Origin of the sequence: Rathayibacter sp. AY1E8, from assembly GCF_002931415.1 — a bacterium.
GTDB lineage: Bacteria > Actinomycetota > Actinomycetes > Actinomycetales > Microbacteriaceae > Rathayibacter.
Genome location: NZ_PSVI01000002.1, coordinates 1 through 57671, shown reverse-complemented (window position 1 = coordinate 57671; position 57671 = coordinate 1). Strand labels below are relative to the sequence as shown.

Genomic DNA, 57671 nt, shown 5'->3' with positions numbered 1-57671 from the left:
ATCGTCGAGAACGCGCTGCGCAGCGTGCCGCTCTCGCTCACCCGCGTCGCCCGCGCCTCCGGAGCGTCGCGGCTGCAGGTGGTGCGGACCGCCCAGCTGAGCGAGGCGGTTCCGCAGATCATCGGCGGCCTGACGATCAACACGATCGCGATGATCGAGTACTCGGCGATCGCCGGCACGATCGGCGCCGGGGGCATCGGCTATGTCGCGGTGACCTACGGCTACCAGCGCTTCGACACCACCGTCATGCTCGCCACCATCGTGATCCTGGTCGCCACCGTCGCGACCGTGCAGCTCACCGGCGACGCCCTCGTCCGCGCGACCACGCCCGGCGCCTCCCGCTCGCGGCGAGCGCCCCGGGTCGCGGCCGCCGTCTAGAACCACCACTCCTCCTCCTGCGCCCTCGGGCGTCCCTCCCGCGCGCCCGCGCACCCCCTCTTCGAAAGGCACCGCCATGTCCACTCCCGACGACCTCGGATTCGATCTCAAGAAGAAGCGCCGCTGGCCCTGGATCGCCGGAGCGGCCGTCGTCGTGGTCGGCGTCGCCTCCGCGATCGCCGTCCCGCTCCTCTCCCCCGCCGTCTCGGCCAACGAGCAGGAGGGCGCGACGCTCTACGTCGCGACCGCCGAGGGCAACGCCTCCGAGCAGGCCCTGGTCGACTTCGTCGCGGAGGAGGTGGCGCCGCGCTACGGCATCACCGTCGCCTTCAAGGGGCTCTCGGACAGCAACACCATCAACCGCGCGGTGAGCGAGGGCGAGGTCGCGGCCACGGTGTACCAGCACAAGCTCTGGCTGGGACAGGTGCTCGAGGCCAACCCCGACTTCGAGGAGGAGGCGGCCACCCCCGTCTTCCGCTGGGGCTTCGGGCTCTGGAGCGACAAGTACTCCGACGTCTCCCAGATCCCCGACGGCGGCACGGTCTCGCTCTACTCCGATCCCGCCAACGAGGCGCAGGGCCTCTGGCTGCTGCAGAACGCCGGCCTGATCACGCTGAAGCCGGGCACGGAGCCGGGCACCGCGACCCAGGACGACATCGCCGAGAACCCGAAGAACCTGCAGTTCACGCTGCTCGACTTCGCCGCCCAGTCGCGCGCGCTGCCGGACCTCGACGCGGCCGTCGGCTACACCGAGTACTACCTCGCCGCCGGCATCCCGATCGAGCAGCAGATCTTCGCCCCGCAGGCCCCCGACGACTTCGCCGGGCAGCTCACCATCGGCTCGAAGTACCGCGACACCGAGAACGTGAAGAAGCTCGTCCAGGCCTTCCAGGACCCGGCCGTGCAGGAGTTCCTCGCCACGGACGAGACGGTGAAGGGGATCCTGCTGCCGATCGACGGCTGAGCAGGGCCGGAGCGACGGGGTCGCCTGAGGAGTCGCGCGCGGCTTCTCGGGCGACTCGGCGTCTGCGGACGTAGCGTGGGCTCATGAACACGTTCACTCTCCACAACGGTGTCGAGATCCCCGCCCTCGGACTCGGCGTCTTCCAGACTCCGCCCGACGAGACCCGCGCCGCCGTCGCCGCCGCGCTCGACGCGGGGTACCGGCACATCGACACGGCGGCGGCCTACGGCAACGAGCGCGAGGTGGGCGAGGCGATCGCCGGCCGCGACGACGTCTTCCTCGAGACGAAGGTGTGGATCAGCGACTACGGCTACGACGAGACGCTGCACGCCTTCGACAAGAGCGCGGGCAAGCTCGGCGTCGAGCGGATCGACCTGCTGATCCTGCACCAGGCCCTGCCCGAGGCCTTCGACCGCACCCTCGACGCCTATCGGGCGCTCGAGCGGCTGCTCGCCGACGGGAGGGTGCGGGCGATCGGCGTGAGCAACTTCATGGTCGAGCCCCTCACCCCGCTGCTCGCCGAGACCGACGTCGTCCCCGCGGTGAACCAGCTCGAGGTGCACCCGTACTTCCAGCAGCGGCGGGTCGAGCGCTTCGGCTGCGAGAACGACATCCTCACCCAGGCCTGGTCGCCGATCGGCGGCATCACCGCCTACCGCGACTCCCCGCGCCGCAGCTTCGACGACCCGGTGCTCCTCGAGCTCGGCGCCAAGTACGGGAAGACGGCCGCGCAGGTGATGCTCCGCTGGCACCTGCAGGAGGGCCGCCAGGTCATCCCGAAGTCGACCCGCCCCGAGCGCATCGCCGAGAACATAGACGTGTTCGACTTCGCGCTCTCCGGCTCGGAGCTCGCAAGGATCGACGCCCTCGAGGCCGGCGTGCGCGGCGGACCGGAGCCCGAGGCCGTGACGCTGGAGGCGTACGGCCGCGACATCCCCGAGGCCTGAGGAAGGCGCCCGCGACGGGAACACCGGAGCCGTCGCGGGCGTTGCCCTCACCATGAGCGTTCCCCTCTCCATCCTCGACCTCGCCCCCATCGCCCCCGGTGAGACCGCTCGCGACAGCTTCGCCGCCTCCGTCGCCCTGGCCCAGGAGGCCGAGCGCAACGGCTACCGCCGCGTCTGGTACGCCGAGCACCACAACATGGCGAGCATCGCCTCCAGCGCGACCTCTGTGCTCATCGCGCACGTCGCCTCGCAGACCTCCACGATCCGCCTCGGCTCCGGCGGCGTCATGCTGCCGAACCACTCCCCGCTCACCATCGCCGAGCAGTTCGGCCCCCTCGAGACGCTGCACCCGGGCCGGATCGACCTCGGACTCGGCCGCGCCCCCGGCAGCGATCAGGCGACCTTCCGCGCGCTCCGCCGCGACCCCGACTCCTCCGAGCGCTTCCCGCAGGACGTGCTGGAGCTGCAGGCGTTCCTCGCCGGCGAGTCCCGCATCCCCGGAGTGAGCGCGACGCCGGGCGCCGGGACCCGCGTCCCCCTCTACATCCTCGGCTCCTCGCTCTTCGGCGCGCAGCTCGCGGCCGCTCTGGGCCTGCCGTACGCGTTCGCCTCGCACTTCGCTCCGGACGCGCTGCACCAGGCCGTCGCGGAGTACCGCCGCGGCTTCCGCCCCTCCGAGCAGCTCGACGCGCCCTACGTGATCGCCGGGATGAACGCCATCGCCTCCGACACCGAGGAGGACGCGCAGGAGCAGTTCGCGCAGATGAAGCGCGCCCGCCTGATGATGCTGCTGCGCCAGAGCGGGCAGATCCCCGTCGGCCAGACCTTCGACGACAAGGAGCTCGACGCCCTGCTCAGCGCCCCGATCGGCGCCCACGTCGCGAGCATGACCACCTACACCGGTGTCGGCACCGGCGACCAGGTGGCCGACTACGCCGCCGACTTCGCCCGCTCCGCCGACGCCGACGAGGTCATCGTCGCCCACGCGTCGCTGCAGACGGAGGCGCGCCTGCGCTCGGTCGCTCTCCTCGCGCAGTCGAACGCGCGCGTCGCCGCCTGACGGGCGGGCGGCCGAGTCCGTCGGTGCCGCCGCACGGGCCCCGCGCGCGACCGGAGCCGCGCATCGGCGGGCGTGCGGCGCGCATCGGCGGACTCCTGTGAAAGTGAGCCTCTAACGGGGGCCACCTCACAGGGGGCGACCTCGGGAGGAGCGCGTCCGCGGTGCCAGGCTGAGCCCTGTGTCGACGATGACGGGCAAGCGGCGTGAGCCCGGGGACAGCCCTGCGCGGTCAGCGGCCCTGCTGCTGCGGGTCTGCGCGGGCGACCGGACCGCCTTCCGACAGCTCTACTCGCTCACCGCGGGCAGGGTCGTCTCCGTCGCGGACGCCGTGCTCGACGACCGCGCCGCCGCCGAGGAGGTCGCGCAGGAGGTCTACCTCGAGCTCTGGCGCACTGCGCGCTCGCTCGACCCGGGACGTCCCGTCCTCGCCTTCCTGGCCCAGGTCGCGCACCGCCGGGCCGTGGACCGTGCCCGTGCGGACCGGTCGGCGCGGCGCCGGGAGCTGCAGTACACGGTCCTCGACCGGCCGCGCGATCACGAGTGGGAGCGCTCGGACGTCCGGCTGGCCCTGGCGCCCGCGGCCGGCGCGATCCGGCAGCTCGCCGCCATCCACCACGACGTCCTCTACCTCGCCTACGTCCGCGGGTACAGCCACTCCGAGATCGCGGAGGAGCTGTCGATCCCGCTCGGCACCGTCAAGACCCGGCTGCGCGACACCCTCATCCGCCTGCACACCCACCTGCAGTCCGCCGGCCCGGCGGACCCGGACGGCGGACCGGGACGGCGCATCCGGCACTGACCGATGGCGCGGACGCCTCTGCACCACCGGGGTCGCACGCTTCCGGACCGTGTCCGGCCCGCTCAGCCCGCCTGCGTCGCGCCCGAGACCGCGAGCCCGACGATCACCGTCAGCACCGTCGTCCACAGCGCGATCGCGACGCCCTGCCAGAGCAGGATCCGCCCGCGGCCGACTCCGGCGCCCGCCAGCATCACCGCGGTGAAGTGCGTCGGGAGCAGCAGCGGCCCCAGCAGGCTCACGCCCGGGACGCCGTAGCGGGTGAAGGCCCGCTGGAACTTCTCGCGCCGCGGAGACGTCCGCTTCGCCTCCGAGCGGCCCGTGATCGCCGAGCGGACGCCGGTGCCCAGCAGCACGAGCAGCGCCACGCAGACGAAGTTGCCGATCGCCCCGGCGAGCCCGGCGACGACCGGGTGGATGCCGCCGATGATCCCGATGCTCGCCGCTCCCTCGCCCTCGATGAAGGGGACGGCCCCGGCCGCGGCGACGACGAGGGGCTGCACGAGCTCGGGAACGCGGCCGATCAGGTCCTGGAATCCGAGGATCGCGTCGCTGATGATCGTCATGGTCGTGCCTTCCGGTACGTGGCCCCGGCTCTCGGGACTCCTCCATCCGACCGTGTCCGCGCCCGCTGCGGCAGTGCCGCCGGGTCACCGCGTCCCGGGAGGATCGACGGCCCGAGGGGTGACAAGTGTCATGGTCGTAGCCTGGGCCGCATGGTGAACTCGACCGAGGCGGATCCGCCCGTGCGCGCGGGCCGCGGCGTCGCCGTGACCTGGTGGTACACGCTCGCGTCGGCCGCCTCCTTCGTGGTGATCGTCCTGGCCGTCTGGTCCGTGGCGGTGCTGAGCGCCGAGGCCGAGGAGTGGCGGAAGGGGGCCTACTTCCTGGGCGCGGCCGCCTGGGTCGCGGTGTTCTCGCCGACCGCGCTCGCGTACCGGCGCGCCGACCGCGAGGGCCCGGTGCGCCTCCGGGCCGCGCCGACCCTGGTCTTCTGCCTCGGAGTGGCGGCCGCCGCGCTCACCGGCACGGCCGCCGGGAGCCTCGCGCTCGGGCTCTCGCTCGCCGCGACCCTGGTCGCCGTGCTGCCCTGGCAGAGCGGGGTGCGGCTCCGGGTGATGGTGCTCTGCACGATCGTCCTCGCGGTCGCGGCGGTGCTCGAGCAGACGCGCGCGGCGCCGGACGCGTCGGCCGCGCTCTCGACCCTCCTGCTGTTCGCGACGCTGCTGCCCCTGACGGTCGTCAGCGCGCTGTGGTGGTGGGACATCGTCCGCGAGCTCGACCGGGCGCGCGCCGCCGAGGGCCGGCTCGCCGCCGCCCAGGAGCGCCTGCTGCTCGCCGGCGACGTGCACGACCTCCAGGGGCACCACCTCCAGGTGATCGCGCTGCAGCTCGAGCTCGCCGAGCGCCTTCTCGGCAGCGACCCGGAGGCCGCTCTCGAGCAGCTGCGCGCCGCCCAGCGCTCGGTCGACGGCGCCCGCACCGGCACCCGTGAGCTCGCCACGCGCTTCCGCAGCGTCCCGCTCGCCGACGAGCTGGCCAACGCCGCCGACCTGCTCCGCTCGGCCGGGCTCCGCGTCGAGCTCGAGGTCGACTCGGCGACGGCTCACGCGCCTGCCGAGACGCTCGGGCCGGTGGTCCGCGAGACGACGACGAACATCCTCAAGCACGGCGGCGGCTCCAGCGCGCGGCTGCGGCTCGCGCGGGAGCAGGACGAGTGGCGGTTCGAGGCGGTGAACGACCTGGCACCGGACGCGGAGGAGGCGGACGGGACCGGCTCGGGCGTCCTCGGCATGGCGGAGCGGGTCGAGCGGGCAGGGGGGACGCTGCGCGCCGGGGCGGTCCGCCGCTCCCTCCAGCTGGACGCGCGCCTCCCGGTGGGGAGCGACTCGTGATCCGGGTGCTGATCGCCGACGACGAGGACATGATCCGAACGGCGCTGCACGCGCTCCTCCGCCTCGAGGAGGACCTCGAGATCGTGGGCGAGTGCCGCGACGGCGAGCAGGCGGTCGCGGAGGCGCTGCGCCTGCAGCCCGACGTGTGCCTGTTCGACGTCGAGATGCCCGGGCTCGACGGGATCGAGGCGGCGGAGCGGCTGCGCCGGGTCTCGGCGACGCGGGTCGTGGTCGTCACCCGGCACGCGCGGCCGGGGGTCCTGCGGCGAGCGCTCGGAGCGGGCGTCAGCGGCTTCCTGCCGAAGTCGCGCCGGGTCGAGGACGTCGCCGAGGTGATCCGTCAGGTCGCAAGCGGACGCCGCTACGTCGATCCGGAGATCGCCGCCGACGCCCTGGCGAACACGCGCAGCCCGCTGACCGACCGGGAGCTCGACGTGCTCAGCGCCGGCTCCCGCGGCGAGACGATCGGCGAGATCGGCGCGGCGCTGCACCTCTCCTCCGGCACCGTCCGCAACCACGTCTCGTCGATCCTCCGCAAGCTCGACGTCGACACCCGCCAGCGCGCGGTCATCGAGGCCCGCGAGCGCGGCTGGATCTGAGCGCAGGCGCCGCGACGGCAGCCACTCCGCAGAAGTCGTCGCACTCGCGCTCGAGTGCGACGACTTCTGCGTTCTCGCGAGCGCCGCTGGGTCAGGCCGTCGGCGTCCAGATCCGCATCGTCGACGGTCCGCGGTTCGCCCAGCGGTGGTACGGCCGGAACTCCGCCTCGAAGCGGCGCCCCTCCTCCACCGGCACGGAACCGTAGGGCCAGCCGGGAGCCGCCTCCCGCGCCACCAGGGACACGCGCGCTCCCTCCGCCGTCACGACGGGCGGCACCGAGGCGTCGACCGCGATGTGCTCGGTGTCCAGGCCCTCGGGCAGGTCGAGCGACTCGATCGCCAGCACGAACGGCCCGCGCTCGAGGGCGACCTGGCCGCGCACCGCGTCGATCCGGGGGTGCGGGGCGACGAAGCGGGCCGTCATCGGCAGCGAGAGCCGCACGGTGTCGCCGGCGGAGAACGCCCGGCGGACGGTGACGGTCGGCGTCGAGACCGGCTCGCCGTCGAGCAGCGCCGAGCCCCGCGCGAACGGCGGCACCCGCAGCGTCAGCGCGAACTCCGCGTCCTCGAGGATCCGCACGACGATCTCGCCGTCGGCCGGGTACTCCGTCTCGACGCGCAGCGCGACGCCTCCCGTGCGCACCTCGTACGCGCCGTACTGGTGGAGTTGCACCCCGTCGTCGGTGGCGGTCGCGAAGCCGAGCTCGACGCTCGCGAGGGTGCGGGCGGTGTTGGTCGGGCAGCACGAGACCCAGAACCAGGGCGCGCGGAGGCTGGACTGCGCGCGGTCGGTCTCGCGCGACTCGTCCGGCGCCACTCCGTCGACGCGCTGCTGCAGCGTGTTCGTGTAGAAGAAGGCGCGGCCGTCGTCGCGGGTGGCGGGGAGCACCGCGTTCAGCAGCGTCCGCTCCATCAGGTCCGCGTAGCGGTGCTCGTTCGAGCCGAGCAGGAGCCGCCAGCTGAGCATCGTGGAGCCGATCGCCGCGCAGGTCTCGGCATAGGCGCGATCCGGCGGCAGCTCGTAGTCGGCGCCGAACGCCTCGTCCTGGTGGTGCGAGCCCATCCCGCCCGTGACGTAGGTGCGCCGCTCGACGGTCGCCTCCCACTGGCGGCGGACCGCCTCCTCCAGCTCGGCGTCGCCGGTCTCGACCGCGACATCGAGAGCCCCGGAGGCGAGGTAGAGGGCGCGCACCGCGTGGCCGCGCAGCACCTCCGCGTCGCGCACGGGCACGTCGTCCTGGAAGTACTCGGCGCCGAACGCGATCGGCTTCAGCGTCCCCGTCCCGCGCCGCTCCACGAAGAGGCGGGCCAGCTCGAGGTAGCGCTCCTCCCCCGTCGCCCGCGCCAGCTCGGCGAGCGCCGGCTCGATCTCGGGGTGGCCGCACACGGCGACCCTCCCCTCGGGCCCGAACTCGCGGTGCACGTGGTCGGCGAGGCGCCGGGCGACCTGCGGCAGGAGGTCGTCGTGCCCGGTGCGGAGCCGCGCCACGGCGGCCTGGATCAGGTGCCCGAAGCTGTACAGCTCGTGGCCCCACTCCAGGTCGGAGTAGCGCGCACGCTGGCCGGGCCGGCCGAAGCTCGTGTGCAGGTAGCCGTCCGGGTCCTGGGCGGAGGCGACCCGCGCGACGAGGTCGTCGTACCGCTCCTGCAGCCCGGTGTCGTCGCTCCGGCCGAGCTCCCAGGCCATGGCCTCGAGGAGCTTGTAGACCTCGGAGTCCACGAACTCGATGCCCGCGTGCGCGTCGCCGCCCTCGGCGGACGAGATCGAGCCGTCGGCAGCGCGGTCGAAGTTGCCGGCCCAGCCGACGCGCTCGATCCACGAGCGGCAGTGCTCGATGACGGCGGAGGAGTTGAGGTCCTGGTAGTGCTTCCAGAAGCCGCCGGTGAGGCTGATCTCGTCCTGGCGGAGCGGCCGGAGCACGCTCCGCGAGGGGGCGACCGGGCCGCCGAGGGCGGTGGCGGTGGGGGCGGTGAGGGTCACGGTGTCTCCTTGGAGGGACGGGTCAGTCCTTGACGGCGCCGGCGGTGACTCCCGCCGAGACGTACCGCTGGGCGACGACGAGGAGGACGGCGGCCGGGAGCGAGGCGACCACGGCGGTCGCCATGATCGAGTTCCACTCCTGGTTGTTGTTGCCGATGTACTTGTAGATGCCGAGGGTGATCGGCTGGAGCTTGCCGCCGCTGTCGAGCGTCGAGGCGAAGATGAAGTCCGACCAGGCCCAGAGGAACGCGAACAGCGAGACGGTGACCACGGAGTTGCGGCTGATCGGCATGATCACCGAGGTGAAGGTGCGCCAGGCGCTCGCTCCGTCCATCCGCGCCGCCTGGGTGAGCTCGTCGGGGATCCCCGACATGAAGGCCGTGAAGATCAGCACGCCGAACGGCACCGCGATGGTGGAGTCGGCCACGATCAGGCCCGGGATCGAGTTGAGCAGTCCCAGGTTGAGGTAGATGGCGTAGAAGCCCATCGCCATGATGATCGCCGGGATCATCTGCGCGATCAGCAGCACGAACGAGAGGGCCTGCCCGCCGCGGGGCCGCAGCTTCGCCAGCGAGTAGGCGGCGGGAGCGGCGATCGCCACGGTCAGCAGCACCGTTCCGAGGCCGACGACGAGGCTGGTGCCCAGGTAGGGCAGCTGCTCGCTCAGCACCGCCTGGTAGCCGGTGAACGTGGGCGAGAACGGGAACCAGTCCGGCGGATCCTTCCGCATCGAGCCGGTCGGAGTGAGGGAGACGTTGATCATCCAGTAGACGGGGAACAGCATGACCGCCGTGAGGGCGATCCCGACCACCGTCAGGTACCAGGGGCGGCGGGCGGTCACGAGTCGGCCTGCTTCCGCTGGACCCGGATGTACACGAGGCCGAAGACGAGGGCCAGGATGATCAGCAGGTTGCCGACGGCCGCGGCCGGTCCGAAGTCGGGCAGCATCGAGCCGAAGCCGAGCTGGTACGTCCAGGTGGCGAGCGTGGTCGAGGAGTCGGCGGGGCCGCCCTTCGTCATGATCCAGATGATGTCGAACACCTTCAGCGTGTAGACGAGGCCGAGCAGGATCGTGATCGCCGACACCGGCCGCAGCAGCGGCAGCGTGATCCGCCAGAACTGCTGGGCGCCGGTCGCGCCGTCGAGCGAGGCCGCCTCGTAGAGGTCCTGCGAGATGTTCTGCAGGCCGGAGTAGAGGATCACCAGATTGAACGGGATGCCGATCCAGATGTTCGCGATCAGGACCGCGATCAGCGAGGTGGTCGGCGAGGTGAGCCAGTTGATCTGGCCGATCCCGAACGACTCCAGGAACGCGTTCACGATGCCGGAGTCGCTGTTGAGCATCCACGACCAGGTCGAGGCCGAGACGATCAGCGGCAGGAGCCACGGCACCAGGAACAGCGCCCGGAGCGTGCTCGCGAGCGGGAAGCGGCGGTAGAAGAACACGGCGAGCGCCAGCCCCAGCGTGAACTGGAAGAGGAGCGAGACGCCGGTGAAGATCGCCGTGTGCAGCAGCGCCGGGCCGAAGGTCGCGTCCTGGAACACCTGGACGTAGTTGTCGAACCAGACGAAGGGCGCGTTCCCCTGCACGAACGAGCGGACCGTGTAGTCCTTCAGGCTCAGCTCGAGGTTGCGGTAGAGCGGGAACGCGTAGAAGACGAGCAGGTAGGCGACGAGCGGGGCGAGGAACGCCCACGCGACCAGGCGGCCGCCCTCGGGGCGCCGGCGGCGCCGACGGCTCTCGGCGGCCGGGGCGGGCGGGGCCGGCGGCTCGGTGCCGCGCCGCAGGAGGCGGGCGGTCTCGGTGGCAGTGGTCATGGTCTCTCCCGTCCCCCCGGCCGGTGCGCGGAGCACCGGCCGGGGGGACCTCGTTCGGGGAGCGGGAGCCCCCGGTCGTCCTACTTCGTGGCGGATTCGGCGGCCGACTGGGCGGCCTTCAGGGCGTCCTCGGGAGACTGCGAGCCGCTGAGCACGGTCTGCACCGCGCCCCACAGCTGCTCCGAGATCTTCGGGTACTTCGTGCCGAGGTCGTCCGAGGTGCGGCCCTTCGCGGCCTGCACGGCGGTGACCCACGGCTCGAGGTCGGCGTTGCCGGCGACCTGCTCCTGCTGCGCCTCGGCCGTCGGCGCGATGTACGAGAGCGTGTTGTCGGTCGTGACCAGGCTCTCCGTCGAGGTCAGGCACTCGGCGATCTTCTTCGAGGTCTCGTAGCGCGCCGTGTCCGACTGCACCGGGAGGGTGAGGAACTCGCCTCCCGTCGGTGCGGGGGCCGCTCCGCCGTCCTTCGACGGGATGGTCAGGACGCCGTAGTCGATGCCCGAGGCCTTCGCGTTGGCCAGCTGCCAGGTGCCGTTCTCGCCGAACGCGTACTCGCCGGTCTCGAACTCCTGCCAGCTCGTGGTCTGCGTGTTGCCGATCACAGAGTTGGGCGCGTAGCCCTTCTCGAGCCAGTCGCTCCAGAGCGAGACGGCGTCGACCGCGGCGGGCGAGTCGAGGTCGGTCAGCTCGGCGCCGGAGCCCCAGAACCACGGCAGGAACTGGAAGGTCCCCTCCTCCGTGCCGATGCCGGAGAACGTGATGCCCTTGCCGCCGGAGGCGGTGACCTTCTCGAGCGCGTCGGTCAGCCCGGCCCAGTCGGTGATGGAGGCGGCGTCCACGCCGGCCTTCTCGAGCACGGCCTTGTTGTAGTACAACGCGAGCGTGTTGGCGCCGATCGGCACGCCGAAGGTGTCGCTGCCGGTCTGGCCGGCCGCGAGGATGTTCGCGTCGATCCCCTCGGTGGAGAGCCCGGACTCGGCGGTCGTGGTCAGGATGCCCGACTCCGCGAGCGTCGAGACAACGGGGTTGTCGACGAGCAGGAGGTCGGGCGAGTTGCCCTGCTGACCGGCGAGCAGCGCCTTGTTGGTCAGGTCGGTGGTGTCGTAGCCGGTGCGCTCGACGGTGACGCCGGCCTCGGTCCCGCAGGAGTCGATGAGCTTCGCCCAGTCGGACGACTCGTCGAACTGGGGGTACGGGTCCCAGAACGTGTAGCTGCCTCCCGCGGCGGAGCCGGAGTCTCCCCCGGAGCCGCTCGCGCAGCCGGTCAGTGCGGCGGCGGCCGTCCCCAGCAGGACGGCGGCGGCGAGGCCCCGAGCGTGCTTCCTCGTCTTCACGGATGATCCCTTCGTCGTTGACGGATTCCTCGGCAGTCGTCCCGATCGTCTGCGCCGGGCCGAAACTACTTTTTGTCGGGTAAACCTAGGCAGGGGCGGTCAGCGCGTCAAGAGATGCGACCTTTTCGGTCTTTTCGGTTTTTCGCCGGAGTCGTGCGAGGATCGACGCGGCGGCCCGCCGGGCCCGGAACGGAGGCGCGGTGCCACCACGCAAGCCCACCGGCACCATCACGCTCACCGACGTGGCGGCCGCCGCCGGCGTCTCGATCGCCACAGCCTCCAAGGCGCTCAACGGCCGCGACCAGGTGCGCGCCGAGACCCGCCAGCGCGTGCTGGACGCCGCCGAGGCCCTCTCCTTCACCCCGAACCCGTTCGCGCAGGCCCTCAACTCCCGGCGCACGGGCACCATCGGGATGCTCACGAACGACCTCGACAACCGCTTCGTGCTCCCCGTGCTGCTCGGCGCCGAGGACGCGTTCGGCGCCGGATCGACGTCGGTGCTCCTCTGCGACGCCCGCGGCGACTCGATCCGCGAGCAGCACCACATCAAGAACCTGCTCGCCAAGCGCGTCGACGGGATCGTGGTGCTCGGCCGGACGACGAACCCGCGCCCCTCGATCACGCGCACCATCCCGGTGCCGGTCGTCTACGCCTATGCGCCCTCGGAGGATCCGCGCGACTCCTCCTTCACGCCCGACAACGTGCAGGCCGGCGTCCTCGCCGCCCGCCACCTGATCGAGCGCGGACGGACGAGGCCCGCCCTCCTCAACGGCGAGCCGCGCTACACCGCCGCCCACGCCCGCGCCCGCGGCCTCGAGCAGGCGCTGACGGAGGCGGGGCTGCCGCTGGTCGGCGGCGGCGTCCTCTTCGGGCAGTGGTCCGAGAGCTGGGGCCGCCAGTGCGCCGAGACGCTGCTGCGCGCGCATCCGGACCTCGACGCGATCATCTGCGCGAGCGACCAGATCGCCCGCGGCACGCTCGACCACCTGCGCGAGACCGGCCGGCGGGTGCCGCAGGACGTGGCCGTCGTCGGCTTCGACAACTGGGACCTCCTCGTCGAGGCCGCCCGCCCGCCGCTCTCGAGCATCGACATGATGCTCGACACGCTCGGCCGCGCCGCCGCGGAGGAGCTCTCGAACGCGATCCACGGACGTCCGACCGCAGGCGTGCAGGCCATGCCCGTCCGCCTCGTGCCGCGGGAGTCCTCCGGCTGACGCCCCCGCCCTCCGCGAGAACGCGGACGTCGTCGCACTCGAGCTCCGGAACGACGACCCCTGCGTTCCCGCGACGTGCCGACCGGGGCTCGCGGAATCGGATGTTGACGCCGCGCTCTCGGATGTGTATTTTCCAGTTATACGAATAACCGAGACCACGAGGAGGTGGGTCATGGCCGGACGGACGGCGACGATGAGGCAGGTCGCGGAGCGCGCCGGCGTCTCCCAGGCCACCGTGTCCCTCGTGCTCAACAACGCTCCCGGCAACCGCGTCACCGAGGCCACCCGAGCCCGCGTGATGGAGGCGGTCGAGGATCTCGGCTACCGCACCAACGCCTTCGCGAAGTCGCTCCGCAGCGGGCAGTCGGGCATGATCGGCTTCGTCTCGGACGAGGTCGCCAGCTCCCCCTTCGCCGGCCGCCTGCTGAAGGGCGCGCAGATGCGGGCCTGGGAGAGCGGCCACATCATCCTCAGCGTCGACACCTTCGGCGAGCGCGCCCTCGAGGAGTCGGCGATCGACATGATGCTGTCGTACCGCGTGCTCGGCGTCATCTACGCCTCGATGTACCACCGCGTCGTCGAGGTGCCGGAGGCGCTGGGGGACGTGCCCACCGTGGTCGTGAACGCGCAGTCCGCCGGCGGGCGCTTCTCGAGCGTCTTCCCGGACGAGGAGGAGGGCGGGTACACCGCCACCAGCCAGCTGACGGGCGCCGGCCACCGCCGCATCGCCTACATCGACATCCAGCCCGCCGACAGCGACCTCCCTGCGGGTGTCGGACGGCGGGCGGGCTACCGCCGCGCCCTCGAGGAGGCGGGCCTCACCGTGGACCCCCGCCTCGTCCGGCACGGCTCCGGCGGCACCGTCGAGGACGGCCTCGCGCTCACCGCGGAGCTCCTCGACGAGGCCGATCCCCCCACCGCGATCTTCTGCGGCAACGACCGCACCGCCTGTCGCGCCTACCCGGCTCTCGAAGCGCACGGCCTCCGCGTGCCCGAGGACTGCTCCATCGTCGGCTTCGACGACCAGGAGACCCTCGCCTCCTACCTCGACCCCGGCCTCACGACCGTCGCGCTCCCCCACGAGCGCATGGCCCGCGACGCCGTCTCCCTCCTCCTCGCGGAACCGCGCGAGGAGCCCCGACCCCATCCCATCCATTGCTCACCGGTCCTCCGCGGATCGGTGACGAGTGCAGAGGTGCGCGCATGACGACGATGAAGTCCGCCCCCGGGATCCCCCGGCCACGGCGCCTCCTGAGCCCGAGGCAGCGCCTCGGCTCCGCTGCGAGACGCGCCCTGCGCTCCTGGCAGTTATACGTACTACTGACCCCGGCGCTCGTCTTCGTGGCGCTGTTCAAGTACTGGCCGATGTACGGCGCTCAGATCGCCTTCCGCGACTACAACCCGTCGCTCGGCTTCTCGGGCAGCCCGTGGGTGGGCTGGGACAACTTCACCCGCTTCGTCTCGTCGTTCCAGTTCGGGCGCCTGATCGAGAACACCCTGACGGTGAACGCCCTGGGGCTGCTCATCGCCTTCCCGGTGCCGATCGTGCTCGCGCTGATCGTCAACCAGCTGCAGAGCGAGCGGTTCAAGAAGTTCACGCAGACGGTGCTCTACTCGCCGTCCTTCATCTCGGTCGTCGTGGTCGTGGGCATGATCCACCTGCTCTTCTCGCCGCGGTCCGGGATCGTGAACAGCGCGATCGTCGCCCTCGGGGGAGAGCCGGTGTTCTTCATGGGCTCGCCGGACTGGTTCCGGCCCCTCTACATCGGCTCCGACATCTGGCAGAACGCCGGGTTCTCGATGATCGTCTACCTCGCCGCCCTCACCGCGATCGACCCGGCTCTGCACGAGGCCGCCCGCGTCGACGGAGCGAGCAAGTGGCAGCGGATCCGCCACATCGACATCCCGGGCATCCTGCCGGTGATCACGATCCTGTTCATCCTGGCGATCGGCAATCTCTTCAACCTCGGATTCGAGAAGGTCCTGCTCATGCAGACCGACCTCAACCTCCCGACCTCCGAGGTGATCCAGACCTACGTCTACAAGGCGGGGCTGCAGCAGGCGCAGTTCAGCTACTCGGCCGCCATCGGCCTCTTCAACTCCCTGATCAACCTCGTCCTGCTGGCGACCTTCAACCAGGTCGCCCGCCGTGCGGGCCAATCGAGCCTCTGGTGACGACGCCATGACACAGACCATCCACCCCGACCGCGCCGTCCGCGAGCCGTCGGCACCGACTCCCCCTCGCCGCACCGCCCCGGCGAAGCGCACCGGACGGTACGCGGACCCCGTGTTCAACACGATCGCGATCGCCGTCCTGCTCCTGGCGATCGTCGCGATCGTCTACCCGATGTACTTCATCGTGATCGCCTCGTTCAGCGAGCCGTCGCAGATCCTCAACGGGAACGTCTGGCTCTGGCCGGCCGGCTTCACTCTCGAGGGCTACGGGCGGATCTTCTCGGACGGCGCGATCTGGCAGGGCTTCGGCAACTCGGTCCTGTACACGGTCGTCGGCACCGCGATCAGCGTCAGCACGATCCTCTGCGCGGCCTACGCCCTGTCGAGGAAGGACCTCTACGGGCGGACCGTCTTCCTCCTGATCTTCATCCTCACGATGTTCATCGACGGAGGCCTGATCGCCCGCTACCTGGTGGTGCGCGACCTCGGGATGCTGGACACGATCTGGGCCGTGGTCCTGCCCGGCGCGGTCGGGGTCTGGAACCTGATCATCGCCCGCGCCTTCTTCGAGAACAACGTGCCGGGCGAGCTGCGCGACGCCGCTCAGATGGACGGCGCGAGCGACTTCCGCTTCTTCTTCAGCATCGTCCTGCCGCTGTCGAAGCCGCTGATCTTCCTCATGATCATGATCCACCTCGTGGCCAACTGGAACGCCTTCTTCGACGCCCTGATCTACCTCGACGACGAGAGCAAGTACCCGCTCCAGCTGGTGCTGCGCAACGTCCTGATCCAGTCCGAGGTCACCTCCGCAGGCGGCTCCGGAGCGATGGACTCCTACGCCGCCGCCCAGCGCCTGGGCGAGCTGATCAAGTACGGAATGATCGTCGTCTCGACGATCCCCCTCTTGATCGTCCTGCCCTTCATGCAGAAGCACTTCACCAAGGGCGCCCTTCTCGGCGCCGTGAAGAGCTGACCCTCCACCCCTCCCGCACCACCCTTTCGACAAGAGGAACACGAACGATGAGACACCGCAGTTTCTTCACCACCACCGCACTCGCCCTCTCCGGCGGACTGCTCCTGGCCGGCTGCACGACCGGCGGCGGGAACGACCCCGTCCAGGACCGCTCGAGCGAGGTCGGCTTCAACGAGACCGGCCTGCCGATCGTCGACGACACGCTGTCGCTGACCTTCGGCGGCACCAAGTCCGCCCTGTCCCCCGACTACTCCTCGATGCAGCTCGTGCAGCAGTGGGAGGAGGACACCAACATCTCGATCGACTGGAAGAACCTCCCCGAGCAGGTCTACGCCGAGAAGAAGAACCTCCTCCTCGCCAGCGACGACGTGCCGAACGTGCTGTTCAACTCGGGCCTCACCGACGCCGAGATCGTGCAGTACGGCGAGAACGGCACGCTCCTGCCCCTCGAGGACCTGATCGAGGAGCACGCGCCGACCCTCTCCGCGATCCTCGAGGACCGGCCCGACATCCGCGCCGCGCTCACCGCCTCGGACGGCCACATCTACACGCTGCCCTCGGTCGAGGAGCTCGGGATCCTCCAGTACCCGAACTTCCTCTTCATCAACACCGCCTGGCTCGACGCACTCGGCCTCCCGATGCCGACGACGATCGAGGAGTACCGGGCCGCGCTCGAGGCCTTCAGAACCGGCGACCCCAACGGCAACGGCAAGGCCGACGAGATCCCGCTGTCCTTCCGCACCGACTCCTTCTGCGGCAACCCGCACGACCTGATCGCGGCGCTCGGCGGCCAGCCGGAGAACAACGACCACCGCATCGTGGTCGACGGGAAGGTGCAGTTCACGGCCGACACCGACGGCTACAAGCAGGGCGTCGAGGCGCTCTCCGACTGGTACGCCGACGGGCTCATCGACCCCGAGTCGTTCTCGCAGGACGACGTCGCCTTCCTCTCCAAGGGCAAGGCCGACACCCCGGTCCTCGGCTCCTTCTTCTGGTGGGAGGCGAAGGAGATGGTCGGCGAGGACCGCCTCGGCGACTACGCGATCCTCGGCGTGCTCGAGGGCGTCGACGGCGAGAAGCGCGCCAGCGTCACCAGCAACCAGGAGATCAACCGCGGCGCGATGGCGATCACCCGCTCCAACGAGTACCCCGCCGCCACGATGCGCTGGGCCGACCGCCTCTTCGACCCCGAGATGAGCGCCCAGAGCAGCTGGGGACCCCTCGGCGTCACCCTCCAGAAGGACGAGGCCACCGGCCTCCTCGTGCAGATCCCCGCCGCCGCCGGCGAGGCCGAGGGCGAGCGCCGCCAGAAGGTCGCCCCGGGCGGCCCGAAGATCACCACCGAGAAGGACTTCGAGACCGTCGTGGCCCCCGAGCCGCGCGCGAAGGAGCGCCAGGACCTGGTGAACGAGTACTACCTCCCCTACAAGGCGAACGACGCCTACCCGCCGGTGATGCTCTCGAACGACGAGCTCGACCGCGTCTCGTACGCGCTGACCGACATCAACACCCTGGTGAAGGAGAAGTTCGCCGCCTGGATCGTCAACGGGACCGTCGACAGCGAGTGGGACTCCTACGTCTCGCAGCTGGAGTCGATGGGCGCCTCCGACGTGACCGCGACGTACCAGCAGGCCTACGACCGCTTCCAGAACGGCGGCGAGTAGTTCCCGGGGGCGCGGGCGGCAGCCGCCCGCGCCCCTCGTCCGGCCGCACCGAACCCCTCTCCTCAGGAGCCCTTGTGACCATCACCACGACGACCGACGCCTGGCGTCCGTCCGCCCACTTCACCGCCCGATCCACCTGGCTGAACGACCCGAACGGGCTCCTCTTCCACAACGGCACCTACCACCTGTTCTTCCAGAACAATCCGACCGGCAGCACCTGGGGCAACATGTCCTGGGGCCACGCGACCTCGACCGATCTGGTGTCGTGGAGCGAGCAGCCCGTCGCGATCCCCGTCCTCGACGGCGAGATGGCCTTCTCCGGCAGCGCGGTCGCCGACGTCCGCAACACGGCGGGCTTCGCCGGCCCCGGCGAGACGGCCCTCGTCGCGGTCTACACGGCCGCCCGCCACGCCCTCCCGGACGGCACCGGGGCCTCGCAGGCCCAGGCGCTCGCCTACAGCGTCGACGACGGCGCCACCTGGACCCGGTACGCGGGCAACCCCGTCCTCGACATCGGCTCCGCGGAGTTCCGCGATCCGAAGGTCTTCTGGTTCGGCGGGGACGACGGCCACTGGGTGATGGTCGCCGTCGAGGCGGTCGACCGCCGCGTCGCGGTCTACACCTCGCCCGACCTGATCGCGTGGACCCGGCGCTCCCACTTCGGCCCCGCCCATGCCACGGGCGGCGTCTGGGAGTGCCCGGACCTCTTCCCGCTGCGCGTGCGCGGCACCGACGAGGTCCGCTGGATGATGATCGTGAGCCTCAACCCGGGCGGCATCGCCGGCGGCTCCGGCAGCCAGTACTTCCTCGGCGACTTCGACGGAGCCGAGTTCATCGCCGACCGGATCAGCGCGTCCGAGGACCCCGCCGACTACGACTGGCTCGACTACGGCCGGGACTACTACGCGGCCGTCTCCTTCAACGACGCTCCCGAGGGCCGCCGCCTCACGGTCGCGTGGGCCAGCAACTGGGACTACGCGAACGAGACGCCCACCGGCCCGTGGCGCTCGTCCATGTCGCTCGTGCGCGAGCTCGACCTCGTCCGCGGGGCCGACGGCCGTCTCCGCCTCGCGCAGCGGGCGGTCCTGCCGACCGGGCCGGCGTCCCGCGACGTCCGCGTCTTCGACGTCGACGTGTCCCGCCTCCCCGGCGACCGCACCGAGCTGCGCCTGCTCACCGGCACGACCGACGACGAAGTGGTGCTCACGGTCGACGGCGACGAGGGAGTGCTGACCTGCGACCGCACGCGCAGCGGCGCGGTGGAATTCGCGGCGTCCTTCCCCTCTGTCGAGTGGGCTCCGCTGCCCGCGCCGGACGAGTCGGGGCGGATCCCGGTCCGCATCGTCGTCGACGCCTCGGTGGTCGAGGTGTTCCTCGGCGGGGGTCTCAGCACCCTCACCCAGCTCGTCTTCCCGTCGGCGCCGTTCACGACGCTGCAGGTCCGCGCGGCGGCGGAGTGAGCGGGCCCGGCTCGGGCTCCGGCTCTCGCGTCCTCGTCGTCGGCGAGACCGTCGTCGACGTCGTCGAGCGGGACGGGAGCCGGTCGGAGCACGTCGGCGGCTCGCCCGCGACCGTCGCCGTCGCCCTCTCCCGGCTCGGCCGCTCCGTCCGCTTCGCCACCGCCCTGGGCGACGACGAGCGCGGACGCCGGGCCCGAGCGCACCTGGAGGAGTCCGGAGTCGCGGTGTCGGCGCCCGCGCGCGGCACCACGTCGACCGCGGCGGCGGTCATCGGCGCCGACGGGTCGGCCCGGTACGAGTTCGACCTCAGCTGGAACCCGGACCGCGTCGATCCCGACGGAGCCGCGCACCTCCACACCGGGTCGATCGCCGCCTTCCTGAATCCCGGCGCAGACAAGGTCGCGGACCTGCTCGACCGTCTGCCGCCCGGGACCTCCGTCAGCCTCGACCCCAACATCCGGCCCGAGGTGCTCCCTCCGCGCGCCGAGGTCCACCGCGTCCTCGAGCGGCTCCTCCGGCGCTGCCATCTGGTGAAGCTGAGCGACGAGGACGCCGAGTGGCTCCACCCCGGCGACTCCGTCGACGCCGTCCTCGACCGCCTCCTGGCTGCCGGCCCTTCGCTGGCGGTCGTCACGCGGGGCGGCGAGGGCATGGTCCTCGCGTCCCGCCGGGCCCGGGTCGTCGTCCCCGCCTCCCGCATCGCCGTCGCGGACACCATCGGCGCCGGCGACACGGCGATGGCCGGGCTGATCGACGCCCTCCTCGACAGCGGGACCACCGCTCTCGACGAGGACGCCCTCCTCGCGGCGGGCCGGTGGGCGGCCCGGGCGGCGGGAGTCACCGCCTCCCGCATCGGCGCGGACCCGCCCCTCCGAGCCGAGCTGGCCGGGGTCTGACGACCGGGCGGAGCGGACCCCGGCATCGAGCGGACGCCCGCGTTCCGAGCAGAGCGGTCGCGCACTCCTCGCATGCCGCCTTCCGCCCCGAGGCACTGCCCCTACCGCGATGTCCCGACACTCGGAGCGGCGTCTCGACGCACGAGCGGGCCTGCGCGCATCGGCGAGGACACCCGAGAGACGGGCGGAGCGCGATCGTGGGCGCAGACGTGCGCCGGACCCCTCGGGAGTCCGGCGCACGGCCTGGCGGTGATCAGCTGCCGGTGATCAGCCGGGATCAGCTGCCGGTGCGCTCACCGCGGCGTCGGAGGGTGAGGAGCATCAGACCGCCGCCGACCAGGGCGAGCAGGCCCAGCACTCCGGCGGTCGCCGTCGCTGCGGCGTCCACTCCGGTCGAGGCGAGAGCCGGACCGCGGGGACCGTTCGACCCGGATACGGGAACGACCCCGGCGTGGGAGGGCGCCGGTCGCGGCGCTGTGGTCGCGGTCGGAGTGGGCGAGGCCGTGGGCGTCGCGGTCGGCGTGGGGGTGGGGGTCGCCGTCGGAGCCACGGTCGGGGTCGCCGTCGGCGTGGTCGTCGGCGTGACCGTCGGAGCCACGGTGGGCGCGATCGTCGGAGTCACCGTCGGAGTGACGGTGGGCGCGATCGTCGGAGTCACCGTCGGAGTGACGGTGGGCGCGATCGTCGGAGTCACCGTCGGCACGACGGTGGGAGTCACCGTCGGGGTGACGGTGGGAGTCACGGTCGGCGTGACAGTGGGTGTGACCGTCGGCGTCACGGTCGGCGTGACGGTGGGGGTCACGGTCGGCGTGACAGTGGGTGTGACCGTCGGGGTCACGGTCGGAGTGATGGTCGGGGTCACCGTCGGCGTGACCGTGGGCGTCACGGTCGGCGTGACCGTGGGGGTCACGGTCGGCGTGACTGTCGGCGTGACCGTCGGCGTCACGGTGGGCGTGACCGTCGGGGTCACGGTCGGCGTCACGGTCGGCGTGACCGTCGGGGTCACGGTCGGCGTGACCGTCGGGGTCACGGTCGGCGTGACCGTCGGCGTCACGGTCGGCGTCACGGTCGGGGTCACGGTCGGCGTCACGGTCGGCGTGACCGTCGGGGTCACGGTCGGCGTGACCGTCGGCGTCACGGTCGGCGTCACGGTCGGCGTGATGGTCGGCGTAGCCGTCGGCGACGGTCCGCCGTCGGAGGGCTCGCAGCCCGGCTCGGTGAAGTCGTTGGAGTCGAGCGTGACCGCTCCCGTGCGGGCCAGTGCGCGGCCCTCGACGGAGACGCCCGTCGTCACCGTGATCGAGGCCGAGGCGAGCACGGAGCCCACGAAGTCCGAGTCGGTGCCGAGCGTCGCGGAGCTGCCGATCTGCCAGTAGACGTTGCAGGCCTGCGCTCCGTTGATCAGGGCCACCGTGCTCGACGAGGCCGTCGTCAGCGTCGACGCGGCGCGGATCACGAAGACCGCCTCGTTGACGCCCTCGGCGTCGAGCGTGAGCGTCCCCGTCACGCCGACCGGTCCGGCCGCGGTGTAGACCCCGGGCTTCAGCGTGCTGCCGCCGATCTCGGCGCCGATCTGCGCGGTCGTCGCCTGCGAGGCGAGCTGTCCGTAGGCGGTGCCCACGTCGGCCTGGGCCTGAGCCGCCTCCGCGTCTCCGCGGTGGATCACTCCGTCCGTCCGTCCGTCCGGGCGGGAATCCGGTGACGGCGGTCAGCGGGCTGCCCCCGACGCTCTGGTCCAGGACGCTCGACCCCGTGTTCGTCACGGTCGACGCGGCCATGACCGAGAAGTCCTCCACCGTGCCAAGGTCCAAAGCAGTGGCCGCCTGCGCCAAGACGCCGGCGAAGAGCGCGGCGCCGACGACGGCGAGGACGACACCCGTCCCGATCGCCCCTCTTCTGCGGTTCTGCCGATGACGGCGGAGCGAGGTGCGAGAGGACACGTGCGGCATGAGGCCAGCGATCTGCCCACGTCAGCGTGAGCTCAATAACCCGAGGTGGGAGGCTCGAACCGTAGGTCGCGCTCCTCGCCCGTCTCTACGCCGCGACCCTGACGGGGGCAGGATCCGCCGACGACGTCCCCCGACCCGGGACATCCTCGCCACCGGAGTCCTCGCGCCGGTGACGGCGGACCCGGCCGGCGGAGCGGATCAGCGGTGACGCCCGCGGCACCCGAACCGGTCGGAGTGCCGCGCGGCTGCCCGGGAACCCTCAGCCGAGAGCCGCCACCCGCTCGATCACGCCCTCGCCCAGCCGGGCGACGTACCCCTCCGGATCCGGCCCGGCCGGGGCCAGCTGCACGTGGTCGATCCCCAGCGCCGCGTACTCCTCCATCGCGCGGACGAAGCCGTCGGGGTCGCCGATCGGATCGCCGCCCCCGGTGATGGTCTTCGTGATCGTCGCGTAGTCGCGCCCGAGGTCGTCGCAGTGCCGCTTCAGCACGTCGAGCTTGTGCGCCACGTCGTCCGCGCCGGTGCCGAACAGGTTGCAGGCGTCGCCGTACTGAGCGACCAGCCGCAGCGTCTTCCTCTCGCCTCCGCCGCCGATGAGGATGGGCGGGCCGGGCTGCTGGATCGGCGCCGGGTGGTTCAGCGTCTCGGCCAGCCGGTAGTGCGTCCCCTCGAACGGCCCGTCGTCGTCGCTCCACATCTGACGGCAGATCCGCAGCGTCTCCTCCAGCCGCTCGAACCGCTCCTTCAGCGGCGGGTACGGCACGCCGAGCCCGAGGTGCTCGCGCTCGTACCAGGCGGCGCCGATGCCGAGCATCGCGCGCCCGCCGGAGAGCACGTCGAGGGTGGTGACGATCTTCGCGAGCAGTCCCGGATGGCGGTACGTCACGCCGGTGACGAGGAGCCCCAGCCGCATCCGCTCCGTCCGGCCGGCGACGAAGCCGAGCGAGGTGTAGCCCTCGAGCATCGGATCCTCGCTCGTCGCGAAGTGCTCCATCTGGAAGTAGTGGTCCATCAGCGTGAACCAGGCGCAGCCGACGTCCTCGGCCGTCCGCGCGGTCGCTCCGAGGATCGGCGCGATCCCCGCGCTTCCGCCCGGAAGGGTGAAGTTCATGAAGTGAATGCCGAGCTGCACGCGCGTCTCCTGTCGTCCCGGGATGTCCAGGAGCCAGTGTGCGCCGAGCCACCGCTCAACACGCCGACGCGCCCGCCTCTGAGCGGCGTCTCATCCGTTCCGCGGTGTCTCGGCCGATCGCACCCGTCGAGGCGCGGCCGTGCTCACTCGCAGACGCGGAAGCGGTTCCGGTCGAACCCGACGACGTCGCCGACGACGAGCTGGCGCCCGCGGCGCAGATCGACTTCGCCGTTGACGGTCACCATCCCCTCGGCGACCGCCTCCTTGGCCTCGCCGCCCGAGAGGATCCCCGCGAACTTGAGGAACTGGCCCAGGCGGATCGACCCGCCGCCCAGCGGGACGTCGACGGGCTCGGGGACGGCAGCGGCACCTGTCACGTCAGACCGCCGGGATGTCGGCGAAGCGCGAGAAGTGGCCGTGGAAGCCCACGGTCACCGTGCGGGTCGGGCCGTTGCGGTGCTTGGCGACGATGAGGTCGGCCTCGCCCGCGCGCGGGTTGTCCTTCTCGTAGGCGCTCTCGCGGTGCAGGAGGATCACCATGTCAGCGTCCTGCTCGATCGAGCCGGACTCGCGGAGGTCCGAGATGGCGGGGAGCTTGTCGGCGCGCTGCTCGGGGCCTCGGTTCAGCTGCGAGAGCGCGATGACCGGCACCTGCAGCTCCTTCGCGAGGAGCTTGAGGGCACGCGAGAACTCCGAGACCTCCTGCTGGCGGCTCTCGACCTTCTTGCCGGAGGTCATCAGCTGCAGGTAGTCGATGACGACCATCTTGAGCCCGACCCGCTGCTTGAGCCGGCGGCACTTCGCCCGGATCTCGACGAGGGTCATGTTGGGCGAGTCGTCGATGTAGAGCGGCGCGTCGTTGATCCGGCCGCGGGTGGAGGCGATGGTCGTCCAGTCGCGCTGGTCGACCGTGCCCTTCCGCATGTGCTGCAGCGGCACGGACGCCTCGGCCGAGAGGAGGCGCATCGCGATCTCGCTGCGCCCCATCTCGAGGGAGAAGAAGATCGTGGCCATGTTGTGCTTGATCGCGGCGGCGCGGGCGAAATCGAGCGCCAGCGTCGACTTTCCGAGCGCGGGGCGCGCGGCGACGATGATCATCTGCCCGGCGTGGAAGCCGTTGGTCAGGTCGTCGAGGTCGGCGAAGCCGGTGGGGACGCCGGTGAAGCTGCCGTCCTTGTGAGCGGCCGCCTCGATCTCGTCGATCGCGACGGTCACCGCGTCGGTCAGCGGGACGTAGTCCTCCGCCGTCTCGGAGCCGGTGACGTTGTAGATCTCGGCCTGCGCCGTGTTGACCAGGTCGAGCACCTCGCCCTCGCCCTGGTAGCCCATCTGCGCGATGCGGGTGCCCGCCTCGACGAGGCGGCGCAGCAGAGCGCGCTCGGCGACGATGGAGGCGTAGTACCCGGCGTTGGCCGCGGTGGGGACCATCGAGGTGAGCGTGTGCAGGTAGTCGGCGCCGCCGGCCCGCTGCAGCTCGCCCTGCTTCGTGAGCTCGTCGGTGACCGCGATGACGTCGGTCGGCTCGCCGTGCGAGTAGAGGGCGAGGATCGCGTCGAAGACGATCTCGTGCTTGGGGATGTAGAAGTCGGTGCCCTTGACGCTCTCGACGACGTCGGCGACCGCGTCCTTCGAGAGCAGCATGCCGCCCAGCGCCGACTGCTCGGCGAGGAGGTCGTGCGGAGGGGTCCGCTCGTTCCCGCGTGACTCGCCGCGGTCTCCGCGACCGTCCCGTCCGTCCGAGCCGGGTACCGCCAGGTGCGCGATCGTCATGCCTTCGCCTCCTCCTGTCGGGTGCTGCGCGTCCGGTCGAGCCGGTGCCGGGATCCGGTCTACCAGCGACCTCCGACAGCGGCGCACGGGCGCCTGCCCGCACCCCTCGCGGGGCGCTGCGCCACCCTACGGACCGCCGCCCGCGGCACGCAAACCGCCCTGTGGAGAGAGCTGTGCAGAACCGAGGGGAAACGCCGGGCCCACTGTGGGCAACGTGTGGACAACCCTGTGGGATCAGCGGCCCTCAACAAGTTTTTTCCGGCTTTTGACCAGGCATTTCCTGCTTTCCACAGGTGTGTGGGGAAAAGAGTCTCAAGACCACAGTGAAGGTTGGTCCCGCCGGAGGGTGTATGTGGATGGAGCTGTGGAGAACGGGAACGACGAAGGGCGGTGCGAGGGGACTCGGAAGCCCCGTCGCACCGCCCTCCGCGGCGTTCTCGCGGCCTTACTTGGCCGCGACCACCTGCAGCTTCACAGTGGCCTGGATGTCGTCGCGCAGACGCACCACGGCCTCGTGCTCGCCGACGTGCTTGATCGCGTTCGAGATGACGATCTTGCGCTTGTCGAGCTCGCCGAATCCGGCCGCCGCCACCGCGTTCGCGATGTCGGAGGTCTTCACCGAGCCGAACAGGCGGCCGTCCTTGCCGGCCTTGACCGTCAGCTTCACGCGGTTGGCCTCGAGGACCTGCTTGGTGTGCTGGGCCTCTTCGATGGTCTTGTGCTCACGAGCGGCTCGCGCCGACTTGATCTGCTCGACCTGCTTCTCGCCACCGCGGGTCCACGCGACGCCGAAGCCCTGCGGGATGAGGTAGTTGCGGGCGAACCCGTTCTTCACGTCGACGACGTCGCCGGCCGAGCCGAGTCCGTCGACCTCGTGGGTCAGGATGACCTTGGACATACCGTTACCTACCTTCCGCTGCCGGCGTAGGGCAGGAGCGCCATCTCGCGGGCGTTCTTGACGGCACGGGCGATGAGGCGCTGCTCCTGAACGGAGACGCCGGTGATACGACGGGCGCGGATCTTCCCGCGCTCCGAGATGAACTTGCGGAGGGTCGCGACGTCCTTGTAGTCGATGACACCCACGCGGACCGACTTCGCGGGGGCCGCGTTCTTCGCGCCCTTGCCGCGGATCGGCTTGCGGCGGTCGCCGCTGCTCTTTCCAGCCATAGTGGTTTCCTTAGATTCTGGTTCGCCCCTGCCCCGCCGCGAGTGATCGCGGTGCGGGGGAGGCGTGATTCAGGTGAGGAGAGCGTCCGAGCCGAGGCTCAGAACGGCGTCTCGTCGTTGTAGCTGCCCGGCGTGCTCCACACGTCGCCACCGGCGGGAGCGCTCGGCGCCCACGGCTCCTCGGCCTGACCGCCACGGTTGCCGCCGGCGTTGCCGGAGCCCCCCTGACCGCCGCCGCCGAAGCCGCCCTGGCCGCCGCCGATCTGACCGCCGTTGCCCTGGCCGCCACCGGCCTGGCCGCGTCCGCCTCCACCGGAGGCGCGCGTGACCTGCGCGGTCGCGTAGCGCAGCGAGGGCCCGATCTCGTCGATCTCGAGCTCGATGCTGGTGCGCTTCTCGCCTTCCTTCGTCTCGTAGGAGCGCTGCTTCAGGCGGCCGGTCGCGATGACGCGGCTGCCCTTGGTCAGCGTTCCTGCGACGTTCTCGGCGAACTCGCGCCAGACGGAGGCGCGGAGGAACAGCGCTTCGCCGTCCTTCCAGTCGTTCGCCTGACGGTCGAAGGTGCGCGGCGTGGAGGCGATGGTGAAGTTCGCGACCGCGAGCCCGCCCTGCGTGTAGCGCAGCTCGGGGTCGGCGGTGAGGTTCCCCACCACGGTGATGATCGTCTCGCCGGCCATGAGCGCTACGCCTTGGGAGCGGCCGAGGCCTTGGCAGCCTTGCGGGCGGCCTTCTCGTCGGCGAGCTTCGCGGCGGCAGCGACCTGGGCGATGCCCTCTTCGGCCCGCAGCACCTTGGTGCGCATGACGGCCTCGGACAGCTTCAGCTGACGGTCGAGCTCGTTCGCTGCGGCGGAGGTCGACGTGAAGTCGACGACGGCGTAGATGCCCTCGGACTTCTTGTTGATCTCGTACGCCAGACGACGGCGGCCCCAGACGTCGACCTTGTCGATGGATCCACCATCGGTGCGGATGACGTTGAGGAACTTGTCGAGACTCGGAGCGACAGTGCGCTCATCGATCTCGGGGTCCAGGATGACCATGATCTCGTACTGATGCGTCACTAACCCACCTCCTTCGGACTGAACGGCCACGGTATTTCCGTGACAGGAGGGTATGTAGCATCTGCCCACTCCCGCGGACGCGAGTGCGTCTGGTCGTGGACAACCTGTACAGACTACAACAGGACCGCCGCGACGCGCCGGACGGATCCGCTCGAGGCGCACCACCCGGGCGCAGGGCGAGGCGGGCACGGGGCCCCGCTCAGCGCCTCAGCGCGACGCCCACCACTCGCGGAGCCGCTGCGTCGCGACCTCCTCGCCGAGCGGCCCCTCCTCGAGCCGCAGCTCCAGCAGGAACCGGTACGCCTGCCCGACCTCGGGGCCCGGGGCGAGGCCGAGTATCTCCATGATCCGCGTGCCGTCGAGGTCGGGGCGCTTGGAGGCGAGCTCCTCCTTCTCGGCGAGCTCCGCGATGCGCGCCTCGAGGTCGTCGTAGGCGTGCGCGAGCCGGTCGGCCTTGCGGCGGTTGCGCGTGGTCACGTCGGCGCGCGTGAGGATGTGCAGTCGCTCGAGCAGGGGCCCGGCGTCGGTCACGTAGCGGCGCACCGCGGAGTCGGTCCACGCGCCGTCCGTGTACCCGAAGAAGCGCAGGTGCAGCTCGATGAGGCGGGCCACGTCCTTCGTCGTCTGGTTGTCGAACTTCAGTGCGCGCATCCGCTTGATCGCGAGCTTGGAGCCGACCATGTCGTGGTGGTGGAAGCTCACCGCTCCGCCCGGCTCGAGCCGCCGCGTGGCCGGCTTCCCGATGTCGTGCAGGAGGGCGGCGAGCCGCAGCACGACGTCGGGCGCGGCTCCGGGGTGCCGCGACTCCTCCAGCGCGAGCGCCTGCTCCAGCACGGTGAGGCTGTGGGTGTAGACGTCCTTGTGGTGGTGGTGCTCGTCCTGCTCCAGGCGCAGCGCGGGCAGCTCCGGGAGGAAGCGACCGGCCAGACCGGTGTCGACCAGCAGCTCCAGGCCGGCGCGGGGCGAGGCGGTCGCGAGGAGCTTCCGCAGCTCCTCCTGCACGCGCTCCGCCGAGACGTCGTCGATCCGTCCGGCGAGCTCGGCCATCGCCCACTCGACCTCGTCGGTGGTGCGGAAGCCGAGCTGCGAGGTGAAGCGCGCGCCGCGGAGCATCCGGAGCGGATCGTCGCCGAAGGAGAGGTCGGCGGGGGAGGGGGTGCGCAGCCGGCCGGCGAGCAGGTCCTCCACTCCTCCCGAGGGATCGACGAGGACGACCTCCGGAAGCCGCAGCGCCATCGCGTTGACCGTGAAGTCGCGCCGCACCAGGTCGCCCTCGAGCGAGTCGCCGAACTCGACCTCGGGCTTGCGGCTCACCCCGTCGTAGCTGTCGCTGCGGTAGGTCGTGATCTCGACCGTCTCGCCGGCCACGCGAGCGCCGATCGTGCCGAAGGCCCGGCCGATGTCCCAGTGCGCCTCGGCGATCGGAGCGACGATCCGCACGATGTCGTCGGGGCGCGCGGAGGTGGTGAAGTCGAGGTCGTGCACGCCGTGGCCGAGGAAGGCGTCGCGGACCGGGCCGCCGACCAGCGCGAGCTCGTGGCCCTGGGCTGCGAACGCCTCCGCCAGCCGCGTCACCGTGGGCGTCCCCGCGAGCGCGCGGAGGGTCTCGAGAGCGGTCTGGACGCTGTGCATTCGCACGATCCTAGTGGCGGGGGGTGTCCCGGCAGCGGGTGACCGTGCCAGGGGGTTACGCGGGGGAACCGCCTGCACAGCGGACGCACCGCCTGCCCCGAGGAGGGCTGCCCGTAGAATCACCCGCATGGAGGCCGAGTGAGTCCGATGCATCGGCGCGACCCCTCCCTCCGCTCCCGCCGCTCGCGGGCGGCCCTCCTCCTGCTCCGCTCGGCAGGTGCTGCCGCCCTCGCGCTCGGCCTGACCGGCGTGGCCTCCCCCGCCCTCGCGGCCCCGGTCGCCGCCGCGACGGCGACCTCGACGCCCGCTCCCGGCACCGTCACCACGACCGCCGGGGCCGGCAGTGACGGCGTCCTGCGGCCCGGCCAGGACCTCGAGCTCTCGATCGCCGTGCGCAACGGCACCACCGAGGCGACCGACAGCGCCGACGTGACGGTCGCCCTCTCCTACGCCACCCTCGACACCCGCGCGGAGCTGCACGACTGGCTCGACGCCGAGGCCGACAACGACACCGACCCGGTCCGTGCGACCGCCCAGCTGCGCCTGCTGCCCTCCAGCACCGCCGAGGCCGGCCTCACCGTGCGGGTCGACCAGATCCCCTTCTCCAACGACCGGACCGCGCTCGGCACCCACGCCGTCCTCGTCACGGTCACCGGTCCAGGTGGTGTCGTCTCGACCGCTCGCACCGCCGTCGAGCTGACCGACGACGCGGTGGCCCCGGAGCGCGAGACCGGCGTCAGCGTCCTCGTCCCGCTCACCGTCCCGGACACGGCCGACGGCCTGCTCTCGGCCGAGGCCCTCGCCGACTACACCGACGGCACGGGGACCCTCACCCGGCAGCTCGACGCGGTCGCGGGGAAGGGCGTCACGATCGGGGTCGACCCGCGCATCCTCGCCTCGATCCGGATCCTCGGCAGCGCCGCTCCGGAGTCGGCCCTCGACTGGCTCGACCGGCTGCAGTCCGTGCCGAACGAGCGCTTCGCCCTGCCGTACGCCGACGCCGACGTCTCGGCCCAGGCGCAGGCCGGGCTCTCCGCCCTCCTCTCTCCCACCTCCTTCGAGTACGCGATCGACGACACCCGCTTCGCCGCGGTCCCCGGCACCGCCAGCCCGGCGCCCACGGTCGCCGTCGACTCCGACCAGCCGGCCGAGGAGCTGCCGGCGCGTCCGAGCACCGAGTCGCTGCTCGCCTCCGACTGGAGCACCTCCCTCGGCAGCGTCGCGTGGCCCGACGAGGGCACCCTCCGGGGGTCGGACCTCGACGTCTACGCGGCCAGCGGAGTGAACCGCACGGTCGTCCCCTCCTCCGGTCTCCTGCTGCCGGAGGAGGTGACCACGACCTCGCGCGCCACCGTCGGCGACTCGGACCTGGTCGTGGCCGACTCGCGCCTCACCGAGGCGTTCGACGCGGCCGCCACCGCCACCGACGACACCGAGTGGCGCGCCCGCATGTCCGAGATCGCCACCGATCTCGCCGAGGTGCAGGAGGAGGGGACCCCGCCGTACGTCGCGCTCAGCCTCGGCCGCGGCTCGGCGATCGGCGGCGCGCGCCTCTCCGAGACCCTCGACGCGATCGAGTCGCTGCCCTGGGCCCGCGGAGTCGCCCTCTCCACCGCCCTCGCCGTCCCCGCGACCGAGGGCGCGAGCGTCGTCGACTCGCCGGAGTCGGAGTCGCGGCTCGACCGGGTGCGCGACGTGCTCGACGCCGGCTCCGAGGTCGAGGCGTTCTCCTCCGTGCTGCAGGAGCCGGAGCTGCTGTCGGGCAAGAGCCGCAACGACGTGCTGGCGCTGCTCTCGGTGACCTGGCGCGGAGACGGCAGCGGCTGGGGCGACGCCGTCGGCGCGGCCATGACCGAGGCCGACCGGACGCTCTCGCTGGTGTCGATCGACGCGACCGGCAGCATCCTGCAGGTCTCCCGCGACTCGAGCATCCCCGTGTACGTCCGCAACGAGCTCCCCTGGCCGATCGCCGTCCGCATCCAGGCCTCGACCTCGAACGCCGTCCTCGACATCGACGAGGAGGCGATCGAGACCACCGAGATCGACGCCCGCTCGCAGGGCCGCGTCCTCATCCCCGTGAAAGCCCGGGTCGGCAACGGCGAGACGAGCCTCGGCCTGCAGCTGACCTCGGCGCAGGGCGTCCCCATCGGCATCCCCACGGGCATGACGACCAGCGTCCGCGCCGACTGGGAGACCGTCGGCACCCTGGTCATCGGGATCGCGCTCGTCGTCGTCTTCGGAGCCGGCATCCTCCGCAACATCCGCCGTCGCCGTCGAGGCGACACCCCAGAGGACGAGGAGGACCCGAACGCCGTGCTCGAGGTCCAGCCCGACCTCGACGACCAGCGATCGGACCCGCGTGGCTAGCTTCTCCCTCGGACGCGCGAGCGCCGTCCTCGCCTCCGGCACGATGGTCTCGCGGATCCTCGGCTTCGTCATGTCGATCGTCATGGCGAACACGATCGGAGCCGCGGTCGCGCCGGGCGCGGACGCCTTCACGACGGCGAACCTGCTGCCCAACACGATCTACTCGATCATCGCGGGCGGCGCTCTGAACGCCGTCCTCGTCCCGCAGATCGTGCGGGCGGGCCTCGACGCCGACGGCGGCCGCGGCTACATCAACCGCCTGCTGACCCTGGCGCTCGGCCTGCTCCTGGTGACCACGATCGCCGCCACGGTCCTCGCTCCCCTGCTCGTGCGCCTCTACGCGCCCGGCTACGGACCGGAGCAGTACCAGCTGGCCGTCGCCTTCGCGTTCTGGTGCCTGCCGCAGGTCTTCTTCTACGGCCTCTTCACGATCCTCGGCGAGGTGCTCAACGCCCGCGGCTCGTTCGGCCCCTTCACCTGGGCGCCCGTGCTGAACAACGTCGTGGTGATCGCCGGGCTCGTCGCCTTCATGGTGCTGTTCGGCGCCGATCCGGAGGGGAACCGTCCGGTCGACTCGTGGTCCCCGGCGATGGTCACCCTCCTCGGCGGGAGCGCGACGCTGGGCATCGTCGTCCAGTCGCTGTTCCTGATGCTCTTCTGGCGGAGGGTCGGCCTCAGCTACCGCCCCGACTTCCGCTTCCGGGGCGTCGGCCTCGGCACGGCCGGGCGGATGTCGCTGTGGTCGTTCGCCACGGTGCTGCTGACCATCGTCGCCGGCATCGTCGAGAGCCAGGTCTCCTCCACCGCGTCCGGCGAGGGGCCCTCGGCCGCGGCGCTGCAGAAGGCGTGGCTGATCTTCATGCTGCCCCACTCGGTCATCGCGATCTCGATCGCCATGGCGTACTTCACCAAGATGAGCGGCCACACCGCGCGGGGGGAGATGAAGGAGTTCCGCTCGGACGTCTCCACCTCGCTCCGCCTGGTGCTGATGATGCTCGTCTTCGCCGCCGCCGCGATCGTCGTGGTCGCAGTGCCGTTCGGCTCCGTCTTCACCGACTCGTACGCGGACGCGCAGGCCATCGGAGCGATCGCCATGGCTTACGTGATCGCCCTGCCGCTGTTCTCCTCGATCGCCATCATGCAGCGCGCGTTCTACGCCCTGAGCGACGGAGCGCGGCCGTTCCTGTTCACCCTGGTGCAGGTCGTCGTGGCGGTCGCCGGGTACCTGATCGTGCTCCGGCTCCCCGCCGACCGCACCGCTGTCGGCATCGCCGCTGCGACCTCGCTCGGCATCTGCGTGCAGGCCCTCGTGGCGGCCCTCCTCCTGCGCCGCCGGCTCGGCGGCCGCGGAGGCAGGCGGATCCTCGTCAGGCTCGCGCAGTTCCTCCTCGCCGCGGTGCCCTCCGCCGCCGCCGGCTACGGCGTCCTGGTCGCCCTCGGCGGCACGCGCGCGGGCGGTTTCGCCGTCTCGAACTACGTGGAGCCGCTGCTCTCGATGGCCGCGATCGGCACCGTGATGGCGCTCGTCTACTTCGCGGTCCTCTGGTTCCTCCGGGTGCCGGAGCTGCGCGCCGTCCTCGCTCCGGTGCTCCGCCGACTCGGCCGCTGATGCTGCTCCGGTAAAAGCCCGGTCAGATTGCATTTCCTGGGCTGCTGCATCGAGCGGCGCATGGCACGACCGGCACTCCCGGGCCCGCGGAATAGTGCCCGCCTAGGATGTGTTGTAGCCCACGGAGCCGCGGAACGATTCGAGCGACCGGCTCCGGGTGCTCGGCTCCCGCCCCACCCGTCACCGCTCGTACAGACCCCGAGGAGTTGCCGTGCGCGACATCGTCATCATCGGATCCGGCCCCGCCGGCTGGACCGCCGCCATCTACGCGGCGCGCGCCGAACTGCACCCGGTGGTCGTGGCCTCGTCGGTCGAGATCGGCGGCGACCTGATGAACACGACGGACGTCGAGAACTTCCCCGGCTTCCCCGACGGCGTCCTCGGCCCCGAGCTGATGACCTCGATGCAGGCGCAGGCCGAGAAGTTCGGCGCCGAGACCTTCTACGACGACGTCACCTCCCTCGATCTCGAGGGCGAGGTCAAGACCGTCCACCTCGGCTCCGGCGAGAGCATCGAGGCGAAGACCGTCGTCGTCGCGACCGGATCCGCGTACCGCAAGCTGGGCCTCCACGACGAGGACCGCCTGTCGGGACATGGTGTCTCGTGGTGCGCCACCTGCGACGGATTCTTCTTCAAGGGCAAGACCATCGCCGTCGTCGGCGGGGGCGACTCCGCCATGGAGGAGGCGACCTTCCTCACCAAGCACGCCGCGAAGGTCTATGTGATCCACCGCAAGGACTCGCTCCGCGCCTCGAAGGTCATGCAGAAGCGCGCCTTCGACAACGACAGGATCGAGTTCATCTGGAACGCCGAGGTCACCGGCATCACCGGCGAGAACCACGTCGACGGCGTGAAGCTGCGCGACACGGTCGACGGCACCGAGTCCCACCTCGACCTCGACGGCCTGTTCATCGCGATCGGCAACGACCCGCGCACGCACGTCGTGCACGGCAAGCTCGACCTCACCACCGAGGGCACCATCTCGGTGGTCGGCCGCTCCTCCCAGACCTCCGTTCCCGGCGTCTTCGCCGCGGGCGACGTGATCGACCCGACCTACCGTCAGGCCGTCACCGCCGCGGCATCCGGAACGGTCGCCGCCCTCGACGCGGAGCACTACCTCGCTTCGCTCGCCGATGGCACCGCCCACCCCGACGGCTCACCCCGGGCCGAGCTAATCACCCGCTGACCGTCCGGTCATCGCACATCGGAGCCGGCAGCCCGCCGACTCGTGAAGGAGAGAACACCATGTCCACCGCGAAGAGCGTCACCGACGCATCGTTCCAGTCCGACGTCCTCGACTCCGAGAAGACCGTCCTGGTCGACTTCTGGGCCGAGTGGTGCGGCCCCTGCCGCATGGTCGCGCCGATCCTCGACCAGATCTCGGCCGAGCACGGCGACAAGATCGAGATCGTCAAGCTGAACGTCGACGAGAACCCGCAGACCGCCGCGAAGTACCAGATCACGTCGATCCCGGCGATGAAGGTGTACCAGAAGGGTGAGGTCGTGAAGACCGTCATCGGCGCCAAGCCGAAGCCGGCCCTCGAGGCCGACCTGGCCGCGTTCCTCTGAGTTCGCACTCCTGACCGCCCTGCGGTCTCCGAGAGCCCCTGTCACGTCGTGACGGGGGCTCTCCTCGTGCAGGGCTGTTTCACGTGAAACAGCCCTGCTTTGGCGCAGGCCACGATCCCTGCAGTGGCGCCCGACCGCCCCGCCGCAGCACAGGACCGGCCGGTACTGTGGATCCACCCGGCTCCGGCCGGAGAGACCCTGTCCACCGAGCGAAGCGGAACCATCGTGACGAATCGCGGCCCCAACCTCGACCCCTGGTACAACTCCTACGCGGAGCGCACGGCCGGTCTGGCCGCCAGCGAGGTCCGAGCCCTGTTCGCCGTCGCGTCACGCCCCGAAGTGGTCTCGCTCGCCGGCGGCATGCCGTTCGTGTCCGCGCTCCCCCAGGACCTGGTGACCGGCGCCATCGACACCGTGATGCGGGAGCAGGGACCCGTCGCGCTGCAGTACGGGTCGGGGCAGGGCGTCCCCGTCCTGCGCGAGCAGATCCTCGACGTCATGGCTCTTGAGGGCATCTCCGCCAGCGCGGACGACATCGTGGTCACCACGGGCTCTCAGCACGCCCTGGAGCTCGTCTCGAAGCTGTTCCTGGACCCGGGGGATGTCGTCCTCTCCGAGGGCCCCAGCTACGTCACGGCGATGGTCATCTTCCGGTCGTACCAGGCCGACGTCGAGCACGTCCCCATGGACGAGCACGGGCTCATCCCCGCGGCCCTCCGCGAGCACATCGCCCGCGTGCGCGCCGCCGGGAAGACGATCAAGTTCCTGTACACGATCCCCACCTTCCACAACCCCGCAGGCGTGACCCTCAGCTGGGAGCGCCGCGTCGAGATCCTCGAGATCTGCAAGTCCGAGGGAATCCTCGTGCTCGAGGACAACCCCTACGGCCTCCTCTACTTCGAGGATGTCCCGCCGAAGGCGATGCGCTCGCTGGAGGAGGACGGGGTGATCTACCTCGGGACGTTCTCGAAGACGCTCGCTCCCGGCTTCCGGGTGGGCTGGGCTCTCGCTCCGCACGCGATCCGCGAGCGGCTGATCCTCGCCAACGAGGCGGCCGTCCTCAGTCCGTCGTCCTTCAGCCAGCTGGTCATCTCGAAGTACCTCGAGACGGCCGACTGGCGCGGACAGATCGACACCTTCCGCGGCGTCTATCGCGAGCGGAAGGAAGCGATGCTGAAGGGCCTGCAGACCCATCTGCCCGGCCTCAGCTGGACGAACCCGAACGGCGGCTTCTACGTCTGGGTCACGCTGCCCGAGGAGCTCGACTCCAAGGCGATGCTGCCGCGCGCAGTGAAGGAGCTCGTCGCGTACACGCCGGGCACTGCGTTCTACGGTAACGGAGACGGACGTCAGAACATCCGCCTCTCGTTCTGCTACCCGACGCCGGAGCGCATCGGTGACGGCATCCGCCGCCTCGCCACGGTCATCAACGGGGAGCTCGATCTGCTGTCGACCTTCGCGGGCACGGGCCGGCTGAGCAGCGCCGACGCGAGCAAGCGTGACGCCGTCCTGCCGCCGAACGTCTCCTGACACCGCTCCTTCGATAAGAAAGCCCTGGTCATGACCGATTTCTCTGTGCTCGACCGTACACTCGACATCGTCGTCATCAGCGGTGGCATCAGCCACGAGCGCGACGTCTCCTTGCGGTCGGGCCGTCGCGTGGCGGATCGTCTCTCCGCGATGGGCCACCGCGTCTCCCTGCACGAACCGGACGCCGGCCTCCTCTCGACGCTCCTGCAGAAGCGTCCGGACGTCGTCTGGCCCGCGGTGCACGGGGCGAGCGGTGAGGACGGTGCGCTCCTCGGGCTCCTCGAGGCGGCTGGCTTCGCCTACGTCGGCTCGCAGACGGACGCGGCGCGCCTGGCCTGGTTCAAGCCGACCGCGAAGACGCTCGTCGTTCGCGCGGGCTTCTCGACCCCGCGCTCCGTCACCCTCCCCCGCGAGACCTTCCGCGAGCTCGGAGCCGGCGGGATTCTGGAGCAGGTCGAGGCGCACCTGCCGGGCTCCCTCGTGGTGAAGCCCGCTCAGGGCGGTTCGGCCCAGGGCGTCAGCATCGTGACGGAGTCGTCGCAGCTCCCGCGAGCGATGGTCGAGGCGTACACCTACGGCGACGTCGTGCTCATCGAACAGCAGATCCAGGGAACCGAGGTCTCCGTCGGTGTTCTCGACCTCGGTGACGGACCTTTCGCGCTGCCGCCCGTAGAGATCGCACCCGTCGCGGGCCAGTACACCTTCGAAGCGCGCTACAACGCGGGGGAGACGCACTTCTACACGCCGGCCCGGATCTCGCCGGAGATCACGGAGGAAGTGTCCCGCGTGGCCGTCGCGATCCACGAGCTGCTGGGGCTCCGCCACCTGTCGCGACTCGACTTCATCATCGACGAGGCCGGACTCCCCTGGTTCTTCGACGCGAACGTCCTTCCCGGAATGACCGAGACCTCACTCGTTCCCCAGGCCATTGAGGCATCCGGCCGCTACCTCGGCGACGTCTACTCCACCCTCGCGAAGCTCGCAGCCTCCTGACTCCATACCGTTTCACGTGAAACGGTCCGCTGCGCGTACGCTCCTGGTCGCGAGGCTGCGGCGTTGTGAACAAGTGCGCGAAACCATGCCAGACGAGTAGCCGGATCGCGGTATATCGAGACCCGCGATCGCCCCCTTCTCCTATGACATGGGTCGAGTAGCCGCCCAACAGCGTGTCTTGGTCTTCATCAGCAGACCAGCAGTGCCTACTCCGGGGAAGAACCCGAGGCCGCGTCTCGACTCCGACAACGTCAGACACCCATCGCCGCGCCGGTCGAGTATCCGTAGATCGGCGTGGCGAGGCCCCCCTCGTCGCGCTGAACCCACCAGGAATCGACCCGGCCCAAGGGCTTCGATCGGCACCGGGTCCTCGTAGTCATGCTGGTCGAGGAACCGCATTGCTGCGTATCGAGAACCGGAGACCCTCGGTGGGTACCAGGTGAGGCATTGCCTGGAGCAAGATATCCACACCGATCGTTTCGCTATATCCGCAGACATACCGGCGAAGAGCAGTAGTGCGTCGAATCGAGGCTCACCACAATCGCCACCCGCGCCATCTTTAGGAAACGACTTGTTCTATCGACGCTGATCGACGCCAGCACCCTTCGCCATGCTGGTCGAGTAGCCACAACGCGACGTATAGAGATCCACGGGCCGAAGGGACCCCTTTAGCTTGGTTCTCCGACCTCAACTTCGCCTCGGGGGGGGGTGGTGTCTCTATTCCCCTGCTCAGGCGAGCAATCTCTTTCGAGCACTGCGATCGAAGTCGGTCCCACGATGATCCGCATGGGCGTCCAATGTTCTCGGCAGGGGCGTTTCACGTGAAACGCTTCCGCCGCCGTTGAGCAACTTCGATCCGAAATGTTGCGCCCGTTGGAGCGAGTCGAGCCGACGAGGGCCTCCCCTCCTACCTGACAAGCTCGTAGCTCTTCAATGGCTAGGCCGCCCTAGAGCGGACCGTTTCACGTGAAACGGTCCTTCCATCGTCTCTTTCAGTGCTCTCTGGGGGCGACCGCCGACGGAGTCCTCCGTCAAACCTCGGCGAACCCAGTCATCACATCTGCATCGATCCGTGAAAACGACGCAATACTGCAATTCGTCTAAGGTTGCCCCCCCGCCGGCCAATTTCTGGAGGCCGAGGAAGCACTCCTCACCGGCTACTTGCGATGCACGGACAGCCGAGGTGATCCTCATCTCGGCGGCCGACGTAGGAATGTTTCACGTGAAACATTGCGCACGCGAATATCGGCGACCATGACGTCGCCCTGGGCAGCGGAGAGCGCCACCGAGTACGACCCGCCCAGGCACCCGTCCTGCGCCCGCCAGCGAGTCACCGAAAGCGACATGAACTCCGGAGGTCAACGAGGTCTGAACTCAGCCAACCCTAGATCCGGCGCTCCACGCCTACTCAACCGCCATATAGGCGCATCGTGAGCAGCTCTATCCAGAGATCAATGCACCAGATACCCGGCGATCGTCACCGATCGGCAATACCAGCCGTATTCTCGACCAGGACCGGAGTAAGCAGCGCCCCGCAGAACCCGGAACCACTTCATCGGACTGTACCGGTCAGAAGGGCCTATCAATCCGAGAGAGGACGACAACCGAGAATCCTCAGCTCACAAGGCATCTCGAAGATCGCCCCAAGCGTGCTCATCTGCGATCGCGGTGCCGACGACGGGAGCGGATACCGCCACATCGGCGATTGCGGCCAAGAACACAGCGCGAGGCCGCGCACGCCAGCCGCACGGCGAATCAGTGGCGGCCACTAGGCCGACCCTCTACGGAGCGAGCGACACCTCAGTCGGCTCCCCGAGCTCGGCGAGGATGCGGTTCAAGTCCTGGATGGTGGCGAAGTCGATGACCATCTGGCCCTTACGTGCGCCCAGGGTGACCTTGACGCGCGTGTTCAACCGGTCGCCGAGGTGATCCGCGATCGACGAGAGGTGTCCGGAGTGCCCGCCCTGCTCCTCCACCACGGGACGCGTGGTCGTCCGCGGCGCCTTCATCTGCGCCGCGGCGGCCTCGGCGGCGCGGACGGACAGGTCCTCGTTGACGATCTTGTCGGCCAGGCGGCGCATCATCTCGACGTCGTCGAGGGACAGAACCGCACGCGCGTGTCCTGCGGTCAGGACGCCGGCAGCGACGCGGGCCTGCACATCGGCCGGGAGCCGCAGGAGACGGAGCGTGTTCGAGATCTGCGGCCGCGAACGTCCGAGCCGCGTCGCCAGGGCCTCCTGGGTGATCCCGAAGTCGCTGAGGAGCTGCTGGTAGGCGGACGCCTCCTCGAGCGGGTTGAGGTCGGCGCGGTGCAGGTTCTCCAGCAGCGCGTCGCGGAGCATGTTCTCGTCGGCCGTGTCCTTGACGACCGCGGGGATGGTGGTCAGTCCCGCGGCCTTCGAGGCGCGGAACCGGCGCTCACCCATGACGAGCTCGTACTTCGCTCCGCCGCGAGCCGTCACGGGCCGGACGACGATCGGCTGCAGCACTCCGAACTCGCGGATGCTGTGGACGAGCTCCGCGAGGTCGTCCTCGTCGAACACCGACCGCGGCTGCGCCGTGTTGGGGGTGATGTCGGCGAGGGGGAGTCGCGCCAAGCGCGCTCCGGGGACCTCGAGGAGCTCCTCGGCACGGGCCGAATCGCCGACCTGATCAGGGAAGAAGACGTCGACAGGCCGGGAGCGCGACTCGTCGCTGGTCGGGATGAGCGAGCCGATCCCCCGGCCGAGTCCCGTGCGCTTGGTCGCCATCAGCGTGCCTCTCCTTTGTGTGCCGTCTCGGGTGTCTTCCGAGCTCCGCGTCGTGCGATCTCTGCGGCCGCCTCCAGATACGCCAGCGAACCGGACGACTGCGGGTCGTAGCTGATCACGCTCTGTCCGTAGCTCGGCGCCTCCGAGATCCTCACGTTGCGCGGGATCACCGCGCGCAGCACCTCCTTCGGGAAGTGCTCTCGGACATCCGCTGCCACCTGCTGGGAGAGGTTCGTGCGGCCGTCGTACATCGTCAGGAGGATCGTCGAGACACCGAGGTTCGGATTGAGGTGCCGCTCGATCAAGTCGATGTTCTTGAGCAGCTGGCTGAGCCCCTCGAGCGCGTAGTACTCGCACTGGATCGGGATGAGCACCTCGCGAGCGGCGACGAACGCGTTGATGGTCAGCAGACCGAGCGACGGCGGGCAGTCGATGAAGACGTAGTCGAACGGCTCGTCCATGGTGTCGAGCATGCGGTCGAGCGCACGGCGGAGACGCTGCTCGCGTGCGACGAGCGAGACCAGCTCGATCTCGGCGCCGGCCAGGTGGATGGTCGCCGGCACACCGTAGAGCGAGGCGAACTCCGGGCTCTTCTGCACGACGTCCGCGAGGGGAGTGTCGTTGACGATCACGTCGTACACGCTGGCCGTCTCGGCGCGGTGCTCGATGCCCAGGGCCGTCGACGCGTTGCCCTGCGGATCGAGGTCGATGACGAGCACCTTCGCCTCACCGCGGGCGAGCCCGGCGGCGAGGTTGACGGTCGTCGTCGTCTTGCCGACGCCGCCCTTCTGGTTCGAGATCGTGATGACGCGCGTCGACTCGGGCTTGGGCAGCGGCTGGGCGTTCAGCAGTGCGCGCCGACGGGTCATGTCCGCGATCTCCCGGGCCAGGGGAGTCGAGGAATCGAAGCCTCCGGTCAGACCGGCGGAATCGGTTTGTTTCACGTGAAACCTTCGCTCAGCGAGTGGGACGGACATCAGCACCGAGGAGTCGACGGACGAGGAGTCGGGGGCTCACTGCGGCGTCGTGGCGATCATCCCACTGTAGCCCGGACGACCCTCGTCACCTCGGAGAGCACGCCGTCGCCGAGCACGACGACCTCGGGCGGGGAGAGCCGGAAACGACGGATCTGCTTGGCCGCCGCCTCGATCTCCTTCTCGGCGTTGATGCCCTTCAGCAGGACCAGCTCGCCTCCGGGCCGCAGCAGCGGCGCGGTCAGCGGGATCAGCTTCGAGAGGGCGCTGACCGCCCGAGCGGTCACCTGGTCGAGAGGCCCCGGGAGCTGCACCTCTTCGGCACGGGCGCGAAGCACTGAGATATTCTCGAGTCCGAGTCCGTCCACCTGCTCCTGAAGCCAGACGACGCGACGCTCCATCGGCTCGATGAGCACGAAGCGGACGTCCGGCCGCACGATGGCCAGGACGAGCCCGGGAAGGCCCGCGCCACTGCCGACATCACCGACCAGTCCCGGACGCAGGAGAGGGGCCACCAGGGCGCTGTTGAGCACGTGCCGCGTCCAGAGCCGGGGGAGCTCCAACGGCCCGATCAGGCCGCGCTCCTCGCCCTGGTCGGCGAGAGCCTCCGTGAAGCGCCGCAGAACGGGCAGGCGGTCGCCGGCGATCGCCGCAGCGGCTGCAGGCTCGGCCTCGAGGGTCGACTCCACGCCGCTCAGCCGCGGGTGATGACGGTGTGGCGCTCGCGCGCCTCGCCGCGCGACTCCGACACGAAGCCGCGCTCGCCCACCATGTCGTGGACCAGCTTGCGCTCGTACGACGACATGGGCGGGAGCGAGGCCGACGTGGCGCCGCCCTCGATCCGCTCGATCGCGCGGTCGACCAGCTGGGCCAGCTCCGCCTCGCGGGCGTCGCGGGAGCCGCCGATGTCGAGGATGAGGCGGGAGAACGCGCCGGTCTTCGTCTGGACCGCCAGGCGCGTCAGCTCCTGCAGCGCCTGGACGGCGTCGGGGCGGGAGAGCACCCGGAGGTTCGTGTCGCCGGAGGCGGTGACCGAGAGGTAGGCGCGGCCGTTGCGGACCTCGATGTCGATGTCGCCGTCGAGGTCGCAGATGTCGAGGAACTCCTCGATGTAGTCGGCGGCGACGTCGCCCTCGTCCTCGAGCTGCGAGAGCGTGGACTCGGGCGCCTCGTCGACGGCGGACGCGTCCACGTCCGCGGTTGCGGACGCGTCGTCGGTGATGGTCTGCATCGGATCGGTCATGGCGGCTCTACTTCTTTCCGGCTTGCTTCTTGGAGCGGTTCTTGCTCACGGGCTGCGTGCGCTGCACGGCCTTCTTCTCGACGAGGGTGACGTCGCCGGCGGCCGTGGTCTCCTCGACCAGCTTGCCCTTGCGGCGCAGGCGCTCCTCGCGGGCCTTGGCGGCCTCGCTGCCCGGGGTCGGCATGTTCCGGATGACGATGAACTGCTGGATCATCGTCCAGATGTTCGAGGTCAGCCAGTAGAACATCACGCCGAGGGGGAAGGCGAAGCCCGAGAAGGCGAAGACGAGGGGGAGGATGTAGAGCAGGATCCGCTGCTGCTTGAACGTCGGCGAGGCCTTCGCCTCGGGCGACATGTTCTTCGAGACGATCTGCAGCTGCGTGATGAACTGCGACGCGGTCATCAGGACGACCATGATCACCGCGATGATGATGACCGGCTCCTGGCCGCCCTCGGCGAGTGCGCCCTGGATCGACTGGTGCAGCGGTGCGACGCCGAAGAGGTTCGCCTCGCCGAACTGGCGGGCGAGCGTCTCGTCGAGCGGGCCCACGCCCTTCTGGCTGTGCTGCGCCGCGTTCAGCACCGAGAACAGGCTGAAGAAGATCGGCATGTGGATCAGGAGGGGCAGGCAGGAGGCGAGCGGGGTGGTGCCCGTCTTCTTGTATAGCTCCATGTTCTCGCGGGACATCGCCTCGCGGGACAGCTGGTCGCGCTTGCCCTTGTACTTGTCCTGGATCTTCTTGAGCTGGGGCGCGACCTCGAGCATCCGGCGCTGGCTCTTGATCTGCTTGACGAAGATCGGGATGAGCGCGGCGCGGATGACGATGACCAGGCCGACGATCGAGAGGACCCAGGTGATTCCTGCGGCCGCCTCCATGCCGGTGAAGGTCAGCAGCTGGTGGAAGGCGACGAGGAGCAGCTCGACCACCCACTTGAGGGGCCAGAGGATCGTGCCGAGGAGGTCCATGGAGTGGGGTCAGTCCTTTCGAGGGCCCACGACGAACCCGGCTCGCGTCACGGCGAAGCGGGTCCGGCCGGAAGCCGGTCGGTGCAGGGGGATCGAGGTCGGGACGTCGTCGATGCCGCCGGCCGCCCACGGGTGGCAGCGGAGCAGACGGCGGGCCGCGAGGACGGAGCCGAGGACGAGCCCGTGGAGCTGGACCGCCTGGAGCGCGTACGCGGAGCACGAGGGGTAGTAACGGCAGACGTCCCCGTAGAGAGGGGACACGACCGCCCGGTAGACGATCAGGAGCAGGACGCCGATGTTCCGCGGCAGCAGGAGGATCGCCCACCCGAGCCGGGCGAACGGCGCCTCGCGGAGGGGGAGCACGGCGGTCACGAGGACGCCCCGCTCGTCCGCGCGGCTCGCGCCATCGCGGACCACACCTCGGAGCGCAGCTCCGACCAGGGGGCGTCGGCGCTGCCGGGCAGCGCGCGGACGACGACCTGGGTGCCGGGGTCGATCTCGGGGACGAGCTCGAACGCCACGGCCTTGAGCCGGCGGCGGACGGTGTTGCGCGTCACCGCGGTGCCGACCGTCTTGGCGACGATGAACCCGAACCGCGCCGGATCGCCCGCGGAGGACCGGCGGACATACGTGACGGTGTGCGGTCCTGTGGACCGCACACCGCGACGGACGACTGTCCGGTACTCGCCTCCGTGGACGATGCGATTGGCTCTGGCCAGCACCGCTGGTCGGTACCGCTCGCTGCTAGGCGGAGAGCTCGGTGCGCCCCTTGGCGCGGCGCGCGCTGAGGATGCCGCGGCGGCACGGGTGCGCATGCGCAGACGGAAGCCGTGCACCTTGGCGCGACGACGGTTGTTCGGCTGGAAGGTTCGCTTGCTCATAATCAGATCTCCACGTACGTGTTCCGCGGCGCGAACCGGCACCACCCGCTCGGGCGGAGACTCGGATCCTCCGGGAAGAAGGGGTGCCCGGCTGCGGAATCCGCTCGGCCTGCGAGGGCCGCACGGACGACACCGGGCAGGCGTCAACTGATTTAAACTACGGCCTGTTCCGTCACCGGTCAAATGTGGACGGCGCGAAACCTCGATCATGCACACGGGACACGGGGTTCCGCGCATTGACACGCGGGTGTCGCTGTGGTGGATTTGTCTCCCGTCGGCTCCGTTCGTTACGGTGTTGAGCCGCAGTTATCCACAGGTGGGATCCGCGTCCTCCCGCGCCCGCACAGGCATCGCTCGAGGCCGGTGGACAACCCTGTGGAGAGAGCGGCACTCGAGACCCGGCTCCGCGCCCGGTCCGCGACGCCCCTGCAGCGGGCGGCGACGGGGCCGGCGGAGACGGCGATCCCGCAGCGACTTCACAGCGACAGCACCCAGGACCGGAGACAGATGGCAGACGACACGTCGATGGTCGACGCGTGGAACGTGATCCTCGGCGCACTGTCCCAGGACGAGCGGATCACCGCTCCCCTCTACGGGTTCGTCTCGCTCGTGGAGCCCAAGGGCATCATGGCGGGCACCTTCTACCTGGAGGTCCCGAACGAGTTCACCCGCGGGATGCTCGAGCAGCGCGTGCGCGTGCCCCTGCTCAGCGCGATCGGGACACTCGACGACTCCTTCGGCGTCACGACGTTCGCCTTCGTGGTGAACCCCGACATCGAGCACGAGCCCCTCAGCTCCCCGTCGTCGCAGGAGTCGATGAACCCGTTCGAGCCGATCACCGCCTCCTCGGCGACGGTCGCGCCGACCCGCGGGGTCGAGGAGCTGCGGACCGTGCCGGCGACCGACACCCGGCTGAACCCGAAGTACAGCTTCGACAACTTCGTCATCGGAGGCTCCAACCGGTTCGCGCACGCCGCGGCCGTCGCCGTCGCCGAGGCTCCCGCCAAGGCCTACAACCCGCTCTTCGTCTACGGCGACTCCGGGCTCGGCAAGACGCACCTCCTCCACGCCATCGGCCACTACGCGATGAGCCTCTACCCGGGGATCCGCGTGCGGTACGTCTCGAGCGAGGAGTTCACGAACGACTTCATCAACTCGATCGCGAACAACCGGGGCAACGCCTTCCACGGTCGCTACCGCAACGTCGACATCCTCCTGATCGACGACATCCAGTTCCTGCAGGGGAAGGCGGAGACGCAGGAGGCGTTCTTCCACACCTTCAACCAGCTGCACGACCACAACAAGCAGGTCGTGATCACGTCCGATCTGCCGCCGAAGGCCCTGACCGGCTTCGAGGACCGGATGCGCTCGCGCTTCGAGTGGGGCCTCATCACCGATGTGCAGGCTCCCGACCTCGAGACCCGCATCGCGATCCTCCGCAAGAAGGCGGTCAGCGAGAAGCTGCTCGTGCCCGACGACATCCTCGAGTTCATGGCGTCGAAGGTGTCGAGCAACATCCGCGAGCTCGAGGGGACGCTCATCCGCGTCACCGCGTTCGCGAGCCTGAACCGCACGCCGGTCGACATGTCGCTCGTGCAGACCGTGCTGAAGGACCTGATCACGCTCGACGAGGACAACGTCATCTCGCCGGTCGACATCATCAACCACACCGCGGACTACTTCAAGCTCACGGTCGACGACCTCTACGGCTCGTCGCGCTCGCAGGCCGTCGCCACCGCGCGCCAGATCGCCATGTACCTGTGCCGCGAGCTGACGAACCTCTCGCTGCCCAAGATCGGCCAGCTGTTCGGCAACCGCGACCACACCACGGTCATGTACGCGAACAAGAAGATCTCGGAGCTCATGAAGGAGCGCCGCAGCATCTACAACCAGGTCACCGAGCTGACCACCCGCATCAAGACGAACCGCTAGTCGGTAGTCGTACGGTCCCCGGGACCACCTGTCCCGGGTGACGTGTCCGGGGGTCCATCGGCGTCCGTGCGCGGTGGTCGGGTAGTCGCTCCCCTCTCTTCATGTGAGGGGAGGCGACGGGGATCGCGGCGCGAGCAGCAGGGCGTCGGTGTCGGCGCGCGTCGAGATCGGGCGAAGGCGCTGGCGGGGGTCTCGATACGGCTCGCTGGGGCTACTCGACCAGCATGAACCGCACGTGCTCAAGGGGTCCGGGTGAGCGGCTGAGCGGCCGGCGTGCGATCGGACGGTGTCGATCCGCCGAGCGACGGCCAGGAGAGCAGCGCAGGGGAGAGGGAGCGCGCATCGTCTTCCGCGCCGCTCGGACGGCGCGAGCCGCGTTCGACGGTCTCCGTCGTGACCCGGCGACGTCGTCGACGGACTCCTCGACCCACTGCGCGGGCCTCGGACACGCCGCCTCGCGCGCCTCGGAGGGCCGATTTCCACAGTGTGAGGAACCTGTGGATAACTGTGGACAACCGCCTCGGGACTGTGCGCCGGGAGAGCCCGCCTGTGGAGGGCGACCGGTCGGCTCGGATCCCTCCACAGGGCGTCCACGGGCCCGCTCACACTCCCTCCACAGGGGCGGGTCCCTCCGATCCCACCCAGGAGTAAGGGTCCGAAGCGTTTTCCACAGTTTCCACACGTGTTAACACTGTTAACGCAGTTCTCTCTTTAATGAAGCCTCGACCGGCAACCTCTCCACAGCGGCTCGGGAGTGCTCGGCGGTCCACCCCCTTCCGAGCTCGTCGAGCCCGGCGGGTACGATGGGCGACGGTCTTCGTCCGCGACTCGTCAGGGGTGTACTCGTGAGGTTCCAAGCCAACCGCGATGTCTTCAGCGAGGCGGTGTCCTTCGCGGTCAAGCTGCTTCCGCAGCGCACGACCCTGCCGATCCTCTCCGGAGTCCTCATCGAGGCGACCGCCGAGGGTCTGACGCTGTCCTCCTTCGACTACGAGGTGTCCGCGCAGACGCAGATCGCGGCCGACGTGGAGGAGACGGGGACCGTGCTCGTCTCGGGCCGTCTGCTCGCCGACATCGCGAACCGCCTCCCCAACGCTCCCGTGCGCATCGCCACGGAGGAGTCGCGCGTCTCGGTCTCGGCCGGCTCGGCGCACTTCACGCTCCTGCAGATGCCCGTGGAGGAGTACCCGAGCATCCCCGAGATCGATGCCTCCACCGGCCTCGTCCCGGCCCACGCCTTCGCGGCCGCCGTCTCGCCGGTGCCGGTCGCCGCCTCCCGCGACGACGTGACCCCCGTCATCACCGGCGTGCAGCTCGAGATCACCGAGAACACGATCGGCCTCGTCGCGACGGACCGCTACCGCGTCGCCGTCCGCGAGATCGACTGGGACAACGGGGACAACCCCGCGCCCACCCAGCCGCTCACCGCCCTCGTGCCCGCGCGCACGCTGCAGGAGGTCGGCAAGACCTTCGGCCACTCCGGCACCGTCTCCGTCGCGATCACCAACCGCGACGAGCGCGAGCTGATCGCCTTCACCGCGGACCGCAAGACCGTCACGTCGCTGCTGATCAAGGGCAACTTCCCGCCCGTGAAGCGCCTCTTCCCCGCCTCCGTCGAGAACTACGCGGTCATGTCGACCAGCGACCTCATCGAGGCCACCCGCCGCGTCTCGCTCGTGCTCGAGCGCGAGGCGGCCCTCCGCTTCAGCTTCAGCAGCGACGGCCTCACCCTCGAGGCCATCGGCTCGGAGCAGGCGCAGGCGTCCGAGAGCATCGACGCGATCGTGACCGGCGACGACGTGGTCGTCTCGCTCAAGCCGCAGTTCCTGCTCGACGGCCTCGCCGCCGTCCACTCGGAGTTCGTGCGCATCGCGTTCACGAAGACCGAGAACCCCAACAAGCCCGGCCCCGTCCTGATCACCGCGCAGACCTCGCGGGAGCAGCCCGGCAGCGACAGCTACCGCTACCTGCTCCAGCCCAACCTGCTGCTGCGCTGACCACTCCCCGGATCGCAGAGCCGCGACCGCCCCGCTCCCGACGAGCGCCCGCCCGCCGGACAACGAATCCAGGAAGGTTCACCATGCACATCGGACTCGTCGGCCTCGGCAAGATGGGCGACAACATGCGCTCCCGCCTCCGCTCCAAGGGGCTCGAGGTCACCGGCTACGACCGCAATCCCGACGTCTCGGACGCGGCCTCTCTCGACGAGATGATCGCCGCACTCCCCTCGCCCCGCATCGTCTGGGTGATGGTGCCGGCCGGCGAGATCACCGACGCGGTCGTCAAGGACCTGTCGGAGAAGCTCAGCGAGGGCGACCTCGTCATCGACGGCGGCAACTCCCGCTTCACCGAGGACTTCAAGCACGACGCGCTGCTGAAGCCCAAGGGCATCCACTACATCGACGCGGGCGTCTCCGGCGGCGTCTGGGGACTCCAGAACGGCTACGGCCTGATGGTCGGCGGCCCGAAGGAGCTCGTCGAGTACGCCATGCCCGTCTTCGACGCGCTGCGCCCCGAGGGCCCCCGCGAGGAGGGCTTCGTCCACGTCGGCGAGGTCGGCGCCGGCCACTACGCGAAGATGGTCCACAACGGCATCGAGTACGCCCTGATGCAGGCGTTCGCCGAGGGCTACGAGCTGCTCGAGACCCGCAGCGACATCATCAAGGACGTCACCGGCACCTTCAAGGCGTGGCAGCGCGGCACGGTCGTGCGCTCCTGGCTGCTCGAGCTCCTCGTCCGCGCCCTCGAGCAGGACCCGGACTTCAAGAACATCGAGGGCTACGTGCAGGACTCGGGCGAGGGCCGCTGGACCATCGAGGAGGCCATCAACAACGCCGTCCCGGTGCCCACGATCAGCGCCTCGATCTTCGCCCGCTTCGTCTCCCGCCAGGAGGACTCCCCCGCGATGAAGGCCGTCGCAGCGCTCCGCAACCAGTTCGGCGGGCACTCCGTCAAGGCCGTCGACTGAGTGGGCTGGTGAGGACTGCCTCCGGCAGTCCTCACGGCGGTCGGCTTCCGGAGGGGGGCGCGTTCCGCAGGGCCGGTGACGGACGGCGGACTGCGGCCCGCCGCCCCCGTGAGGCAAGGATGCTCTCACGGGGGCGGCGGGCCTCCGGCCGCCTCCACCTTGCTACCGGCGTCGGGCGGCGAGCCTGCGGCCGCCTTCACGGGCGGGGACGGGGCGCCGCCGATCATGCTGGTCGAGTGGCCCCGCGACGGCGCATGGAGACCGGCCCGACGGATGGTCTTGCCAGCATGCTGGTCGAGTAGCCCCGCAGGGCGTGTCGAGATCCGGGACGAACGCCTGGTCGGCAGTGGGACAGCGGGCCGCAGGCGCCGGAGCGGGTGGATCGGCCGATCGGGACGGGCGAGGAGCCCGCAGAGGTGCAGGGAAGGCCCGCGACGACGGGTGGAGGAGAGGAGCGCGACGTGCAGGTGACGCAGCTGGCGCTCAGCGACTTCCGGAACTACGAGTCGGTCGACGTCGAGCTCGTGCCCGGACCGAACCTCTTCGTCGGCCGCAACGGCCAGGGCAAGACGAACCTCGTCGAATCGCTCGGCTACCTCTCCACCCTGGGCTCGCACCGCGTGTCGAGCGACCAGGCGCTCATCCGCGCCGGCCGGGACAGTGCCGTGGTGCGCGCCCGCCTCCGCAACGGCGAGCGCGACCTGCTGGCCGAGGTGCAGATCAACCGCTCCTCCCCCAACCGCGCGCAGATCAACCGCGGCGGGATCAAGCCGCGCGAGCTCCCCCGCTTCTTCTCCAGCGTCCTCTTCGCGCCGGAGGACCTCCTCCTCATCCGCGGCGACCCGTCGGCCCGCCGCCGCTTCCTCGACCAGCTGGTGATCCTCCGCTCCCCGCGGATGAGCGCCGTCCAGGCCGACTACGAGCGGGTGCTGCGCCAGCGCAACTCGCTGCTCAAGTCCGCACGGGCGAGCGGCGTCCGCGACCCCTCGAAGCTCGGGACCCTCGACATCTGGGACGAGCGCCTGATCGCGCTCGGGACCGAGATCATGCAGTCGCGCCTCACCCTGGTGGAGGAGCTGAGCGGACCGGTGCGCGCCGCGTACGAGGCGGTCGCCGGTGCCGACCAGCGTCCGGTGCTCCGCTCCCGCCTGAGCATCGAGGGCGCGGTCGACGACGACGGCGAGCCCGTGGAGCAGCCGGGCGCCGCGTCACCGGCGGCGGGCGAGGGACTGGCGGAGGCGTTCGCGTCCGCGCTGGCCGGGGTGCGACGCCGCGAGCTCGACCGGGGCGTCTCCCTCGTCGGCCCGCACCGCGACGACGTGCAGTTCGAGCTGAACGCGCTGCCGGCCAAGGGCTACGCCAGCCACGGCGAGAGCTGGTCGTTCGCCCTGGCGCTGAAGCTGGGCGCCGCGGAGCTGCTCCGGCGCGACTCCCCCATGGGCGATCCGGTGCTGATGCTCGACGACGTCTTCGCCGAGCTGGACGCGCGCCGGCGCGAGCGCCTCGCCTCGGTGGTCGCCGACTACGAGCAGGTCCTGATCACCGCGGCCGTCTTCGACGACGTCCCGGAGGCGCTGGCCGCGCACACCGTGCGGATCGAGGCCGGCCGGATCGTCGGCACGGGCGCCACCGCCGCGCCGATCGCCGTGCCGGAGCCGATCGCACCCGACTCCGCCTCGTCCGATCCTGTGTCCTCCGACTCCCCTCCTCCCGGTCCCGAGTCCTCCCGCCCCTCTTCTCCCGATCCGGTCTCGTCCGTTTCCCCTTCTCCTGGCGCCGTCTCCTCCGCCGCGGCGTCCTCCGCGGAGCCCGCGTCCCCAGCGCCGGCGTCCACAGATCCCGCGTCCCCGGAGCCGCCCGCCCCGTCGGAGCCGTCCGATGGCTGACTCCCTCCGCCGCGGAGCCCCCGCACCCGACTCCGAGGCCGCCCGCGTCTACCGCCACCTCAAGGAGGTGTTCGGCGCCGACGGCCCGCGCCGCATCCGGAAGACCGTCGAGCGCGCCGAGCCCAAGGGCGACGCGATCCCGTTCGGCAAGGGCCGCGACCCGCACGACCTCGGCGACGTCCTCGACTCCCTCACCGTGAAGCTCGGCTGGACGGCACCGCTGGCGCAGGGCGACCTGATGTCGTCGTGGACGGCGATCGCCGGCGAGGAGACCGCGAAGCACTCGACTCCGGTGGGCGTCGTCGACGGCGTGCTGACGGTCGCGTGCGAGTCCACGGCGTGGTCGACCCAGCTCCGGCTGATGCGGATCGAGATCATGAACCACATCGCGGTGAACTTCCCCGACGCGGGCATCGCGTCGATCCGTTTCCAGGGCCCGGACGTCCCGAACTGGAAAAAGGGTCCCAGGTCGATTCCAGGGCGTGGTCCGCGCGACACCTACGGCTGAGGACGCATTTTCGGTCGACCGCCGATCTTTCGCGCCTCAGATCGCCGTCCAGCGCTTCGGATCGACCCGGCACGCGGTAGAATGGAGGGCCGCCGAACCGCAGTGACGCCGCCGCGCGGGCGATCTCCAGATCACCGTGCGCGTCGCGACGGACCGTCAGAGGAGAACTCCACAGCTATGACTCACGAGCCGAACGACTCCACGTCACCCGCAGCGAACGACCTGGACGCGAACGGCTCAGCAGCCCCCTCCGCTCCGCACGAGAGCATGTCGACCAAGTCGTCCGGTGACTACGGCGCGAACCAGATCCAGGTCCTCGAGGGCCTCGAGGCGGTCCGCAAGCGCCCCGGCATGTACATCGGATCCACGGGTCCGCGCGGTCTGCACCACCTGGTCTACGAGATCGTCGACAACGCCGTCGACGAGGCGCTCGCGGGCTACTGCGACAACATCGAGATCCTGATGCGCGCCGACGGAGGCGTCACCGTCTCCGACAACGGCCGCGGCATCCCGGTCGACATGCACCCGACCGAGGGCATCTCCACGGTCGAGCTGGTCCTCACCGTGCTGCACGCCGGCGGCAAGTTCGGCGGCGGCGGCTACGCGGTCTCCGGCGGCCTGCACGGCGTCGGCTCCTCCGTGGTCAACGCGCTGTCGACGCGACTCGACGTCGAGGTCAAGCGCCAGGGCGCCGTGTACCGGATGAGCTTCACCGACGGAGTGCCGGACGCCCCGCTCGAGAAGGGCGAGGCCAGCGACGAGACCGGCACGACGATCACCTTCTGGCCCAACGCCGGCATCTTCGAGACGGTCGAGTTCGACTACGAGACCCTGCGCGCGCGCTTCCAGCAGATGGCGTTCCTCAACAAGGGCCTGCGCATCGCGCTGACCGACCAGAACGAGGTCGAGTTCGAGGGGGAGGGCGAGAACGAGACCGAGGGCGACCGGACCGACGTCTTCCACTACGAGAAGGGCCTCGTCGACTACGTCGAGTACATCAACTCGCTGAAGAAGTCGGACCTCGTGCACTCCGAGATCATCGACTTCGAGTCCGAGGACACCGAGCGCCGCATCTCGCTCGAGGTCGCGATGCAGTGGACCACGGCCTACACCGAGAGCGTCCACACCTACGCGAACACCATCAACACCCACGAGGGCGGCACCCACGAGGAGGGCTTCCGCGCCGCGCTGACCACGCTGGTCAACCGCTACGCGCGCGCGAACAACCTGCTCAAGGAGAAGGACGAGAACCTCTCGGGCGACGACATCCGCGAGGGCCTCACCGCCGTCGTGTCGATCAAGCTCGGCGAGCCGCAGTTCGAGGGCCAGACCAAGACGAAGCTCGGCAACACCGAGGCGAAGGCGTTCGTGCAGCGCGTGGCCGGCGAGCAGCTGGCCGACTGGTTCGACCGCAACCCGAGCCAGGCCAAGGACATCATCCGCAAGGCGATCCAGGCGGCCTCGGCCCGCATGGCGGCGCGGAAGGCGCGCGAGACCGCCCGCCGCAAGGGCCTGCTCGAGGGCGGCGGCATGCCGGGCAAGCTCAAGGACTGCCAGTCCAAGGACCCGTCGATCTCCGAGATCTTCATCGTCGAGGGCGACTCGGCGGGAGGATCCGCGGTGCAGGGCCGCAACCCCGAGACGCAGGCGATCCTCCCCCTCCGCGGCAAGATCCTCAACGTCGAGAAGGCGCGGCTCGACCGCGCTCTCGGCAACAACGAGGTCCAGGCGATGATCACGGCGTTCGGCGCCGGCATCGGCGAGGACTTCAACCCCGACAAGGCGCGATACCACAAGATCATCCTGATGGCCGACGCCGACGTCGACGGCCAGCACATCACGACGCTGCTGCTGACGCTCCTCTTCCGCTACATGCGCCCGCTGATCGACCTCGGCTACGTGTACCTCGCGCAGCCGCCGCTGTACCGCCTCAAGTGGTCGAACTCCCCGCACGAGTACGTCTACAGCGACCGCGAGCGCGACGCCCTGATCGCGCACGGCTCGGCGACCAACAAGCGCATGCCCAAGGAGAACGGCATCCAGCGCTACAAGGGCCTCGGCGAGATGGACTACAAGGAGCTGTGGGAGACCACGATGGACCCCGCCACGCGGACCCTCCTCCAGGTCACGCTCGACGACGCGGCCGCGGCCGACGAGATCTTCTCCACTCTCATGGGCGAGGACGTCGAGTCCCGCCGTTCCTTCATCCAGAAGAATGCGAAGGACGTGCGCTTCCTCGACATCTAGTGGTCGAGGAAGCGCACGTCCTTCGAAAGACGGCGGCCGGGCGGTCCAGTGGACCGTCCTCGCGACCACCTCGAACACGTGACGGCGGCCCTCGATGGGCCGCATCCTCGACCAGAACACGACAGAGGCCCTCACCGGCCCGCACACCGACGACACACCTGACACCCAGCGCGACCGCCGCCCCCGCTTCTCCGGGGCACGGACCCACCTGAGAGACCAGAGATCATGGCAGAAGAACCCACCACCCCCACCGGCCCGGACGAGAGCGACGACATCGTCACCGAGACCGGTGTGGTGATCCACGGTCACGACAAGATCGAGCCGGTCGACCTGCAGCTCGAGATGCAGCGCTCCTACCTCGACTATGCGATGAGCGTCATCGTCGGGCGAGCCCTGCCGGAGGTGCGCGACGGCCTGAAGCCCGTGCACCGCCGCGTGATCTACGCCATGTACGACGGCGGCTACCGTCCCGACAAGGCGTTCTCGAAGTGCTCGCGCGTCGTCGGCGACGTGATGGGCCAGTTCCACCCGCACGGCGACTCCGCGATCTACGACGCGCTGGTCCGTCTGGTGCAGCCGTGGAGCCTCCGCTACCCGCTCGCGCTCGGGCAGGGCAACTTCGGCTCCCCCGGCAACGACGGCGCGGCCGCCCCCCGGTACACCGAGACCAAGATGGCGCCGCTCGCGCTCGAGATGGTCCGCGACATCGACAAGAACACCGTCGACTTCCAGGACAACTACGACGGTCGGACGCGCGAGCCGGCGATCCTGCCGGCCCGGTTCCCGAACCTGCTCGTCAACGGCTCCGTCGGCATCGCGGTCGGCATGGCGACCAACATCCCGCCGCACAACCTGCGCGAGGTCGCCGCTGGCGCGAAGTGGGCGCTCGAGAACCCGGACGCGACGCGCGAGGAGCTCCTCGAGGCGCTGCTGCAGCGGATCAAGGGACCCGACTTCCCCACCGGTGCGCAGATCCTCGGCGTCCGCGGCATCCAGGACGCGTACCGCACCGGCCGCGGCTCGATCACGATGCGCGCCGTCGTCTCCATCGAGGAGATCCAGGGCCGCACCTGCCTCGTCGTCACCGAGCTGCCGTACCAGGTGAACCCGGACAACCTGGCGATCAAGATCGCCGAGCTGGTCAAGGACGGGCGCGTCTCGGGCATCGCCGACATCCGCGACGAGACCTCCGGTCGCACCGGCCAGCGCCTCGTCGTCGTCCTCAAGCGCGACGCCGTGGCGAAGGTGGTGCTGAACAACCTCTACAAGCACACGCCGCTTCAGGAGAACTTCGGCGCGAACATGCTCGCGATCGTCGACGGCATCCCGCGCACGCTCTCGCTCGACGGCTTCATCCGCGCCTGGGTCGACCACCAGGTCGAGGTCATCGTGCGCCGCACCCAGTACCTCCTCGACGAGGCGGAGGCGCGGATCCACATCCTGCGCGGCTACCTCAAGGCGCTCGACGCGCTCGACGAGGTCATCGCCCTCATCCGCCGCTCCCCCACCGTGGAGGAGGCGCGCGACGGCCTGATGGAGCTGCTCGACATCGACGAGGTGCAGTCCCGCGCCATCCTCGACATGCAGCTGCGCCGCCTCGCGGCCCTCGAGCGCCAGAAGATCATCGACGAGCACGACCGGATCCAGGCCGAGATCGAGGACTACAAGTCGATCCTCGCGAGCCCCGAGCGCCAGCGCACGATCATCTCGGACGAGCTCGACGAGATCGTCGACCGCTTCGGCGACGACCGCCGCACCGAGATCCTCTTCGGGTTCGACGGCGACATGAGCGTCGAGGACCTGATCCCCGAGGAGGAGATGGTCGTCACCGTCACCCGCGGCGGCTACCTCAAGCGCACCCGGAGCGACTCCTACCGGGCGCAGCACCGCGGCGGCCGCGGCGTGCGCGGCGCGCAGCTGAAGGCCGACGACATCGTCGAGCACTTCTTCGTCACCACCACGCACCACTGGCTGCTGTTCTTCACGAACACCGGTCGCGTGTACCGCGCCAAGACCTACGAGCTGCAGGAGGCCGGCCGCGACGCCAAGGGCCAGCACATCGCGAACCTGCTCGCGCTCGAGCCGGGGGAGCAGATCGCGCAGATCCTCGACATCCGCGACTACGAGGCGGCCCGCTACCTCGTGCTCGCCACGCGCGACGGCCTCGTCAAGAAGACGGCCCTCTCGGAGTACGACACGAACCGCTCCGGCGGCATCATCGCGATCAAGCTGCGCGACGGCGACGAGCTCGTCTCGGCGCTCCTGGTCGAGGAGGACAGCGACGTGCTGCTGGTCTCCCGCAAGGGCATGTCGATCCGCTTCACCGCGTCCGACGAGGCGCTGCGTCCGATGGGCCGCTCCACCTCCGGAGTCCGCGGCATGTCGTTCCGCGGAGAGGACCGCCTCCTCGACGCCAACGTCGTCAGTGACGAGGGCTTCGTGTTCGTGGTCACCGAGGGCGGCTACGCCAAGCGCACCGCGGTCGACCAGTACCGCCTCCAGGGACGCGGCGGGCTGGGCATCAAGGTGGCCAAGCTGGAGGAGAAGCGCGGCGACCTCGTGGGCGCCATCATCACCGGAGAGGACGACGAGGTGCTCGTCGTGCTCGCCAGCGGCAAGGTGGTACGCTCTGCGGTGGCCGAGGTACCGGCCAAGGGTCGCGACACCATGGGAGTCGTCTTCGCACGATTCGCTGAGGACGACCGCATCATCGCACTCGCCAAGAACACCGAACGCAATCTCGACGCCCAGGACGAGGATCCCGACGCCGCGGCGCCGGCCGAGTCCGCTCCGGTGTCGGAGGAGGATGGGTCCGTAGATGAGTAGCACCGTCGCCGAGAAGCTCGCCAGGAAGTCCGCGAAGAGCCCGGCGGCGAAGCAGGTCCGCCTGAAGCTCGTCTACGTCGACTTCTGGTCGGCCGTGAAGCTCTCGTTCCTGCTGGGCCTGACGCTCGCGATCATCACGATCGTCGTCGTCTACCTGGTCTACACGGTCCTGGCCCAGACGGGCGTTTTCGACGAGGTCAACGGCCTCGTGCAGGACATCGCCGGCGCGGAGGCGTTCGACCTCAACACGATCATCTCGCTGCCGCAGGTCATGGGCTTCGCGATCGTCGTCGCGGTGCTGAACACCATCGTCACCACCGCGCTCGGCGCGATCGTGGCGCTGCTGTACAACCTCAGCGTCAAGATCACCGGCGGCCTCCTGGTGGGCTTCACCAACCAGTAGGGCGCACGGTCCGGCCGATTGGGATTCCTGCTCGATGTCGGGTAGAGTCTCCTCTGGCCATTCCGGGGGTATAGCTCAGGCGGTTAGAGCGCTTCACTGATAATGAAGAGGTCCCAGGTTCAAGTCCTGGTACCCCCACCCGGTCCGAACGGCCCGTCACCTCGCGGTGGCGGGCCGTTCGACTCTCGGAGACGGATCGCCCCGTCTCCGGCGCGGGGCCTTAGCTCAGTTGGTAGAGCGCCTGCTTTGCAAGCAGGATGTCAGGAGTTCGAATCTCCTAGGCTCCACACTTCCTCCCCTCTCGCGGGTGCTTCCCCTTCGCCGGCCCTTCTGGTCCACCGGCCCACGGCACTCCGGGTCCTCCGCCGTCGCGGGGTCACCGTGTCGAGGTCTTCGGCGGCCTCTCCTGTCGCCGACCGTGCCGTCGTGCGATCGAGGTCGCCGCTCGGACGGCCGAGCCGCCCGCTCAGCGGTCCACGCAGGCGAGGCCGAGGAACTGCTGGACCGAGAGGGTCTCGGACGTGCCGTCGCGGATGTCGCCGACGATGATCTCGCCGACGGAGAGCGTGTCGAACTGCTCGGCCGTGAAGACGACCGGGCGGGCGAGCACGGAGCGGTCGGTCGCGTAGGCGCCCAGCGCGAGGTCGACGCCGAGCGGGAACCGCTCGATCACCGTGTCGGCCGGCCAGACCGTGGATCCGGAGAGGTCGGTCGCGCCCAGCTGCGTGACCGGTGACGGGGAGACCCAGCGGGTGACCCTCCGCAGCCCGTCGCCGATGGTCAGGGGGGCGGAGTCGGAGGCGGCGAGGTCGAGGCCGTCGACGGATCCCGAGCACACGACGACGACGCCGAGGACCTCGCCGCGCTCGCCGCCCCGTCCGAGCCCGACCGCGGCCGTGGTCACCGGCTCCTCGGAGGCGCATCCCGAGAGCGCGAGGGCGCCGAGCAGAACGACGGTGCTCGCGAGCGCGGCGCGACGGTGCATGGGTCCTCCCGCGGCCACCCTACGCGGGCAGGGCGAGTGCCAGAGCGGCGAGAGCCTGCGGGAGGGAGGGGGCGCCCTCCGCCCGGAAGACCACCTCTCCGGCCGTGTCTCGCACGACGACCGTGGGCGTCGAGCGGATGCCGGCGGCCTCGGCCTCGACGGGGTGGAA

Annotated in this window: 49 protein-coding genes, 2 tRNA genes and 2 pseudogenes (1 of these 53 running past the window's edge); 30 read left to right on the top strand and 23 right to left on the bottom strand. The window is 70.2% G+C overall.

Annotation, left to right across the window (positions count from 1 at the left end):
- The 5 genes from C5C74_RS01140 to C5C74_RS01120 form a co-directional block, all read left to right on the top strand.
- A protein-coding gene (locus C5C74_RS01140; protein WP_104350832.1) for a methionine ABC transporter permease crosses the window boundary here: on the top strand, positions 1–378 show its 3' portion. The gene continues 345 nt to the left of window position 1, outside the view; only the last 378 of its 723 coding nucleotides appear in the window; its start codon lies off the left edge, out of view; it ends in the stop codon at positions 376–378.
- A 76-nt stretch (positions 379–454) separates the two neighbouring features.
- Positions 455–1342, top strand: a complete 888-nt coding sequence (locus C5C74_RS01135) for a MetQ/NlpA family ABC transporter substrate-binding protein (RefSeq protein WP_104225807.1) — start codon at positions 455–457, stop codon at positions 1340–1342.
- An 83-nt stretch (positions 1343–1425) separates the two neighbouring features.
- Entirely contained in the window at positions 1426–2289 is an 864-nt protein-coding gene (locus tag C5C74_RS01130; RefSeq protein WP_104350831.1) for an aldo/keto reductase, read from the top strand.
- A gap of 52 nt (positions 2290–2341) precedes the next feature.
- On the top strand, positions 2342–3349 hold the full coding sequence (locus tag C5C74_RS01125) for an LLM class flavin-dependent oxidoreductase (protein WP_104350830.1): 1008 nt from the start codon (positions 2342–2344) through the stop codon (positions 3347–3349).
- Positions 3350–3536: 187 nt separating this feature from the next.
- On the top strand, positions 3537–4148 hold the full coding sequence (locus C5C74_RS01120) for a sigma-70 family RNA polymerase sigma factor (RefSeq protein WP_244229683.1): 612 nt from the start codon (positions 3537–3539) through the stop codon (positions 4146–4148).
- A gap of 62 nt (positions 4149–4210) precedes the next feature.
- Here C5C74_RS01120 and C5C74_RS01115 read toward each other — a convergent pair whose 3' ends face one another.
- Positions 4211–4711 (bottom strand): small multidrug efflux protein, encoded by a 501-nt coding sequence (locus C5C74_RS01115; RefSeq protein WP_104222703.1) that lies wholly within the window; start codon positions 4709–4711, stop codon positions 4211–4213.
- 150 nt (positions 4712–4861) lie between these two features.
- Here C5C74_RS01115 and C5C74_RS01110 point away from each other — a divergent pair, with 150 nt between their 5' ends.
- Both C5C74_RS01110 and C5C74_RS01105 read left to right on the top strand, forming a co-directional pair.
- Positions 4862–6040: a sensor histidine kinase gene (locus C5C74_RS01110; protein WP_104350829.1), complete on the top strand. Its 1179-nt coding sequence runs from the start codon at positions 4862–4864 to the stop codon at positions 6038–6040.
- Positions 6037–6639, top strand: a complete 603-nt coding sequence (locus C5C74_RS01105) for a response regulator transcription factor (RefSeq protein ID WP_104350828.1) — start codon at positions 6037–6039, stop codon at positions 6637–6639. The genes C5C74_RS01110 and C5C74_RS01105 overlap by 4 nt, the downstream gene beginning before the upstream one ends.
- 91 nt (positions 6640–6730) lie before the next feature.
- Here C5C74_RS01105 and C5C74_RS01100 read toward each other — a convergent pair whose 3' ends face one another.
- From C5C74_RS01100 to C5C74_RS01085, 4 genes are all read right to left on the bottom strand, one after another.
- The gene (locus tag C5C74_RS01100; protein ID WP_104350827.1) at positions 6731–8620 is read right to left on the bottom strand and encodes a glycoside hydrolase family 127 protein; all 1890 of its coding nucleotides are present in this window, start codon (positions 8618–8620) and stop codon (positions 6731–6733) included.
- Positions 8621–8642: 22 nt separating this feature from the next.
- A complete protein-coding gene (locus C5C74_RS01095; protein ID WP_104222699.1) occupies positions 8643–9461 on the bottom strand; it encodes a carbohydrate ABC transporter permease in 819 nt (272 codons plus the stop codon).
- Positions 9458–10438, bottom strand: coding sequence for a carbohydrate ABC transporter permease (locus C5C74_RS01090; RefSeq protein ID WP_104309306.1), 981 nt, complete (start codon positions 10436–10438; stop codon positions 9458–9460). Before C5C74_RS01090 ends, C5C74_RS01095 begins: the two co-directional genes overlap by 4 nt.
- 80 nt (positions 10439–10518) lie before the next feature.
- The gene (locus C5C74_RS01085) at positions 10519–11772 is read right to left on the bottom strand and encodes an extracellular solute-binding protein (protein ID WP_104225801.1); all 1254 of its coding nucleotides are present in this window, start codon (positions 11770–11772) and stop codon (positions 10519–10521) included.
- A gap of 200 nt (positions 11773–11972) precedes the next feature.
- Between C5C74_RS01085 and C5C74_RS01080 the strand changes: the two genes are divergently transcribed.
- From C5C74_RS01080 to C5C74_RS01050, 7 genes are all read left to right on the top strand, one after another.
- Positions 11973–12986 (top strand): LacI family DNA-binding transcriptional regulator, encoded by a 1014-nt coding sequence (locus C5C74_RS01080; protein ID WP_104350826.1) that lies wholly within the window; start codon positions 11973–11975, stop codon positions 12984–12986.
- 172 nt (positions 12987–13158) lie between these two features.
- The gene (locus C5C74_RS01075; protein ID WP_104350825.1) at positions 13159–14193 is read left to right on the top strand and encodes a LacI family DNA-binding transcriptional regulator; all 1035 of its coding nucleotides are present in this window, start codon (positions 13159–13161) and stop codon (positions 14191–14193) included.
- Positions 14190–15161, top strand: a complete 972-nt coding sequence (locus tag C5C74_RS01070) for a sugar ABC transporter permease (RefSeq protein ID WP_258064070.1) — start codon at positions 14190–14192, stop codon at positions 15159–15161. Before C5C74_RS01075 ends, C5C74_RS01070 begins: the two co-directional genes overlap by 4 nt.
- 7 nt (positions 15162–15168) lie before the next feature.
- A complete protein-coding gene (locus C5C74_RS01065) occupies positions 15169–16134 on the top strand; it encodes a carbohydrate ABC transporter permease (RefSeq protein WP_104268804.1) in 966 nt (321 codons plus the stop codon).
- Positions 16135–16181: 47 nt separating this feature from the next.
- Positions 16182–17798, top strand: coding sequence for an ABC transporter substrate-binding protein (locus C5C74_RS01060; protein WP_104288931.1), 1617 nt, complete (start codon positions 16182–16184; stop codon positions 17796–17798).
- A 74-nt stretch (positions 17799–17872) separates the two neighbouring features.
- Positions 17873–19258 carry a glycoside hydrolase family 32 protein gene (locus C5C74_RS01055; protein WP_104350824.1) on the top strand — a complete coding sequence of 462 codons (1386 nt, stop codon included), beginning with the start codon at positions 17873–17875 and terminating at the stop codon, positions 19256–19258.
- Positions 19255–20154, top strand: coding sequence for a carbohydrate kinase family protein (locus C5C74_RS01050; RefSeq protein ID WP_104350823.1), 900 nt, complete (start codon positions 19255–19257; stop codon positions 20152–20154). The genes C5C74_RS01055 and C5C74_RS01050 overlap by 4 nt, the downstream gene beginning before the upstream one ends.
- Positions 20155–20431: 277 nt before the next feature.
- Here C5C74_RS01050 and C5C74_RS01045 read toward each other — a convergent pair whose 3' ends face one another.
- The 9 genes from C5C74_RS01045 to C5C74_RS01000 all read right to left on the bottom strand — a co-directional run bounded on the left by C5C74_RS01045 (position 20432) and on the right by C5C74_RS01000 (position 28864).
- Positions 20432–21820 (bottom strand): ice-binding family protein, encoded by a 1389-nt coding sequence (locus C5C74_RS01045; RefSeq protein ID WP_104350822.1) that lies wholly within the window; start codon positions 21818–21820, stop codon positions 20432–20434.
- 542 nt (positions 21821–22362) lie between these two features.
- Complete coding sequence (locus C5C74_RS01035; RefSeq protein ID WP_181127373.1) at positions 22363–23235, bottom strand: LLM class F420-dependent oxidoreductase; 873 nt, start codon at positions 23233–23235, stop codon at positions 22363–22365.
- A gap of 143 nt (positions 23236–23378) precedes the next feature.
- Positions 23379–23612 carry an RNA-binding S4 domain-containing protein gene (locus tag C5C74_RS01030; protein WP_104268809.1) on the bottom strand — a complete coding sequence of 78 codons (234 nt, stop codon included), beginning with the start codon at positions 23610–23612 and terminating at the stop codon, positions 23379–23381.
- A 1-nt stretch (position 23613) separates the two neighbouring features.
- The gene (gene dnaB / locus C5C74_RS01025) at positions 23614–25005 is read right to left on the bottom strand and encodes a replicative DNA helicase (RefSeq protein WP_104225797.1); all 1392 of its coding nucleotides are present in this window, start codon (positions 25003–25005) and stop codon (positions 23614–23616) included.
- A 445-nt stretch (positions 25006–25450) separates the two neighbouring features.
- Positions 25451–25903: a 50S ribosomal protein L9 gene (rplI, locus tag C5C74_RS01020; RefSeq protein WP_104222692.1), complete on the bottom strand. Its 453-nt coding sequence runs from the start codon at positions 25901–25903 to the stop codon at positions 25451–25453.
- An 8-nt stretch (positions 25904–25911) separates the two neighbouring features.
- Complete coding sequence (gene rpsR, locus C5C74_RS01015) at positions 25912–26172, bottom strand: 30S ribosomal protein S18 (protein ID WP_055784551.1); 261 nt, start codon at positions 26170–26172, stop codon at positions 25912–25914.
- 98 nt (positions 26173–26270) lie between these two features.
- A complete protein-coding gene (locus C5C74_RS01010) occupies positions 26271–26849 on the bottom strand; it encodes a single-stranded DNA-binding protein (RefSeq protein ID WP_104222691.1) in 579 nt (192 codons plus the stop codon).
- A gap of 5 nt (positions 26850–26854) precedes the next feature.
- Positions 26855–27232, bottom strand: coding sequence for a 30S ribosomal protein S6 (rpsF, locus tag C5C74_RS01005; RefSeq protein ID WP_068207796.1), 378 nt, complete (start codon positions 27230–27232; stop codon positions 26855–26857).
- Positions 27233–27439: 207 nt separating this feature from the next.
- The gene (locus C5C74_RS01000; protein ID WP_104350820.1) at positions 27440–28864 is read right to left on the bottom strand and encodes a CCA tRNA nucleotidyltransferase; all 1425 of its coding nucleotides are present in this window, start codon (positions 28862–28864) and stop codon (positions 27440–27442) included.
- A gap of 147 nt (positions 28865–29011) precedes the next feature.
- Here C5C74_RS01000 and C5C74_RS00995 point away from each other — a divergent pair, with 147 nt between their 5' ends.
- The 6 genes from C5C74_RS00995 (at position 29012) to C5C74_RS00970 (ending at position 36932) form a co-directional block, all read left to right on the top strand.
- Positions 29012–31231 carry a DUF6049 family protein gene (locus C5C74_RS00995; protein ID WP_104350819.1) on the top strand — a complete coding sequence of 740 codons (2220 nt, stop codon included), beginning with the start codon at positions 29012–29014 and terminating at the stop codon, positions 31229–31231.
- Positions 31224–32840, top strand: a complete 1617-nt coding sequence (murJ, locus tag C5C74_RS00990) for a murein biosynthesis integral membrane protein MurJ (protein WP_258064069.1) — start codon at positions 31224–31226, stop codon at positions 32838–32840. Before C5C74_RS00995 ends, murJ begins: the two co-directional genes overlap by 8 nt.
- Positions 32841–33051: 211 nt before the next feature.
- Positions 33052–34026, top strand: a complete 975-nt coding sequence (gene trxB, locus C5C74_RS00985; RefSeq protein ID WP_104350818.1) for a thioredoxin-disulfide reductase — start codon at positions 33052–33054, stop codon at positions 34024–34026.
- 59 nt (positions 34027–34085) lie between these two features.
- The gene (gene trxA, locus C5C74_RS00980; protein WP_104222687.1) at positions 34086–34409 is read left to right on the top strand and encodes a thioredoxin; all 324 of its coding nucleotides are present in this window, start codon (positions 34086–34088) and stop codon (positions 34407–34409) included.
- Positions 34410–34634: 225 nt separating this feature from the next.
- Positions 34635–35939: a PLP-dependent aminotransferase family protein gene (locus tag C5C74_RS00975; RefSeq protein ID WP_104350817.1), complete on the top strand. Its 1305-nt coding sequence runs from the start codon at positions 34635–34637 to the stop codon at positions 35937–35939.
- A 30-nt stretch (positions 35940–35969) separates the two neighbouring features.
- A complete protein-coding gene (locus C5C74_RS00970) occupies positions 35970–36932 on the top strand; it encodes an ATP-grasp domain-containing protein (RefSeq protein ID WP_104222685.1) in 963 nt (320 codons plus the stop codon).
- A 1781-nt stretch (positions 36933–38713) separates the two neighbouring features.
- Here the strand turns inward: C5C74_RS00970 and C5C74_RS00965 are convergent.
- The 8 genes and pseudogenes from C5C74_RS00965 to rpmH form a co-directional block, all read right to left on the bottom strand.
- A complete protein-coding gene (locus tag C5C74_RS00965; protein ID WP_104350816.1) occupies positions 38714–39682 on the bottom strand; it encodes a ParB/RepB/Spo0J family partition protein in 969 nt (322 codons plus the stop codon).
- Complete coding sequence (locus tag C5C74_RS00960) at positions 39682–40551, bottom strand: ParA family protein (protein WP_258064073.1); 870 nt, start codon at positions 40549–40551, stop codon at positions 39682–39684. The genes C5C74_RS00965 and C5C74_RS00960 overlap by 1 nt, the downstream gene beginning before the upstream one ends.
- 164 nt (positions 40552–40715) lie before the next feature.
- Positions 40716–41345: a 16S rRNA (guanine(527)-N(7))-methyltransferase RsmG gene (rsmG, locus tag C5C74_RS00955; RefSeq protein WP_104350815.1), complete on the bottom strand. Its 630-nt coding sequence runs from the start codon at positions 41343–41345 to the stop codon at positions 40716–40718.
- Positions 41346–41350: 5 nt separating this feature from the next.
- On the bottom strand, positions 41351–41899 hold the full coding sequence (locus tag C5C74_RS00950; protein ID WP_258064068.1) for a R3H domain-containing nucleic acid-binding protein: 549 nt from the start codon (positions 41897–41899) through the stop codon (positions 41351–41353).
- 7 nt (positions 41900–41906) lie between these two features.
- Positions 41907–42866, bottom strand: coding sequence for a membrane protein insertase YidC (gene yidC / locus C5C74_RS00945; protein WP_104350814.1), 960 nt, complete (start codon positions 42864–42866; stop codon positions 41907–41909).
- A gap of 9 nt (positions 42867–42875) precedes the next feature.
- Positions 42876–43229: a membrane protein insertion efficiency factor YidD gene (gene yidD, locus C5C74_RS00940; protein WP_258064072.1), complete on the bottom strand. Its 354-nt coding sequence runs from the start codon at positions 43227–43229 to the stop codon at positions 42876–42878.
- A 5-nt stretch (positions 43230–43234) separates the two neighbouring features.
- A complete protein-coding gene (gene rnpA / locus C5C74_RS16995; protein ID WP_104350854.1) occupies positions 43235–43588 on the bottom strand; it encodes a ribonuclease P protein component in 354 nt (117 codons plus the stop codon).
- Positions 43589–43610: 22 nt separating this feature from the next.
- Positions 43611–43747: pseudogene (gene rpmH, locus C5C74_RS16990) on the bottom strand (50S ribosomal protein L34).
- 507 nt (positions 43748–44254) lie between these two features.
- Here rpmH and dnaA point away from each other — a divergent pair.
- The 10 genes and pseudogenes from dnaA to C5C74_RS00885 all read left to right on the top strand — a co-directional run bounded on the left by dnaA (position 44255) and on the right by C5C74_RS00885 (position 56804).
- On the top strand, positions 44255–45679 hold the full coding sequence (gene dnaA, locus C5C74_RS00930) for a chromosomal replication initiator protein DnaA (RefSeq protein ID WP_104225789.1): 1425 nt from the start codon (positions 44255–44257) through the stop codon (positions 45677–45679).
- 845 nt (positions 45680–46524) lie between these two features.
- Positions 46525–47676 (top strand): DNA polymerase III subunit beta, encoded by a 1152-nt coding sequence (gene dnaN / locus C5C74_RS00925; RefSeq protein WP_104350812.1) that lies wholly within the window; start codon positions 46525–46527, stop codon positions 47674–47676.
- 83 nt (positions 47677–47759) lie between these two features.
- Positions 47760–48647, top strand: a complete 888-nt coding sequence (gene gnd / locus C5C74_RS00920; protein WP_104222677.1) for a phosphogluconate dehydrogenase (NAD(+)-dependent, decarboxylating) — start codon at positions 47760–47762, stop codon at positions 48645–48647.
- A 461-nt stretch (positions 48648–49108) separates the two neighbouring features.
- A pseudogene (gene recF, locus C5C74_RS00915) lies at positions 49109–50263 on the top strand (DNA replication/repair protein RecF); the annotation flags it as partial.
- A gap of 262 nt (positions 50264–50525) precedes the next feature.
- Positions 50526–51041: a DUF721 domain-containing protein gene (locus C5C74_RS00910; protein ID WP_104350811.1), complete on the top strand. Its 516-nt coding sequence runs from the start codon at positions 50526–50528 to the stop codon at positions 51039–51041.
- Between the two features lie 267 nt (positions 51042–51308).
- Entirely contained in the window at positions 51309–53288 is a 1980-nt protein-coding gene (gyrB, locus tag C5C74_RS00905; protein ID WP_208543372.1) for a DNA topoisomerase (ATP-hydrolyzing) subunit B, read from the top strand.
- A gap of 225 nt (positions 53289–53513) precedes the next feature.
- Positions 53514–56114: a DNA gyrase subunit A gene (gyrA, locus tag C5C74_RS00900; RefSeq protein ID WP_104222674.1), complete on the top strand. Its 2601-nt coding sequence runs from the start codon at positions 53514–53516 to the stop codon at positions 56112–56114.
- Positions 56107–56517, top strand: coding sequence for a DUF3566 domain-containing protein (locus tag C5C74_RS00895; protein WP_104222673.1), 411 nt, complete (start codon positions 56107–56109; stop codon positions 56515–56517). The genes gyrA and C5C74_RS00895 overlap by 8 nt, the downstream gene beginning before the upstream one ends.
- A gap of 64 nt (positions 56518–56581) precedes the next feature.
- Positions 56582–56655: transfer RNA gene (locus C5C74_RS00890), tRNA-Ile, on the top strand.
- Between the two features lie 76 nt (positions 56656–56731).
- Positions 56732–56804 (top strand) — tRNA-Ala (locus C5C74_RS00885).
- A gap of 179 nt (positions 56805–56983) precedes the next feature.
- Here the strand turns inward: C5C74_RS00885 and C5C74_RS00880 are convergent.
- Positions 56984–57502 carry a hypothetical protein gene (locus C5C74_RS00880; RefSeq protein ID WP_104222672.1) on the bottom strand — a complete coding sequence of 173 codons (519 nt, stop codon included), beginning with the start codon at positions 57500–57502 and terminating at the stop codon, positions 56984–56986.
- Between the last annotated feature and the right edge of the window lie 169 nt (positions 57503–57671).

Coding starts and splice junctions, on each gene's coding strand:
- C5C74_RS01135 (WP_104225807.1), top strand. CDS start 455: ATGTCCACTCCCGACGACCTCGGATTCGATCTCAAGAAGAAGCGCCGC.
- C5C74_RS01130 (WP_104350831.1), top strand. CDS start 1,426: ATGAACACGTTCACTCTCCACAACGGTGTCGAGATCCCCGCCCTCGGA.
- C5C74_RS01125 (WP_104350830.1), top strand. CDS start 2,342: ATGAGCGTTCCCCTCTCCATCCTCGACCTCGCCCCCATCGCCCCCGGT.
- C5C74_RS01120 (WP_244229683.1), top strand. CDS start 3,537: ATGACGGGCAAGCGGCGTGAGCCCGGGGACAGCCCTGCGCGGTCAGCG.
- C5C74_RS01115 (WP_104222703.1), bottom strand. CDS start 4,711: ATGACGATCATCAGCGACGCGATCCTCGGATTCCAGGACCTGATCGGC.
- C5C74_RS01110 (WP_104350829.1), top strand. CDS start 4,862: ATGGTGAACTCGACCGAGGCGGATCCGCCCGTGCGCGCGGGCCGCGGC.
- C5C74_RS01090 (WP_104309306.1), bottom strand. CDS start 10,438: ATGACCACTGCCACCGAGACCGCCCGCCTCCTGCGGCGCGGCACCGAG.
- C5C74_RS01075 (WP_104350825.1), top strand. CDS start 13,159: ATGGCCGGACGGACGGCGACGATGAGGCAGGTCGCGGAGCGCGCCGGC.
- C5C74_RS01070 (WP_258064070.1), top strand. CDS start 14,190: ATGACGACGATGAAGTCCGCCCCCGGGATCCCCCGGCCACGGCGCCTC.
- C5C74_RS01065 (WP_104268804.1), top strand. CDS start 15,169: ATGACACAGACCATCCACCCCGACCGCGCCGTCCGCGAGCCGTCGGCA.
- C5C74_RS01060 (WP_104288931.1), top strand. CDS start 16,182: ATGAGACACCGCAGTTTCTTCACCACCACCGCACTCGCCCTCTCCGGC.
- dnaB (WP_104225797.1), bottom strand. CDS start 25,005: ATGACGATCGCGCACCTGGCGGTACCCGGCTCGGACGGACGGGACGGT.
- rplI (WP_104222692.1), bottom strand. CDS start 25,903: ATGTCCAAGGTCATCCTGACCCACGAGGTCGACGGACTCGGCTCGGCC.
- rpsR (WP_055784551.1), bottom strand. CDS start 26,172: ATGGCTGGAAAGAGCAGCGGCGACCGCCGCAAGCCGATCCGCGGCAAG.
- C5C74_RS01010 (WP_104222691.1), bottom strand. CDS start 26,849: ATGGCCGGCGAGACGATCATCACCGTGGTGGGGAACCTCACCGCCGAC.
- C5C74_RS01000 (WP_104350820.1), bottom strand. CDS start 28,864: ATGCACAGCGTCCAGACCGCTCTCGAGACCCTCCGCGCGCTCGCGGGG.
- C5C74_RS00995 (WP_104350819.1), top strand. CDS start 29,012: ATGCATCGGCGCGACCCCTCCCTCCGCTCCCGCCGCTCGCGGGCGGCC.
- trxA (WP_104222687.1), top strand. CDS start 34,086: ATGTCCACCGCGAAGAGCGTCACCGACGCATCGTTCCAGTCCGACGTC.
- C5C74_RS00970 (WP_104222685.1), top strand. CDS start 35,970: ATGACCGATTTCTCTGTGCTCGACCGTACACTCGACATCGTCGTCATC.
- C5C74_RS00965 (WP_104350816.1), bottom strand. CDS start 39,682: ATGGCGACCAAGCGCACGGGACTCGGCCGGGGGATCGGCTCGCTCATC.
- C5C74_RS00960 (WP_258064073.1), bottom strand. CDS start 40,551: ATGACCCGTCGGCGCGCACTGCTGAACGCCCAGCCGCTGCCCAAGCCC.
- C5C74_RS00950 (WP_258064068.1), bottom strand. CDS start 41,899: ATGACCGATCCGATGCAGACCATCACCGACGACGCGTCCGCAACCGCG.
- yidC (WP_104350814.1), bottom strand. CDS start 42,866: ATGGACCTCCTCGGCACGATCCTCTGGCCCCTCAAGTGGGTGGTCGAG.
- dnaA (WP_104225789.1), top strand. CDS start 44,255: ATGGCAGACGACACGTCGATGGTCGACGCGTGGAACGTGATCCTCGGC.
- gnd (WP_104222677.1), top strand. CDS start 47,760: ATGCACATCGGACTCGTCGGCCTCGGCAAGATGGGCGACAACATGCGC.
- C5C74_RS00910 (WP_104350811.1), top strand. CDS start 50,526: ATGGCTGACTCCCTCCGCCGCGGAGCCCCCGCACCCGACTCCGAGGCC.
- gyrB (WP_208543372.1), top strand. CDS start 51,309: ATGTCGACCAAGTCGTCCGGTGACTACGGCGCGAACCAGATCCAGGTC.
- gyrA (WP_104222674.1), top strand. CDS start 53,514: ATGGCAGAAGAACCCACCACCCCCACCGGCCCGGACGAGAGCGACGAC.
- C5C74_RS00895 (WP_104222673.1), top strand. CDS start 56,107: ATGAGTAGCACCGTCGCCGAGAAGCTCGCCAGGAAGTCCGCGAAGAGC.
- C5C74_RS00880 (WP_104222672.1), bottom strand. CDS start 57,502: ATGCACCGTCGCGCCGCGCTCGCGAGCACCGTCGTTCTGCTCGGCGCC.